The following is a 57,671-nucleotide window of genomic DNA, read 5'->3' as shown; positions in this document are numbered from 1 at the left end:
CACCGCCCCGCACCTCAGGCACCGCGCCGACCTGGGCGGCGTCCGCCTGGACCTCGCCGACGAGGAGCAACTGCTGCGGGCGTACGCCGAATTGACCGAGCTGTTCGGGCAGCCGGAGGAACTGCGGCCGGTGGTGCAGGGCATGGCGCCGCGCGGGGTCGACACGGTCGTACGCGCGGTGATCGACCCGGCGGCCGGAGCCGTGCTGTCCTTCGGGCTGGCCGGGGCCGCCTCGCAGCTGCTCGGCGACATGGCCCACCGGCTGATCCCCGTCACCGACCGGGAGGCGACCTCGCTGGTGCGGTCGATCCGGACGGCACCGCTGCTGTTCGGCTGGCGCGGCTCCACCCCGGTGGACACCCCGGCCCTGGAGGAACTGCTGCTGCGGGTGTCCCGGCTGGTCGACGACCACCCGGAGGTGGTCGCGGTCACCCTGGAGCCCGTCGTCGTCGCCCCCCACGGAGCCAGCGTGCTCGGCGCCACCGTGCGGCTCGCGCCGCCGCCCGCCCGTGACGACCTCGGCCCGCGCACCCTGCCGGCCTACTGACCGGGACGGGGGGCCACATGGAGATCGCCGGACGGAAGCTGCCCGAGGGCAGCTGGTGGGACTCCCTGGAGACGGCACGTCTCGCGCGGGTCCTGGGCGAAGCCGCGCCCCTTGTCGTGGCGTTCGAAGCGGACGCCGGCGGCCGGGAGGCCGTCTCCTGCCTGGGCGCCGCCGAAGGGATGGCCGTCCGCCCGGGGATCGTGCACAGGCCCCCGCGCCCGGGCGCCCCAGCCGCTCCCGGTCCGCGCGACTGGCCCGGACCCCCCTTGCCCACGGATTAGGATGGACGCCATGGCCAAGACCAGTACGACGACCCAGGGGCTGCGCGCGGCGATCGAGCGCAGCGGCTACTACCCGGCCCTCGTGGCCGAGGCGGTGGAGGCCGCTGTGGGCGGCGAGCCCATCCGGTCGTACCTGGTCCACCAGGAGACCACCTTCGACCAGAACGAGGTGCGCCGGCACGTCACCGTGCTCGTCCTCACCGGCAACCGCTTCATCGTCAGCCACACCGACGAGCAGGCCGCCGACAGCACGTCCCCGACGCCGTACGCCACCACCTCCACCGAGTCCGTGAAGCTCGACCGGATCTCCTCGGTCGTGGTCAGCCGGGTGGTCGCCAACCCGGAGCAGTACACGCCGGGCACCCCGCCCCGCGAGGTCGTGCTGACCATCGGCTGGGGCGCGGTCAGCCGCATCGACCTGGAGCCCGCCGCCTGCGGCGACCCCAACTGCGACGCCGACCACGGCTACACCGGCAGCTCCACGGCGGACGACCTCAGCCTGCGCGTCAGCGAGGCCGGGGACGGCCCGGAGACGGTGCGCCAGGCGCTCGCCTTCGCGCAGGCCATCTCGGAGGCGACCGCGGACGTCACACGCTGATGTCCCAGCTCTCCGCCTGGGACCACCCGGAGCCCCTCGCCCTCGACACCGCACCGCTGCCCGAGTACGGCACCGGCTCCCTCGCCGACCTGCTGCCCACCCTGGCCGCCGGCATGGGCGTACCCGGCCTGACCCCCACGATCGCGGAACTCACCCCCGCCGACCGGGTCTGCGTCTTCCTGATCGACGGCCTCGGCTGGGAGCAGCTGAAGGCCCACCCGGACGAGGCCCCGTTCCTGACCTCCCTGCTCGGCAGCTCGCGCGGCGGTACCGGCCGCCCGCTCACCGCCGGCTATCCGGCGACCACCGCGACCTCCCTCGCCTCCGTCGGCACCGGTCTGCCGCCCGGCGCCCACGGTCTGCCCGGCTACGCCGTGCGCAACCCGGAGACCGGCGCGCTGATGAACCAGCTCCGCTGGCAGCCGTACACCGAACCGCGCCCCTGGCAGCCGTACCCCACCGTCTTCCAGCTCGCCCACCAGGCAGGGGTGCACGCCGCCCAGGTGTCCTCGCCCGCCTTCGAGCACACCCCGCTGACCAAGGTGGCGCTCAGCGGCGGCAGCTTCCACGGACGGCTCGCCGGCGAGGAGCGCATGGATCTCGCGGCCGAGCAACTGGCCGCCGCGGACCGCGCGCTGGTGTACACGTACTACGCCGAACTGGACGGCTCCGGACACCGCTACGGCATCGCCTCCGACACCTGGCGCGGCCAGCTGATGTACGTCGACCGGCTCGTCCAGCGCCTCGCGGAGCAGCTGCCGCCGCGCAGCGCGCTCTACGTCACCGCCGACCACGGCATGGTCGACATCCCGTTCGACGAGCGGCACCGCATCGACTTCGACGAGGACTGGGAACTGCGCGCGGGGGTCGCCCTGCTGGGCGGCGAGGGCCGGGCCCGGCACGTGTACGCGGTGCCGGGCGCCGAGAACGACGTCCTGACCTGCTGGCGCGAGGTGCTCGGCGAGCAGTTCTGGGTGGCCTCGCGGGACGAGGCGATCGCCGCCGGCTGGTTCGGGCGGCCCGGCGAATGCGACGAGCGCGTCTACCGGCGGATCGGGGACGTGGTCGCCGCCGCGCACGACGACGTCCTGATCATCGCCTCCGAGCGGGAGCCCAAGGAGTCGGCGCTGGTCGGCAACCACGGCTCGATGACCCCTGCCGAGCAGCTGGTCCCGCTGCTCGAAGTACGCTCCTGAACCGTCCCCCGTCTTCAGCGACTCGCCGAAAGGTGCTCAACTCCTCATGCCCGAGCTGGTGTTCTTCTCCGGAACGATGGACTGCGGGAAGTCGACGCTGGCTCTCCAGATCGAGCACAACCGCTCCGCGCGCGGCCTGGCCGGCATGATCTTCACCCGGGACGACCGCGCCGGCGAGGGCAAGCTGTCCTCCCGGCTGGGCCTGGTCACCGACGCGGTGGAGGTGGAGGACGGCCAGGACCTGTACGCCTATCTCGTGGACCATCTCTCGCGGGGCGGCCGGGCCGACTACGTGATCGCGGACGAGGCGCAGTTCCTCGCGCCCGAGCAGATCGACCAGCTCGCGCGCGTGGTGGACGACCTCGGCCTGGACGTGTTCGCCTTCGGCATCACCACCGACTTCCGCTCCAAGCTGTTCCCCGGCTCCCAGCGGCTGGTGGAGCTGGCCGACCGGATCGAGGTGCTCCAGGTGGAGGCGCTGTGCTGGTGCGGCGCCCGCGCCACGCACAACGCCCGCACGATAGACGGCGAGATGGTGGTCGAGGGCGCCCAGGTGGTCGTCGGCGACGTCAACCAGTCCGCGGGCCAGGTCGGCTACGAGGTGCTGTGCCGGCGTCACCACCGGCGCCGGATGACCGCGGCGACGGCCCGCGCGGCGGCCCTGTCCCCGGACGTGCTGCCCGTCCCGGCCTCCGGCGCCCCCTGAGAGCTCAGCGCGGATCCTGGATCACCGTGAACTCGGCGCCCTCCGGGTCCGCCACCGTCGCCAGCCGCCCGTGCGGGCTGTCGTGGGCCGGCTTGAGGACGCGACCGCCCAGTCCGGTGACCTGCCGCAGCGTTTCGGCGAGGTCGTCGACCTCGAAGTACGTCCGCCAGTACGGCCCCCGGTCCATGGGCAGGCCGTGGCCCACGCCGTGCAGCCCGGCCACGGGACGGCCGTCGAGGCGCAGGGTCAGATAGTCGAAGCCGGCGGAGACCACCGGCTCCTCCTCGTAGCCGAACACGCTCTTGTAGAACGTGCCGACGCTCTCCGTCTCGAAGGTGACCAGCTCGTTCCACACCGGTGTGCCGGGTACGCCGGTGACCGACATGCCGAGATGCGCGGAGCCCTGCCAGATGCCGAACACCGCCCCGGAGGGATCGGAGGCGATCGCCATCCGCCCCGCCTCGGCGGCGTCCAGCGGCCCGACGGCCAGCGTGCCGCCGCACAACCGCACGGTGTCCGCGGTCTGGTCCACGTCGTCCGAGGCGAAGTACGGCGTCCAGGCGACCGGCAGCCGGCGGTCCGGCGACAGCTGGCCCATGCCGGCGACCTCCCGCCCGTCCAGCAGCGCCCGCACATAGGGCCCGAGCTGCTGCGGGCCGGGCAGGAACTCCCAGCCGAACAGCTCACCGTAGAACTCCTCGGTGGCGTCCAGCGCGTGCACCATCAGGCTCACCCAGCAGGGCGTGCCGGGCACGCGCCGCACGTGCGGACCGGCCGACTCCCGTGCCTCGGTCATCGATCACTCTCTCCCCGGCCCCACGTGGTGGCCGTGTCGCTTCCGCTCCCCGGAACGGCGTCCGCGCCGCTGGCGCGTGTGCCCGTGCCGGTGTCCGCATCCTCCGCGGTGCCGCGGGTACCGCGCCGCTCGGCCGTACCTCCGCCGAAGATGCCCGATCTGCCGTGTTTCGCCGCTTCCTGACGAGGGCCGGCGGGTGTCCGTCGGCTGTACGGCACGTGCTCGATCACGTACGCCGTGTGATCGAGCGTGTCCGGCCGAGCAGAGTAGCCGGACCTGGACGCCGCGGCCACCCCTGGCGTATGGATGGACGCCATGACAGCCATCATCACCGCATCCGAACTCGCACCCGAGCTGACCGGCGGCAACCCGCCGGTGCTGCTGGACGTGCGCTGGCAGCTGAGCACGGCGAAGGCTTCGGGGGCGCCGGCCTTCGACGGCCGGGCCGAGTACGCGGCCGGTCACATCCCCGGCGCGGTCTTCGTCGACCTGGACCGGGAGCTGGCCGCCGCGCCCGGCGAACACGGCCGCCACCCGCTGCCCGACCTGGCGGACTTCGGTGCCGCGATGCGCCGCGCGGGCGTGTCGGCGGCCCGGCCGGTCGTCGTGTACGACGGCGGGCAGGGCTGGGCCGCCGCGCGCGCGTGGTGGCTGCTGCGCTGGACGGGTCACCCGGACGTGCGGGTGCTCGACGGCGGGTTGCCGTCCTGGGAGGGCGAGCTGTCCACCGTGACGCCGGCCCCGGCCGAGGGCGACTTCGAGCCGGTGCCGGGCGCGGCGGGGCTGCTGGACGCGGACGGGGCCGCAACCCTGGCCCGCACGGGTGTGCTGCTGGACGCGCGCGCGGGGGAGCGGTACCGCGGTGAGGTGGAGCCGATCGACCGGGTCGGCGGGCACGTCCCGGGCGCGGTGTCGGCACCGACGACGGAGAACGTGGGCCCGGACGGCCGTTTCCTGCCCGCGGCGGAGCTGAGGGACCGCTTCAAGGCCCTGGGAGTGTCCGAGGACACCGAGGTGGGCGTGTACTGCGGTTCGGGCGTCTCGGCCGCCCACGAGGTCCTCGCGCTGGCGGTGGCGGGCATTCCGGCCGCCCTGTACGTCGGTTCCTGGTCCGAGTGGTCCGCGGACCCGTCCCGGCCGGTGGCGGTGGGGGCCGACCCGCAGTGACCGGACAGCCGGAAGAGGGGGCACGCGCGCGTGCCCCCTCTTACCGGTACGACAGTCCTACTCCTGCTTCTTGCGCCGCGTGCCGAACACGATCTCGTCCCAGCTCGGTACGGCGGCGCGACGGCCGGGCCGGACGCCGTCGGCCTCGGCCTGGCGGTCGGTGGCGCCGATGAGCCGGTCGCGGTGGCTGCCCACGGAGCGCGGCATGAGGACGTCCGCGTAGGCGGAGCCGGCGGACGCGGCGGGCGCCGGCGGCTCCTCGGCGGCGGGCTCCTCCTCGGTGTCCTCCGAGGGCTCCGAGGGGCGTTCCGGGACCACCAGGTCGCCCCGGAAGCTCGGCACGGCTTCCAGCAGGCTGGTCAGGGAGTCGCGTTCGCCCGTGCTCTCCTCGGCCGGTTCCGACGGCTGCGCCGGCAGGCTGGGCCGCTCGCGGTCGCTCCGGTCGAGAGCGCGGTCCATGGAGCGCTCGCGCGGCAGCCGGGCGATCCGCGGGACGAACGGGAAGCTCGGTTCCGGCACGGCGAGGTCGTCGGACTCGCCGATCAGGGAGCGCGCCTCGTCGTCGACGGCCTGGACGAGCCGCCGGGGCGGGTCGTACGTCCAGCTCGCCGAGTGCGGTTCGCCCGCGACCCGGTAGACGAGCAGGACCTCCCAGGTGCCGTCGTCGCGGCGCCAGGAGTCCCACTGCACGGTGTCCTTCTCGGCACCGCGCAGCAGCAGCCGCTCCTGCACGGCCTCGCCGAGCAGCGGGCCGGAGTTCTCGCCGGGGCGGCGGACCGGGGTCTTGCGGGCCCGCTCGGCCATGAAGGCGCGTTCGGCCAGCACCGGCCCCTCGAAGCGCCGTACCCGGTCGACGGGGATGCCGGCGAGCTGCGCGACCTCTTCCGCCGTGGCACCGGCTCGTATCCGCGCCTGGATGTCCCGCGGGCGCAGATGGCTCTCGACCTCGATCTCGATCTGGCCGAGGCGGGGCCGGTCGCCGCGGACGGCGGCGCGGAGCCGTTCGTCGATCGGAAGCGTGTACTCCGTAGAGTCGGCAGCCTTCAGCACCAGCCGTGTGCCGTCATTCGAGACGGCCACGACACGCAGTTCGGGCATGGGGACCTCCCGGGTGGTGCCTGCCGACGTCACGTGCGTCGCTGCTTCCGCTAGTCGAGTGTGGCCTGCCCGGGTGCAGCCTGCCACAACCTTGCCGAGTTGCCCGGCGTGTCGGGCGCGGGCCCGGAACCGCCGTTATGGCACGGTTACCTGTTCGCAACGCTAAGTGACCAACTCCGTCACCCTGTGCAACTAGCCCCCTCCCGGCGATCCTGCAAGGCCGCGGGCACCCTGGTGGGAGACCGGACCCAGGGCTCGCAACAGTACTCCATTTGGACCACGTGCGTGGATTGGCGCGCCGCCCAACTTCTGGCAAGGGGTGCGACTTGGCCGCCCGCAACCCATTTTGTGGATCATGAACGTGGCGAACTTCACGCAATCGCCAGAAACGGAACTAATGGTTTCGTCCGTACGTCCCTTTCTCGTGCGGTCGGTCGATCAATGTCGCCAACTGCGCAAAATGCTCCGAGAGGTACGGGAAAGGCAGGCAAGTTCCGGGTATGCGTGAGACGCCCGATACAGGTCGGAAGTGGATCGACCTGAACGTCCCCCAGGTCGCGGGCAGCGCCCTGGCGGCGGTGGTGGCGGCCAAACTGGCCTCGTACTTCGGCGTGTACGGCACGATCCTCGGGGCCGGCGTCGTCAGTGTCCTCGCCACCTGCGGCGGCTCGGTCTTCCAGCACTTCTTCAAGCGGACCGGGGAGCAGCTCCGCGAGAGGACCGCGGTGGCGGCCCGGCCGCCGGGGGAGCGGGAAGCGCGGCCGGGGCGCAAAGAGCCGGCGCGGCAAGCGCCCCCGCCGCCGGGCGAGTTCACCGAGGGCACCGTCTACCGCGCGCGGGCCGGGAGCCGGCGCCGCCCGCTGGTCGCCGCCGCCCTGGTCTTCGGGGTCACGCTGGCGGGCATCACGGCGTACGAGCTGGTGTCCGGGAACAGCTTCAGCGGCGGTCAGGGCACGACGGTCAGCGACGTCGTCACCGGCCGGGGCTCCTCCGGCGCCAAGTCCGACGAGACACCCGCCCCTTCGGGCACCCCGTCCCCGGAGCGCACGCCGTCCGCCGGCACCGGTACGAGCCCCGGCACGCCCCCCGCGCCCGGCGACTCGCCGAGCGGCCGGCCGACCGGGCAGCCGGACCCCGAGCGGAGCGGGGAACCGAGCGGCGACCCCGCCACCCCGGTCCCCACGCCCGGTGCGCCCAGCGCGTCCGCCGCCACGCCTACGCCCCCAGAACCCTCCGCAGGTAGTCGTTCTGGAACAGCCGGTCCGGGTCCAGACGGTCCCGCAGCGCCGTGAACTCGCCGAAGCGCGGGTACACCCGGGCGAAGTACTCCGCGTCCCGCGTGTGCACCTTGCCCCAGTGCGGACGCCCCTCGTGCGCGGTGAAGATCCGCTCGGCGGCCGTGAAGTACGCCTGGTACGGCGTGCCCCGGAACATGTGCACGGCGATGTAGGCGCTGTCCCGGCCGGAGGCGGTGGACAGGGTGATGTCGTCGGCCGGGGCGGTGCGCACCTCGACCGGGAAGCTCACGCGCAGCCCGGAGCGGTCGACCATGGCCTTCAGCTCGCGCAGCGTCTCCGCCAGGGCGGCGCGCGGGACGGCGTACTCCATCTCCACGAAGCGCACCCGGCGCGGTGAGGTGAAGACCTTGTAGGGGATGTCCGTGTACGTCCGCGCGGACAGCGCCCTGCTGGAGATCTGCGCGATCGCCGGGACGGTCGCCGGGGCCGCGCGGCCGACCCACTGGGCCACCTGGAAGACGCCGTTGGAGAGGAACTCGTCCTCGAACCAGCCCGCGAACTGTCCGACCGGCTGCTCGGGGCCGGCGCTGCGGTTGTTCCGCTTGGTGTTGGTGTTGCCGGTGTGCGGGAACCAGTAGAACTCGAAGTGCTCGTTCTCGGCCCACAGTTGGTCGAACTCGGCGAGGACCCGCTCGAAGGGCATGGGTTCCTCGCGCGCGGTCAGCAGGAAGAGCGGCTCCACGGCGAAGGTGATCGCGGTGACGACGCCCAGGGCGCCGAGGCCGATGCGGGCCGCCGCGAAGACCTCCGGGTTCTCCTTCTCGGAACAGGTGAGCACCGAGCCGTCGGCCGTGACCAGTTCCAGTGCCTTGATCTGGGCGGCGATGGAGCCCGACGCGCGGCCGGTGCCGTGCGTGCCGGTGCTGGTGGCCCCGGACACGGTCTGCTCCATGATGTCGCCCATGTTGGTGAGCGAGAGGCCCTCGCGCGCGAGGGCGGCGTTCAGTCTCTTGAGCGGGGTGCCCGCCTCCACGGTGACGGTCATGGACGCCCGGTCGATGGTGCGTATACCTGTCAACAGTTGAGGGCGTATCAATACACCGTCGGTTGCGGCGATCGAGGTGAAGGAGTGCCCGGTGCCGACCGCCTTCACCTTCAGGCCGTCCTCCCGGGCCCGGCGCACCGCACCGGCCAGCTCCTCGACCGAGGCCGGCGTGACCTGCCGGGCGGGCCGGGCGGAGACATTGCCGCCCCAGTTACGCCACGTGCCGTTCTTCCCGCTCGCTGTGCTGCTCAACGGTGCCTCCCCGACCCGCGGCCGGCCTGCGCAGCCGGCGGTACCCGAGGAAACCGACCGCGACCGCGACGGCCCCGGACGCGGCCGGCACCCCGTACCCGGCCCGCGCACCGGCCGCGTCGATCACCCAGCCGGCCACGGAGGAGCCGACCGCGATGCCGACGGCGAGGCCGGTGCTCACCCAGGTCATGCCCTCGGTGAGCTGCGCGCGCGGTACGTGCTCTTCGATGAGGGACATCGTCGTGATCATCGTCGGTGCGATGGACAGCCCCGCAACGAACAGCGCCACGGCCAGAAGCGGCAAGTTTCCGACCAGTAGGAGGGGGATCATACTCACGGCCATCGCCGCCACGCCCAGCAACCAGCGACGTTCCGGCGCACCGCTGAGGCGCAGCAGCCCGAAGACCACGCCCGCGACGCAGGAGCCGGCCGCGTACAGCGCCAGGACCACGCTCGCGGCGCCCTTGTGACCGCGCTCCTCGGCGAAGGCGACGGTGACCACGTCCACGGCTCCGAAGATCGCGCCGGTCGCCACGAAGGTCGCCACCAGCACCTTCAGCCCCGCCGCCCGCAGGGCGCTGCCGCCGCCCTGCCGCTCGCGGGGGTGCGGTTCCGGTTCGGTGGCGCGCTGGGCGGTCAGCCAGCAGACGCCCACCGCGAGGAAGCCGGCGGCGAGCAGGGGGCCCGCCTCCGGGAACCAGGCGGTGGACAGGCCGATGGAGATGATCGGCCCGAAGATGAAGCACACCTCGTCCACGACCGACTCGAACGAGTAGGCGGTGTGCAGCTTCGGGGTGCCCCGGTACAGCACGGCCCAGCGGGCCCGGACCATCGCGCCCAGACTCGGCACCGAGCCGATCCCGGCCGCGCAGACGAACAGCACCCAGTCCGGCCACCGGAAGTGTGCGGCGAGCAGCAGCCCGGCCGCCGCGAGCAGGGCGACCAGGGTCGCGGGGCGCAGCACCCGGCGCTGCCCGTGCCGGTCCACCAGCCGGGAGATCTGCGGCCCGAGCGCGGCGGCGGACAGCGCGATGGTGGCCGAGAGGGCGCCCGCGAGGCCGTACCGCCCGGTGAGCTGGGAGACCATCGTGACCACGCCGATGCCCATCATCGACAACGGCATCCGCCCGAGGAATCCCGCGGTGGAGAAGGCCTTGGTGCCGGGTTCGGCGAACAGGGCTCTGTAGGGGCTGGGCACGTGGTCTCCGAGGCGGCTCAGTAAGGCGCGAATGCGGCTGATACAGCTTACGAGCGAGGGCGCCCCGATCGCACCCGATATGACACCCGGAGAAACCGCCCTAAACCGACTGGAAGCCGACTCTTCACCCCGCTGTTTCCCCGCTGTCAGTGCCGGGTGGCAGGATCGACTCATGCCAGACGCGCTCGATCCCACCCCGTACGACGCCCTGCTCCTGCTCTCCTTCGGCGGCCCCGAAGGCCCGGACGACGTGGTCCCGTTCCTGGAGAACGTCACGCGCGGGCGCGGCATCCCCAAGGAACGCCTCAAGGAGGTCGGGCAGCACTACTTCCTCTTCGGCGGGGTCAGCCCCATCAACGCCCAGAACCGCGCCCTGCTGGACGCCCTGCGCAAGGACTTCGCCGACCACGGCCTGGACCTGCCGGTCTACTGGGGCAACCGCAACTGGGCGCCGTACCTGACGGACACCCTGCGCGAGATGGTCGCCGACGGCCGCCGCCGCGTCCTGGTCCTCGCCACCAGCGCCTACGCCTCCTACTCGGGCTGCCGCCAGTACCGGGAGAACCTCGCCGACGCGCTGGCCGCCCTGGAGGCCGAGGGCCTGGAGTTGCCGAGGATCGACAAGCTGCGGCACTACTTCAACCACCCCGGCTTCGTCGAGCCCATGACCGACGGCGTGCTGCGCTCCCTCGCCGACCTCCCCGAGGAGGTCCGGGCGGGCGCCCACATCGCCTTCACCACCCACTCCATCCCGACCTCCGCCGCCGACACCTCCGGCCCCGTCGAGGCCCACGGCGAGGGCGGTGCCTATGTCGAGCAGCACCTGGACGTGGCCCAGCTGATCGCCGACGCCGTCCGCGAGCGCACCGGCGTCGACCACCCCTGGCGGCTCGTCTACCAGTCGCGTTCCGGCGCCCCGCACATCCCCTGGCTGGAGCCCGACATCTGCGACCACCTGGAGGAGCGGCACGCCGCCGGCGTCCCGGCCGTGGTCATGGCCCCCATCGGCTTCGTCTCCGACCACATGGAGGTCCTCTACGACCTCGACACCGAGGCGACGGCCAAGGCGGCGGAACTGGGCCTGCCGGTGCGCCGCTCGGCCACCGTGGGCGCCGACCCGCGGTTCGCCGCGGCCGTCCGCGAGCTGATCCTGGAGCGGGCCGCCGTCGAACGCGGCCAGGAGGTCACCCCCTGCGCCCTGGGCGCGCTCGGCCCCAGCCACCACGTCTGCCCGGTCGGCTGCTGCCCGGCCCGCGCCCCGCGCCCCGCCGCCGCGGGCGCCGACAGCCCCTACGCGTGAGGAGACCCGTGACCGACCCCCTGCACCGGGACCTGCTCGAACTGGCCCAGGAGGCCGCCCGCCGCGCCGGCGAGCTGCTGCGCGACGGCCGCCCCGCCGACCTGGCCGTGGCGAGGACCAAGTCCAGCCCCATCGACGTCGTCACCGAGATGGACCTCGCGGCGGAGAAACTGATCACCGAACTGATCTCCCGCCACCGGCCCGACGACGGCTTCCTCGGCGAGGAGGGCGCCTCCGTCGAGGGCACCAGCGGCATCCGCTGGGTGATCGACCCGCTGGACGGCACCGTCAACTACCTGTACGGCCTGCCGACCTGGGCGGTGTCCGTCGCCGCCGAGCGGGACGGCGAGACCGTCGTCGGGGTCGTCGCGGCCCCCATGCGCGGTGAGACCTACCACGCGGTGCGCGGCGGCGGCGCCTGGGCCACCGGCGCCTGGCAGGGCGAGCGGGCCCTCGCCTGCCGCCCCGCGCCCCCGCTGGACCAAGCCCTGGTCTCCACGGGCTTCAACTACGTCACCGAGGTCCGCGCCCACCAGGCGGAGATCGCCGCCCGGCTGATCCCCATGCTGCGGGACATCCGGCGCGGCGGCTCGGCGGCGGTGGACCTGTGCGACGTGGCGTGCGGCCGGCTCGACGGGTACTACGAGCGGGGGCTCCACGCGTGGGACTTCGCAGCGGGGGACCTGATCGCCCGGGAAGCCGGTGCGCTGACCGGTGGGCGGCCCGGGGAGCGGCCGTCGGGGGAGCTGACGGTGGCCGGGTCGCCGGGCGTCTTCGAGCCGCTTCAGCGGCTGCTGGAGGACTTCGGCGCCTGGCACGACTGACCCCGCCGAGCGGGCACGCAAAAGGACCCCGGCGCTGGATTCGCCGGGGTCCCCTCTTGCGCTTCCGAGCCGATCAGACGCGTGACGCGCCGACCTCCACACCGTGTTCGGCGGCGAGGCGTCGCAGGTCGTCGAGCTCTGCCTGCTCCACTTCGACGAGGAAGTCGTCGCCCTCGTCACGAGCCCGCGACAGGTCGGACTCGGTCGCCCTTATGCGCTGCAGAAGTCCTGCGGTGAAAGCGTCCATGCTGCGCCCCCTCGTCCAGGGTCGTGGGTCGGTGGCACGGGGGTGTGCCGTAAGGAAGGGGCGATCACGTCTCTCGCAGGTGCCCAGCGCTGCCCGGCCGGGCGGCGACGGTGCCGGACACCCACGCCCGCTCTGCGAAGCGGAGGCCGGAGTACCGCATGGTGCTGCGGCACATGCAGAGCGTGATCGCGGGGTGTAAAGCCGTCCTCCCCCCGCTCCCCTCCGCGGAAACCTCAACCGGAGGAGAAATTCTCGTATTCCCGCCCCCGGGCCCCCGTCCCTTCGGCCCGGAGGCCGCCTTACAGCCGACTTATGGCCGAAAAGGGCAGGATGGGGGTCACACCCACGGACACCCCTGCCCGCACGCGCCCATGGCGCGTCCTCGCGGGTGGACACAGGAAGGACAAGCGACGTGCGCGTACTCGTCGTCGAGGACGAGCAGCTGCTCGCCGATGCGGTGGCCACCGGACTGCGCCGGGAGGCCATGGCCGTCGACGTCGTGTACGACGGTGCGGCCGCCCTGGAGCGCATCGGCGTCAACGACTACGACGTGGTCGTCCTCGACCGCGACCTCCCGCTCGTCCACGGCGACGACGTCTGCCGCAAGATCGTCGAGCTGGGCATGCCCACGCGCGTGCTCATGCTCACCGCCTCCGGTGACGTCAGCGACCGCGTCGAGGGCCTGGAGATCGGCGCCGACGACTATCTGCCCAAGCCGTTCGCGTTCAGCGAGCTGATCGCGCGCGTCCGCGCCCTCGGCCGCCGGACCAGCGTGCCGCTGCCGCCGGTCCTGGAGCGCGCCGGCATCAAGCTCGACCCCAACCGCCGCGAGGTCTTCCGCGACGGCAAGGAGGTCCAGCTCGCGCCCAAGGAGTTCGCGGTGCTGGAGGTGCTCATGCGCAGCGAGGGCGCGGTCGTCTCGGCGGAGCAGCTGCTGGAGAAGGCCTGGGACGAGAACACCGACCCGTTCACCAACGTGGTGCGCGTGACGGTGATGACCCTGCGCCGCAAGCTGGGCGAGCCGCCCGTCATCGTCACCGTCCCCGGCTCCGGCTACCGGATCTGATCCCCGTGGCCACGACCCCCGCGCCGCCCCAGGCGCCCCCGAAGCCCACCTGGGACCCCAGAAGGCCGCAGCCGCCCTTCCCGTGGCTGCGACCGACCATCCGCATACGGCTGACGCTGCTCTACGGCGGCATGTTCCTGATCGCCGGCATCCTGCTGCTGTCGATCATCTACCTGCTCGCCGCACAGGCGATCAGCACCGGCAACCAGCCGCTGTTCAAGATCGTCAGCGGTTCGGCGATCAAGGTCACCAGCGACAACTGCCCCGCGGTCACCGCGATCAACTCCGGCCCGGTGCCGCTGTCGGACTTCAACGAGGCGATCGCCCACTGCGTGGACCAGCAGCGCCAGGCGGCCCTGGACAACCTGCTCAGCCGCTCCCTGCTGGCCCTGCTGGGCCTCGCCGTGATCGCCTTCGCGTTCGGCTACGCGATGGCCGGCCGTGTGCTCTCCCCGCTCGGCCGGATCACCCGCACCGCCCGCCAGGTCGCCGGCTCGGACCTGTCCCGCCGCATCGAGCTGGACGGCCCGGACGACGAGCTGAAGGAGCTGGCCGACACCTTCGACGACATGCTGGAGCGGCTGGAACGGGCCTTCACCGCCCAGCAGCGCTTCGTCGGCAACGCCTCGCACGAGCTGCGCACCCCGCTCGCGATCAACCGCACGCTCCTGGAGGTGCACCTGTCGGACCCGGACGCGCCGGTGGAACTACAGCAGCTCGGCAAGACCCTGCTCGCCACCAACGAGCGCAGCGAACAGCTGGTCGAGGGGTTGCTGCTGCTGGCTCGCAGTGACAACCAGATCGTCGAGCGCAAGCCGGTCGACCTGGCCGAGGTCGCCACGCAGGCCATCGACCAGGTGCACGCCGAGGCCGATGCCAAGGGCGTGAAGATCCGCGGCGACCGCAAGCCCGCCGTGGTGCAGGGCAACGGTGTGCTGCTGGAGCGGATCGCGCTGAACCTCGTCCAGAACGCCGTGCGGTACAACGTGCCGGAGGACGGCTGGGTCGAGGTGGACACCGAGATCCAGCACGGGCAGGCGGTGCTGACCGTCACGAACACCGGGCCGGTCGTGCCGGCGTACGAGATCGACAACCTCTTCGAGCCCTTCCGGCGGTTGCGTACCGAGCGGACGGGCAGTGACAAGGGGGTGGGCCTCGGCCTGTCCATCGTCCGGTCCGTGGCCCGCGCGCACGGCGGCCACATTCTGGCCCAGCCCCGGGAGGGCGGCGGTCTGGTGATGCGCGTCACCCTGCCGCTGTGACCGGGGACCGACACACGCGGAGGATGTTCGCTTTGCGCGGAATTTTTGGACCGCCGTACGTGGTTCTTCCTGTGTGATCGATCACATGGGCGGATTTCCGGCCATGTACGCACGGTGATCATGACAGAAGGTGGAAAGCCGGGAAAGTCCGGGTTTTCAGGGCTCTTGATCACGGGAAGTACACGGTGAGGCGCCTTTGAGGTGCGGCATTCGAACCGTGTACGGTCCTCACCGCCATCCAAGCCGATCACTCTTGAGGGGTCGGGTTGGGTGTCGATTGAGTAACAGACCTTGATGTGAGGCAAAATCTCCGCCTCAGGTCGGGCACAAGTCCGGCCTCTCACGCGTTACGTGCGCTGGAGACACCGCAGACACCCAGAGGGGGAGAGCGATATGGCAACCGATTACGACACTCCACGCAAGACCGACGATGACGTCGACTCGGACAGCCTTGAAGAGCTGAAGGCCCGGCGGAACGACAAGTCCACCTCGTCGGTGGACGTCGACGAGTTCGAGGCCGCCGAGGGCCTCGAACTGCCCGGCGCCGACCTCTCGAACGAGGAGCTGGCCGTCCGGGTGCTGCCGAAGCAGCAGGACGAGTTCACCTGCATGAGCTGCTTCCTGGTGCACCACCGCAGCCAGCTGGCCCGGGAGAAGAACGGTCAGCCGATCTGCCGCGACTGCGACTGAGGACGGGTCGGCCGTGTCTGGCTCGACCCCTCCCCGGAAGCGCCGCTTCCCCCTGCGGAAAGCGGACCAAGGGCCGATCGACGGCCCGCACGGCGCGCGTGACGGCGAGCGGGGCTCACCTGCGGCGGGAGCCCCGCTCGAACCGGCGGCGGACCGGGAGAACCCGCCCGCGCCGGCGCAGCACCCCGCGCCCGTGGCCCGGCGCCGGGCGGCGGTGATCCGAGAGAAGGCCCGGGACGTGGCCCGTGAAGGCGCCCGTAAGGGCGGCAGCCGGGCTCGCGCGGGGCTGGCGTACCTCGCGGACCGCGTCATCGAGATCGCCCCGCGCATCCCCGTACGCGACCTCGCGACCCTGCGCGGGCAGTTCCCCGGCCTCGGACCCGAGGAACTGGCCGACAAGCTGGTGGCGGGCGCGGCGGCCGGCACCTCGACGGTCGGAGCCGGGATCGGAGCGGCGGCCATGCTGCCGGTGCCGCCGGCCATGCCGACCGAGCTGGCCGCGGAGGTCACCGGGGTCGCCGCGATCGAGCTGAAGCTCATCGCCGAACTGCACGAGGTCTACGGCGTACGCCCGCCCGGGAACCTCAAGACCCGCACCGCCGCGTATCTGTCCTCCTGGTCGGGGGAGCGCGGGATCGACGTGATGAAGCCGTCGACGTACGACACGGCCATGGGCGGCCACATGAAGCGCCGGCTGCGCCAGCAGATCATGAAGCGCATGGTGCGCGACCTGCCCAACCTGATGCCGTTCATGGTCGGAGCCACGGTCGGCGCGGTCATGAACCGCCGGGACACCAAGAAACTCGCGGCCCGCATCCGGGCCGACCTGCGCAAGATCCAGGTGCCCTGGGACGAGCTGCCGGAGCTGCCGCCGCTGGAGAAGCCGGCGCAGCCGCTGAGACTGCGCGAACTGCCCGACGGGCCCTAGACGGGCCTCGGGCCCTGGACGAGCCTCAGGCGTGCGCCGTGCGCGCCGCCTCGATCGCCGCGGCCAGCTTCTCCGGCTCCCGCGTCGACAGGTACAGGTACGGCGTCGGGTCCTGCGGGTCCGTGACCTCCACGCGCAGCGCCGTCGGGATGTAGGCGCGCAGCAGCAGGAAGGCGCGGGTGTCGGCCTTGTACGTCCGCCAGGCGCGGGCCTCCTCCGCGTCCAGGACCTCCGCCTCGCCCAGCGCCGCCACCGGGACCTTCGCCTCGCCCGCGATCAGGGAGTCGCCCACGACCCGGATGCGCGGGGAGCCGTAGGCGCTGGCCACCACCGCCGCCGCGGCCGTACCGCCGACCAGGCCGCCGAGCAGCGGCAGGGTCCCGAAAGGCAGCAGGATGAGGGCGAACGAGACGCCCACCAGGAAGCTGATCAGCCACCACGAGCGGGGGGCGGTGAGGCGTTCTTCGTACGGGGTGGCGGAGAGCTGCATACAGCCAAGCTTGGCACGGCATCCGCACACCGCCGGAGCCGGGGCGTTCGGCGCGAAGCGCTGTCGTGCGGGGCGGTGGTGGGTGACGGACGGGCGGGTAAGGTCTGCGGCTGTGAGTGGTAGTTCCGCAGCTCTTCAGCCTCCCGCCGACGCGGGGAAACCAGTACGGCACCCCGACGCGCCCGCGCCCGGGGAACTTCTCGGTGCCCACTACGAACACTGTTTCGGGTGCGGCCCCGGCCAGCCGCACGGACTGCACCTGGAGGCCCGCGCCGGTGAGGGCGTCTCGCTGACCGCGGAGTTCACCGTGCAGCCCGCCCACCAGGGCGCCCCCGGCCTCGCGCACGGCGGCGTGCTCGCCACGGCCCTGGACGAGACCCTCGGCTCGCTGAACTGGCTGCTGCGCACCATCGCCGTCACCGGACGGCTGGAGACCGACTTCGTACGGCCCGTGCCCGTCGGCACCACGCTGTACCTGGAGGCCGAGGTCACCGCCGTCGCCGGGCGGAAGATCTACTCCACCGCCACCGGGCGCATCGGCGGCCCCGACGGGCCGGTGGCCGTCCGCGCAGACGCCCTCTTCATCGAGGTCAAGGTGGACCACTTCATCGACCACGGCCGCCCGGCGGAGATCCAGGCCGCCATGAACGACCCGGACCGGACCCGGCGCACCCGCGCCTTCGAGGTGAACCCGTGAGCCGAGACCCGCTGAACGTCCTGATCCGGCGCATCGACGCGGACGTACCGCTTCCGGCGTACGAGCATCCCGGGGACGCCGGAGCCGATCTGCGCACCACCGAGGCGTGCGAGCTGGCACCCGGAGAACGGGCCGTTCTGCCCACCGGTGTGTCGATCGCCCTGCCCGAGGGGTACGCGGCCTTCGTGCATCCGCGTTCCGGCCTCGCCGCCCGCTGCGGTGTCGCCCTCGTGAATGCCCCGGGGACGGTTGACGCCGGGTACCGTGGGGAGATCAAGGTGATCGTGGTGAATCTCGACCCGCGCGAGAGCGTGCGGTTCGAGCGCTTCGACCGGATCGCCCAACTGGTCGTCCAGCAGGTCGAGAGGGTCCGCTTCCAGGAGGTCGCGGAACTTCCCGGCTCGGCGCGGGCCGAGGGGGGCTTCGGGTCCACCGGTGGCCATGCCGCGGTGGGCGGCGAGAGCGGCACAAGCGGTCAGGCCGCCGAGGGCGGTCCGACGGGTGGGAATCGATACGCTTCGGTCGTATCCGACCGGGAAGGACAGTGACGTGTTCGGACGTCGCAAGAAGAAGGGTGCCGCCGAGGACGCGGCCGGCGAGGCCGAGCAGGTCGTCGACAGCGTCGACACCGAGGCGGAGGAGGAAGCCGAGCGCGAGCGCGTCCGGCTGGAGCCCGGGCCCCGGCCCGACGGGCCGTGGGACAGCAGCGAGGTACGCGACCCGGCCGAGGGCCGCGTGGACCTCGGCGGCCTGTTCGTACCGGGCGTCGACGGCATGGAGCTGCGGGTCGAGGTCGCCGGGGACGCCATCGTCGCCGCGACCGTCGTCCTGCGCGACAGCGCCATCCAGCTCCAGGCGTTCGCCGCCCCCAAGCGCGAGGGCATCTGGGGCGAGGTCCGCGAGGAGATCGCGTCCGGCATCACCCAGCAGGGTGGCATCGTCGACGAGGTCGAGGGGCCGCTCGGCTGGGAGCTGCGCGCGCAGGTGCCGGTGCAGCTGCCGGACGGCACCGGCGGCTTCCAGGTCGTCCGGTTCGTGGGCGTCGACGGCCCGCGCTGGTTCCTGCGCGGGGTGATCTCCGGCCAGGGCGCGGTGCAGCCGCAGGCCGCCGGGCTGCTGGAGCAGATCTTCCGGGACACCGTCGTCGTCCGCGGCGAGGGTCCGATGGCCCCGCGCGACCCGATCGTCCTCAAGCTGCCGAACGACGCGCAGATGGTCCCCGAGGGGGTCCAGCAGGAGGAGGGCTCGCGGTTCTCCGGCGGGATGGGGCAGTTGCAGCGGGGCCCCGAGATCACCGAGGTCCGCTAGGCGCTCCGCTGGGTTCAGCCGTTGTTTCCGGCGGGCCGTGCCCCTCGGGGTGCGGCCCGCCTTTTCGCGGGGTCGCGCGCGTGAGGATCCGCCGTTGCCGGGCACGGGTCCGTCGTGGTTGCTCGCGCAGTTCCCCGCGCCCCTTTCGGGGCGCTGTCCCCTCCGGTGATACTGGCGGCCGGTCGATGGGGGAGGGGCATGAGCGGTCAGGTCGTCACCGAGACGATGGTGCGGGTCGAGGGCGTGCACAAGTCGTACGGCGTCGGAGCCGCCGCCGTGCACGCGTTGCGCGGGGTGTCCTTCGAGGTGCCCCGGGGGGAACTCGTCGCCCTGAAAGGACGTTCCGGATCCGGCAAGACCACCCTGCTGAACATCGTCGGCGGGCTGGACACCCCCGACCAGGGCCGGGTCGAGGTCGAGGGGCGGGACCTCGCCCGGCTCGGCGAGAGCGAGCTGCTGCGGCTGCGGCGCGACCGGATCGGGTTCGTGTTCCAGTCGTTCGGGCTCATCCCGATCCTCAGTGCCGCCGAGAACGTCGGCGTACCGCTGCGGCTGCGCCGTGCCGACCCGCGCGAGCGCGAGGAGCGGGTCGAGCTGCTGCTCTCCCTGGTGGGGCTCGCCGGGCACGCGGCCCAGCGGCCCGGTGAGCTGTCCGGCGGGCAGCAGCAGCGGGTCGCCGTCGCGCGGGCCCTCGCCAACCGGCCCGCCCTGCTCGTCGCCGACGAGCCCACCGGCCAGCTCGACGCCGAGACCGGGCACGCCGTCATGGAGCTGCTGCGGGCCGTCGTCGGCAGCGAGCGGGTCACGGCCCTGGTCGCCACCCACGACGCGACCCTGCTGGACCTGGCCGACCGGGTGCTGGAGCTGCGCGACGGGGAGATCACCGAGCACTGAGCCGCGCGGCCGGCGGCGGCCTCATCAGGGTTGCGTCAAAGTTGCCCGCTGCTCCCGCTCCCCGCCCCTTCCGCCCTGATCGTGGGCCGTAAGGTCGACGCTGCGTAGGCGACAGGCACGGGAAGACAATGGGGCCATGGCACGCGGCAAGCTTCGGATCTACCTCGGTGCGGCACCGGGCGTGGGCAAGACGTACGGCATGCTCTCCGAGGCGCACCGCCGGGTCGAGCGGGGTACCGACTGCGTGGTCGCGCTGGTGGAGAGCCACGGCCGGCCGCGCACCGAGGTGATGCTGCACGGCCTGGAGCAGGTGCCGCGCAAGGAGCTGGAGTACCGGGGTGCCGTCTTCGGCGAGATGGACGTCGACGCCGTACTGCGCCGGGCCCCCGCCGTCGCGCTGGTCGACGAACTGGCCCACACCAACGTCCCCGGCTCCCGCAACGCCAAGCGCTGGCAGGACGTGGAGGAGCTGCTGGCCGCGGGCATCGACGTGATCTCCACCGTCAACATCCAGCACCTGGAGTCACTCGGCGACGTGGTCGAGTCGATCACGGGGGTGCGGCAGCGGGAGACCGTGCCCGACGAGGTCGTACGGCGGGCCGACGACATCGAACTGGTGGACATGTCCCCGCAGGCCCTGCGCCGCCGCATGGCCCACGGCAACATCTACCAGCCGGACAAGGTCGACGCGGCCCTGTCCAACTACTTCCGCCCCGGCAACCTCACCGCCCTGCGCGAGCTGGCCCTGCTGTGGGTGGCCGACCGGGTCGACGCCTACCTGAACGCGTACCGCAGCGAGCACCGGGTCTCGGCGATATGGGGCTCGCGGGAGCGGATCGTGGTCGGCCTGACCGGCGGTCCGGAGGGGCGCACGCTGATCCGCCGGGCCGCCCGGCTCGCCGAGAAGGGCGCCGGCGGCGAGGTCATGGCCGTCTACATCGCCCGCAGCGACGGGCTGTCCTCGGCCTCCCCGAAGGAGCTGGCCGTCCAGCGCACCCTGGTCGAGGACCTCGGCGGAACGTTCCACCACGTGGTCGGCGACGACATCCCGGCCGCCCTGCTCGACTTCGCGCGCGGGGTCAACGCCACCCAGATCGTGCTCGGCTCCTCCCGCCGCAAGGCCTGGCAGTACGTCTTCGGGCCCGGCGTCGGCGCCACCGTCGCCCGGGACTCCGGACCCGACCTGGACGTGCACATCGTCACCCACGAGGCGGTCGCCAAGGGCCGCGGACTGCCCGTGGCCCGGGGCGGCCGGCTCGGGCGGGCCCGGATCATCTGGGGCTGGGCGGTCGGCCTGGCCGGTCCGGCGATCCTCGCGGTGCTGCTGAACACCGTCGACCTCGGCCTCGCCAACGACATGCTGCTGTTCCTGGCCGTCACCGTCGCGGCGGCCCTGCTCGGCGGCCTGCTGCCCGCGCTGGCCTCGGCGGCCTTCGGCTCCCTGCTCCTGAACTACTTCTACACCCCGCCGCTGCACCGGCTGACCGTCGCCGACCCCAAGAACATCGTCGCCATCGCGATCTTCTTCGGGGTGGGGATGGCGGTCGCCTCCGTGGTCGACCTCGCCGCACGGCGCACCCACCAGGCGGCCCGGCTGCGCGCCGAGTCCGAGATCCTCTCCTTCCTGGCCGGGAACGTGCTGCGCGGCGAGACGAGCCTGGAGGAGTTGCTGGAGCGGGTCCGCGAGACCTTCGCCATGGAGTCGGCCGCCCTGCTGGAACGCGCCGGTGACGTGGCGCCCTGGACGTGCGCGGGCCGTGCCGGCTTCGGGCCGCCGCTGGAGCGCCCCGAGGACGCCGACGTCGACATGCCCGTCGGCGACCACATGGCGCTCGCGCTCACCGGCCGGGTGCTGCCCGCGGCGGACCGCCGGGTGCTCGCCGCGTTCGCCGCCCAGGCCGCCGTCGTGCTCGACCGCAGGCGCCTGAAGGAAGAGGCCGACCGGGCCCGCACGCTCGCCGAGGGCAACCGCATCCGCACCGCCCTGCTGGCCGCCGTCAGCCACGACCTGCGCACCCCGCTGGCCGGCATCAAGGCCGCCGTGTCGTCCCTGCGCTCCGACGACGTCGCCTGGTCCGAGGAGGACCAGGCGGAGCTGCTGGAGGGCATCGAGGAGGGCGCGGACCGGCTCGACCACCTCGTGGGCAACCTGCTGGACATGTCCCGCCTCCAGACCGGCACCGTCACCCCGCTGATCCGCGAGATCGACGTCGACGAGGTCGTACCGATGGCGCTCGGCGGCGTACCCGAGGACAGCGTCGAGCTGGACGTGCCCGAGACGCTGCCCATGGTCGCCGTCGATCCCGGGCTGCTGGAGCGGTCGGTGGCCAACCTGGTGGAGAACGCCGTCAAGTACAGCCCGCCCGGCCGGCGCGTGCTGGTGGCCGCGAGCGCCATCGCCGACCGTGTCGAGGTGCGCGTGGTGGACCGCGGCCCGGGCGTCCCGGACGAGGCCAAGGACCGCATCTTCGAGCCCTTCCAGCGCTACGGTGACGCTCCGCGCGGTGCCGGCGTCGGGCTCGGCCTCGCGGTCGCCCGGGGCTTCGCCGAGGCCATGGGCGGCACCCTCACGGCCGAGGACACGCCGGGCGGCGGCCTCACCATGGTGCTGACCCTGCGCGCGGCAGGACCGCGTCCCGAGCCGCTCCCCGCCGGGGAGTCCCGTACCGAACCGGAAAGGCAGGCCACATGGTGAGCCCGGCTGGGGGGTCCCCCCAGACCCCCACGAGGGTGCTCGTGGTCGACGACGAGCCGCAGATCGTGCGGGCCCTCGTGATCAACCTCAAAGCGCGCAAGTACGAGGTCGACGCCGCCGCCGACGGCAGGACAGCGCTCGAACTCGCCGCCTCCCGCCACCCCGACGTGGTCGTCCTCGACCTGGGCCTGCCCGACATGGACGGCGTCGAGGTGATCAGGGGACTGCGCGGCTGGACCCGGGTGCCGATCCTGGTGCTGTCCGCCCGCCACTCCTCCGACGAGAAGGTCGAGGCGCTGGACGCGGGCGCCGACGACTACGTGACCAAGCCGTTCGGCATGGACGAGCTGCTGGCCCGGCTGCGGGCCGCCGTCCGCCGGGCGGAACCGGCCGGGCCGGGCGAGGACGACGTGACGACCGTCGAGACCGAGGGCTTCACCGTCGACCTCGCCGCCAAGAAGGTCAACCGGGGCGGCAGGGACGTCCGGCTCACCCCGACCGAGTGGCACCTGCTGGAGGTGCTGGTCCGCAACACCGGCCGGCTGGTCAGCCAGAAGCAGCTGCTCCAGGAGGTGTGGGGGCCGTCGTACGGGACCGAGAGCAACTACCTGCGGGTGTACATGGCCCAGCTGCGGCGGAAGCTGGAGTCGGACCCCTCGCACCCCAAGCACTTCATCACGGAGCCGGGGATGGGCTACCGGTTCGAGAAGTGAGCTGCGCTACGGTCCTGTCGGAGCACCCCGGTACGCTTCAGGTATGACTGCTGTTCCTCGTTCCGAAAAGCCGGCGGGCCGGTTCCGGCGCATGCTCGACCGGCTCTCCTCGTCGCAGGAGGACCTGGAGTCCGAGGAGCTGCGCGAGGACGCGGAGACGGCCGGGTGCACGAAGATCGGTGACTGTCACGACCGACAGATCGTCACCGTAACTGGTACCTTGCGCACGGTCACCTTGCGCCCGCGCGCCGGAGTCCCGGCCCTGGAGGCCGAGCTGTTCGACGGTTCCGCCGCGCTGGACGTGGTGTGGCTCGGCAGGCGCTCCATCGTGGGGATAGAACCGGGGCGCAAGCTGATCGCATCGGGCCGGATCTCGATGAGCCGGGGCCGCCGGGTGCTGTTCAACCCGAAATACGAACTGCGACCCCTTGGACGGGAGTAGCCGGTGACGTCCCTCGACAAGCCGACCCAAGACACCGACCAGACTCGGCCCGACGACGCCCGCGCGGTGACCGAGGCGGCGCTGTTCGAGGCCTTCGGCGGGGTCCGCGGCATGGTCGAGACGGTCCTGCCGGGCCTCCTCTTCGTCGCGATCTTCACGGTCAACAAGAACCTGCACATGGCGGCGATCGCCGCGCTGGCCCTGTCGCTGATCCTGGTCGTCGTCCGGCTGGCGATGAAGGACACCGTCAAGCACGCCTTCAGCGGTGTCTTCGGCGTGGTCTTCGGTGTCGTGTTCGCCATGTTCACCGGCAACGCCAAGGACTTCTACCTCCCCGGCATGCTCTACACGCTGGGCCTGGCGCTGGCCTACATCATCACGACGCTGGCCGGTGTGCCCCTGATCGGCCTCATCCTCGGCCCGGTCTTCAAGGAGAACCTCTCCTGGCGCACCCGCAACCCCGGCCGGAAGAAGGCGTACGCCAAGGCCAGTTGGGCCTGGGGCCTGATCCTGCTCGCCAAGTGCGCGATCCTCTTCCCGCTGTACTGGTGGGCCGACACCACCCAGCTCGGCTGGGTCCTCGTCATCCTGAAGATCCCGCCGTTCCTGCTGGCGGTGTGGCTGACCTGGGTCTTCCTGGCGAAGGCGCCCGCGCCCATCGACGTGTTCGCGGAGATGGAGGCGGAGGAGAAGGCGGCGGAGGAGCGGAAGGCCGCTGCGGAGGCGGCCGGCGGCCGGCACCGCCGGGAGGGCTGAGCCGGTACCAGGGGAGGGTGAGCCGGTACTGGGGAGGCTGAGCGGCTCCCCCGAGGGGCAGGCAGGCCGCGCTGAGCCGGGGCCGCGGAGGGTACGCCGGCATCGCTGGGAGGGCCAGGCGAACTCCCCGAGAGGCTGGGCGCCGCCCGGCAGGCTGGTCCGGGATCGCTGAGAGAGTCAGACACGCTTCGCCCGGACTGCTGGAGCCGGGGCCGCCGGGAGGCTGGGCCGGCACCGCGGGTGGGCCAGACGGGCCCCCAGGAGAGTCAGGCAATCCACGGGCATTCTCCGCCGGGAGGCTGGGCCGGCACCCCGCCGGGCCAGACGGGCTCCCCGGGAGGCTGGGCCGGCTCCGCCGGGAAGGGGCAGGCAAGCTCCGCCAGGAGGCTGGGCGGGCTCCGCCAAGTGGGCCGGCGAACCCCGGAGGTCAGACGCAGGGACGTTCAGGGACGACGAAGGGCGCCCTCGGGGACAAGGGCGCCCTTCGTTCGTGGGGTCAGTCCTCCCGGCGCACCGACAGCAGGTCCTCCAGCTGCTCCTCCCGGGCCTGCGCGGCCACGAAGAGGAGTTCGTCGCCCGGCTCCAGGGAGTCCTCCTTGGAGGGGGTCAGCACGCGGGTGCCGCGGATGATCGTGACCAGGGAGGTGTCCTCCGGCCACTGCACGTCCCCGACCTGGGTGCCGGCCAGGGCCGACTCCTCGGGCAGGGTCAGCTCGACGAGGTTCGCGTCGCCGTGGCTGAAGCGGAGCAGGCGGACCAGGTCGCCGACGCTCACCGCCTCCTCGACCAGGGCGGACATCAGGCGCGGGGTGGAGACGGCGACGTCGACGCCCCAGGCCTCGTTGAACAGCCACTCGTTCTTGGGGTTGTTCACCCGGGCCACAACGCGCGGAACGCCGTACTCCGTCTTGGCGAGCAGCGAGACGACCAGGTTCACCTTGTCGTCGCCGGTCGCGGCGATCACGACGTTGCAGCGCTGCAGCGCCGCCTCGTCCAGGGAGGTGATCTCGCAGGCGTCGGCGAGCAGCCACTCCGCCTGCGGGACGCGCTCGACCGAGATGGCGGTCGGCGCCTTGTCGATCAGCAGGACCTCGTGGCCGTTCTCCAGCAGCTCGCCCGCGATCGAGCGGCCGACGGCCCCGGCCCCGGCAATGGCGACCCTCATCAGTGACCGCCCTCCTCTTCCGGGCCACCGGCGAACGCCGCCTCGACCTTGTCCACGTCGTCCGTCCGCATCATCACGTGCACGAGGTCGCCCTCCTGCAGCACCGTCTGCGAGGTGGGCAGGATCGCCTCGCCCAGGCGGGTCAGAAACGCCACCCGGACACCCGTCTCCTCCTGCAACTTGCTGATCTTGTGGCCGACCCACTTCGGGGAGGCGTGCACCTCGGCCAGCTGCACCCCGCCGGTGGGATCGCGCCACAGCGGCTCGGCCCCGGAGGGCAGCAGCCGGCGCAGCATCTGGTCGGCGGTCCAGCGCACCGTGGCCACGGTGGGGATGCCCAGGCGCTGGTAGACCTCGGCGCGGCGGGGGTCGTAGATGCGGGCGGCCACGTTCTCCACGCCGAACATCTCGCGGGCCACGCGCGCGGAGATGATGTTGGAGTTGTCGCCGCTGGAGACGGCGGCGAAGGCGCCGGCCTCCTCGATGCCCGCCTCGCGCAGGGTGTCCTGGTCGAAGCCGACGCCGGTGACCCGGCGGCCCCCGAATCCCGGGCCCAGCCGACGGAAGGCGGTGGGGTCCTGGTCGATCACGGCGACCGTGTGTCCCTGTTGCTCCAGGGTCTGGGCAAGAGCGGAACCCACTCTTCCGCAGCCCATGATGACGATGTGCACGACCGTCCTTCCGGTGTCCAAAAGCTACTGCTCAGCATCAGGGTCTCAGACCGACGCCCAAAGCTACACACGGGCGCCACGCGGGGGGCACCCCTGTGCCGCGGGCGGTGGCGGGAGCCGTCGGCGAGTGATGCTGCGCACGCTGCACAGGGTCAGGATTCCGAGGCCGCCGAGGGCGAGCAGCGCCCCGATCAGCTCCGCGGTCGCGGGCATGGAACCTCCGAAGTGCGATGACAGACGGGGTTTGCCATCTAGGCACGGCGGGCACACGAAGCACGGATTCCGTAGTTCCGTGCGCCCCCGATTTCACTCGTGAGGCAGATCCAGCACGCCGGGTGGGCGGGTGCCTGTTCGAAGGCTTACGATCCTCTCTCGTGTCCAAACTGACCGACGTGCCCAAACGGATCCTGATCGGGCGCGCACTGCGCAGTGACCGGCTGGGCGAAACGCTCCTGCCGAAGCGCATCGCACTCCCCGTCTTCGCTTCCGACCCGCTGTCCTCCGTCGCCTACGCGCCGGGGGAGGTCCTGCTGGTCCTGTCCATCGCGGGCGTGTCGGCGTACCACTTCAGCCCCTGGATCGCCGTCGCGGTCGTCGTGCTGATGTTCACCGTGGTCGCCTCCTACCGGCAGAACGTGCACGCCTACCCGAGCGGCGGCGGCGACTACGAGGTCGCGACCACCAACCTCGGCCCCAAGGCCGGCCTCACCGTGGCCAGCGCGCTGCTCGTGGACTACGTCCTCACCGTCGCCGTCTCCATCTCCTCCGGCATCGAGAACCTCGGCTCCGCGATCCCCTTCGTGGTCGAGCACAAGGTGTTCTGCGCCGCCGCCGTCATCGTGCTGCTGACACTGATGAACCTGCGGGGCGTGAAGGAGTCCGGCAAGCTCTTCGCGATCCCGACGTACGTGTTCGTCGGCGGCGTCTTCATCATGATCGCGTGGGGCGCCTTCCGCGGCCTGGTCCTCGGGGACACCATGCGGGCGCCGACGGCGGCCTACCACATCAAGGCCGAGCACCAGGGGCTGGCGGGCTTCGCGCTCGTCTTCCTGCTGCTGCGCGCCTTCTCCTCCGGCTGTGCCGCCCTCACCGGCGTCGAGGCCATCTCCAACGGCGTGCCCGCCTTCCGCAAGCCCAAGTCGAAGAACGCGGCCACCACGCTCGCCATGATGGGCCTGCTCGCTGTCACCATGTTCTGCGGCATCATCGTGCTCGCCATGACCACCAAGGTCCGCATGGCCGAGAGGCCGGCCACCGACCTGCTGCACAACGGCGTCCCGCTCGGCTCCGGCTACGTCCAGAACCCGGTGATCTCCCAGGTCGCCGAGGCGGTCTTCGGCAAGGGCAGCTTCCTGTTCGTGCTGCTCGCCGCCGCCACCGCGCTCGTCCTGTTCCTGGCCGCCAACACGGCGTACAACGGCTTCCCGCTGCTCGGCTCGATCCTCGCCCAGGACCGCTACCTGCCGCGCCAGCTGCACACCCGCGGCGACCGGCTCGCCTTCTCCAACGGCATCGTGCTGCTCGCCGGCGCGGCGATGCTGCTGGTGTTCATCTACGGCGCCGACTCCACCCGCCTGATCCAGCTGTACATCGTCGGCGTGTTCGTGTCCTTCACGCTCAGCCAGACCGGCATGGTCCGGCACTGGAACCGCCACCTCGCGGTGGAGAGGGACCCGGCCAAGCGCAGCCACATGATCCGCTCCCGCGCGATCAACGCGTTCGGCGCCTTCTTCACCGGCCTGGTGCTCGTCGTCGTCCTGGTCACCAAGTTCACGCACGGCGCCTGGGTGGCCCTGCTCGGCATGTGCATCTTCTACGCGACGATGACCGCCATCCGGAAGCACTACGACCGGGTCGCCGAGGAGATCGCCGCGCCCGAGGGCCCGAGCGACGACATGGTCCGCCCGTCCCGCGTCCACTCGGTCGTGCTCATCTCCAAGATCCACCGCCCCACCCTGCGCGCCCTGGCCTACGCCAAGCTGATGCGCTCGGACACCCTGGAGGCGCTGACCGTCAACGTCGACCCGGCCGAGACGAAGGCGCTGCGCGAGGAGTGGGAGCGGCGCGGGATCGACGTACCGCTCAAGGTCCTGGACTCGCCGTACCGCGAGATCACGCGGCCGATCATCGAGTACGTCAAGAGCCTGCGCAAGGAGTCCCCGCGCGACGCGGTCTCCGTGATCATCCCCGAGTACGTGGTCGGCCACTGGTACGAGCACCTGCTGCACAACCAGAGCGCGCTGCGCCTCAAGGGCCGCCTGCTGTTCACGCCCGGCGTGATGGTCACCTCCGTCCCCTACCAGCTGCAGTCCTCCGAGGCCGCCCGCGCCCGCGCCCGCAAGCGGCAGGAGTGGAACGCACCGGGCGCCGTCCGGCGCGGTCCGGCGGTGGAACGACCGAAGGAGCCGTCGGGCAAGGAGTGAGGTTAGGGGCGGGGCGGATGACGCCTCGCCGCGAGGACTGACGTGGGCTGACGGAGTAGCTGAAGGAGTAGCGCCCGTGGGGCCCTCGGGCGAGGTCCGAGGGCAGGCGGGAAGGCCGTAGACTGGTGGGCTGTTGTCGGGCCCGCCGGTGTGCGGGCCGCACCCGCTGTCGATCTGGAGTCACCCCACCATGCCCGCAGAACCGAAGAAGTCGCTGGTGGGGGAGGAGTACGAGGTCGAGATCGGCCCCGTCGCCCACGGCGGCCACTGCATCGCCCGCACGTCCGAGGGACAGGTGCTGTTCGTCCGGCACGCGCTGCCCGGCGAGCGGGTGGTGGCCAAGGTGACCGAGGGCGAGGAAGGCGCCCGCTTCCTGCGCGCGGACGCCGTGCGCGTCCTGGAGGCGTCCAAGGACCGCATCGAGGCCCCCTGCCCGTTCGCCGGCCCCGGCCGCTGCGGGGGCTGCGACTGGCAGCACGCCAAGCCGGGCGCCCAGCGGCGGCTGAAGGCCGACGTGATCGCCGAACAGCTCCAGCGGCTCGCCGGCCTCACCCCCGAGGAGGCGGGCTGGGACGGCACCGTGGTCCCCGCCGAGGGCGACAAGCTGCCCGCCGGCCAGGTCCCGCAGTGGCGCACCCGCGTCCAGTACGCCGTCGACGCCGAGGGCCACGCCGGTCTGCGCCGGCACCGCTCGCACGAGGTCGAGCGCATCGACCACTGCATGATCGCGGCGGCGGGCGTCAGTGAGCTGGGCATCGAGAAGCGGGACTGGACCGGCATGGAATCGGTCGAGGCGATCGCGGCGACCGGCTCCCAGGACCGCCAGGTGATCCTCACCCCGCGCCCGGGCGCCCGCCTCCCGCTGGTCGAACTGGACCGGCCGGTGTCGGTCCTGCGGGTGGACGAGAAGTCCGGTGGGGTGCACCGCGTCCACGGCCGCCCCTTCGTCCGCGAACGCGCGGACGGCCGTACGCACCGGGTGGGCAACGGCGGTTTCTGGCAGGTGCACCCGAAGGCGGCGGACACGCTCGTCACCGCCGTCATGCAGGGCCTGCTGCCCCGCAAGGGCGAGACGGCCCTGGACCTGTACTGCGGCGTCGGCCTCTTCGCGGGCGCGCTCGCCGACCGGCTCGGTGAGAAGGGCGCCGTCCTCGGCATCGAGTCAGGCAAGCGGGCGGTGGAGGACGCGCGGCACAACCTGGCCGACTTCCCGCGGGTCCGCGTCGAGCAGGGCAAGGTCGAGTCGGTCCTGCCGCGCACCGGCATCACCGAGGTCGACCTGATCGTCCTCGACCCGCCCCGCGCCGGCGCCGGCCGCGACACGGTCGCCCACCTCGCGTCCCTCGGCGCCCGCCGCATCGCCTACGTCGCCTGCGACCCCGCTGCGCTGGCCCGGGACCTGGGGTACTTCCGGGAGGGCGGCTACCGGGTGCGGACGCTTCGGGCGTTCGATCTGTTTCCGATGACGCATCACGTGGAGTGCGTGGCGATTCTGGAGCCCGCTGCGAAGGGGCTGTGACCTGCGGTATCCCCGGGTTGCTCCGGAACGGCCGGGTGCGCTCGACCTGTTTCCCGAAGTGCACCAGGTGAACCACGGCAGATGCGCCGTGCAGGGCACTGACCTGGCGTTCCGCGAGTCGCGCCGAGCGCTGGACGCGCCCCGTCCGGTCCAGGCTCTCCGAGGTGGCAAGTGGTCGTGACGCTCGGCCGACGCTCATTCTGACGGCTTGGCAGGGCTCCTTGCGGGGGTGTGCAGGGAGCCGGCGGGCCACCCCGCCGCCCATCGCCTTGACCCGAGCACGAGTGGCACGATGCCGGCGCCGCTCACCGCGTGGGGGGATGGAACCGTCCTGCGAGGCGGTGCCGCTGCGGGAGGCTCTGCGGTGGCAGCGGGGCCACACCCACGACGCGCCAGCGCGGTGAAGAACGGGTTGGCGAGGTCGTGGACCACAACGGCCGGCACTCGGGAGGCCCAGCCGCGCAACTGCCGGGGGCCTTCGGCGCGTACGCAACCGAGTGATCACCAGCTCACGGATGGACACTGGCTGGGGTACTCCGACCTGGCCCACTATGTGTGGCGCTACTGTTCCGCAGGTCGGCGACGAGCATCTCGAAGCGATGGTGACGTTGCTCCTCGGGGACGAACACGGGCCGGACTGATGTTGCTGACCACGCCGCGCCATCAGGCCGAAGTTCGGGTCAACGGGTGCCGACCCGCCCGGGTAGCCGGCCCCACCCGGGTCAGGCGGCGGACCATGATGCCGATCATCGCCCAGCGAACCATCGTCTCGGAGCGGGCGGGACTGGTCTCGTACTCGCGGGCCAGGCTGCGGTGGGCGGTAAGCCACGAGAAGGTACGTTCCACCGCCCACCGCTTCGACTGGACTTGGAAGCCCCCGTTGGTCGGGGTCCTTGCGAACGATCTCCAACTCGCGGCCGAGCACGGTGGTGGTCCAGTCGACCAGGCGGCCGGCGAAGCCCTGGTCCCCCCAGATCTTCTTGACAGTCGAGGCGGGTCCACAGCAGCGGTCGGCGGGTGCCGCCGCGGTCCTGGACACTGACCGCGACGACGTGCACGGCCAGCAGCAGGCCGAGGGGTGTCGGTGACGATGAACCGCTTGCGGCCCTTGACCTTCTTGCCCGCGTCGAATCCCCTGGTGGCGGCGGGAGACTCACGAGGGCACTGCCAGGGCGACCGTGCGCGTGGGTGCCGAGGTGCAGGGCATGCTCGACCAGTCCCGGGCCGACCAGGTGAGGGCGACGAACCTCAAGACCCACGAGGACTACGAGAAGGCGGCACCAAGCGGTCGGGCTGGGTCGAGTTCGGGGCCATTGCGGGGCCGCGGTGCTCATTCCGCTGGTGACCGATACCGCCAGTGGTGCCGCCGAACAACTCATCGGCCAGATGATTGGCGACGTCTCCGACAACTCGGTGGATGAGCACAAGGAGAAGATGGAGGACCGCACCGGGGAGGAGAAGACCAGGATCTACTCCGCTGGTGAGGGCATGGCCGAGGACACGTGAGGATGCGGACAGTGATCAGTCGTAGATCGGTACGCGGGGGGCTTCTCCCGGCGGCCGTGGCCGGCTCGTTGTTTCTCGGGGCCACGGGTTGTGGAGGGGGCGGAGACGTGGACGGAACTCCGAAAACTCCGAAGGACTACAGGGGCGTCGCGGGGAAACAGCTCTGCGGGGGCGATGCCATGTCCGCCGGCGCGTCCAAGGCACTGAAGGTGATCACGGGGTCGTCGCGGTTCGAGGCGTCGGCGGAGAAGTACACCGTGGCGAAGGCCGCGGCGAGCCTTGCCGGAACGTTCCCGGGCTCCACCGTGCCCAAGGACGCCTGTCGTGTCTACACGCCCATCGGTACGCCGGACTTCGAGCTCAGGATCACCTGGGATCTGGCCGACAACGCCCCGACGGGCCCTTCGGCCCCGCAGTTCACCGAGCTGAAGATGGGGGAGCGGGCCGTGGCTGCGGCGGACAAGGCGTACGTCTTCTTCGCGTGCCGGAGCGACAGGCTGTCCGGCTCGCCGGGAGTGGCCCACATCATCATCGGCGTGGAGCGCGGGGGCATGCCGAAGCCACCCGAGGGCGACGTGGAGACGTTGAAGGACGCCTACGCGACCGTGGCCCATTCCTTCTCGCTGGCCATGGCCGAGGAACTGCGCTGCGAGAAGAACGGCGGGCTTCCCGCGACGCCCGTGCTGAACCCCGCGTAGCCGCTGACGAACGCGGAAACGAGCGTGATCAGGCGGCCCTTCTCTGTCCGCAGGGGCCGTCGACCTCGCGCTCGTCCACGACTTCCCCCCGGTCCGGCTCCCCGTACCGGGCGGTGCGGAGAAGCGTTCCTCGGCGAAGACCGGGTCGGGATCTGCGTCGGTGGCGACCGGCTCGGGTCCTCCGTCCCGGAGGCCACGGGGAAGATCAGGAAGGCCGTCTTCCGCCAGGACCGGGTGCCGCTGGAGGCGCCCGGTTCCGCCTGCTGGAGAACAGGGCCTACGTGTGCCGGTTCCGAGCGCCGGCGGGAGCCGCTTCGGTCACACCGGTGTGGGGTGGGTGAGGAGCGTGCGCACCGTTCGTGCCACCGCCGGCAGCTGGGTGTCGAGGTAGAAGTGGCCGCCGTCGAAGGTGAGGAGGTCACCCGGCCGGGTGGAGTGGGCGAGCCAGCCGCGGGCGTCGTCGACCGTGACGACCGGGTCGGCGGTGCCGACCATGACGGTCAGGGGGATGTCGAGGGGCGGTCCCGGCAGCCAGCGGTAGCGTCCGAGGGCCCTGTAGTCGGCGCGGAGGGTGGGCATCACCATCTCCAGGAGTTCCGGGTCGTCCAGGACCCTGCTGCCCGTGCCGCCCAGGCGGCGGATCTCGGCGATCAGGGCCGCGTCGCCCTCCAGGCGGTCGCCGGCCCGGGGCCGCGTGCTCGGCGCGCCCCGCCCGGAGAGGATCAGACGCAGCGGGGTGGCCAGGTCGAACTCGGTGAGGGCGCGGGCCGTTTCGTAGGCGACGACCGCGCCCATGCTGTGGCCGAAGAACGCGTACGGGCGTCGCGGGGCCCGGGCCAGTTCCTCGGCGACGGCACGCGCCAGATGGGTGAGGGAGGTCAGCGCGGGCTCCAGCCGGCGGTCCTGGCGCCCCGGGTACTGGACGGCCACCACGTCGATGTCGGGGGCCAGGGCCCGGGTCAGGCCCAGGTAGGCGCTGGCCGCGCCGCCCGCGTGCGGGAAGCAGACGAGCTGCAGTTCGCTGTCCTTGGAGCTCGCGAACCGCCTGAACCAGCGGCTCTCCACTGTGGACATGTCGGTTCCAATCCAGCGGCTGCCGCGCCTCGCCGGGCGGGCGAGGCGCGGCAGCCGCTTGTCGTCGTGAACGGCTGGGAGGATGGCCAGGGTTCAGGCCGAGAGGGGCGCGTCCGCCTGGGCCGGCGGGAAGAAGCCGGCCTCCGTGAAGAAGGTGACGTACCGCCGGAACAGGTCGACCGTCATCTCCGGGCACTCGATCCCGGTGTCCTTCAGCGCCTGTTCGGCCAGGCTCGTGTCGACCGGCGGGTAGAAGGTCCCGTCGCCCTTCGCCAGCATCTCGAACGCCTCCAGCAGCGGAAGCATCACATTGTCGGAGTCCGACCTCACGAGGGCACTCCAGGAGTCCCAGTCCAGCTCCTGAAGGACGTGACCCCGGGCCCGCAGCTCGGTGACGAACTCGGCGAAGGTCATGTGGCTCTGGTTGTAGAGGTGGAAGGTGCCCGGACCGGTCCGGCCCGACAGTGACAGGGCGACCACCGCGGAGCTGACGTAGTCCACGGGCGTGAGCGGGACGGTGGCGTCCAGGCCGGCCGGGACGGCTCCGGCCTGGATCAGTCCGCGCAGGCTCAGCCAGACGAAGTCACGCGTCTGGCAGGCGCCGTGGACCGTGTCGCCCGAGACGACGTCCACGCGGTAGACGGACACCGGCAGACCCCGGTCGCGGGCGATGCCGATGACCTGCTCGGCGACCCACTTGCTGCGCAGGTAGCCGCTGGGCAGCGCCTCGGCGGGCCCGGTGGGGTCGTCCACCCCCAGCGGCCGGCCCCCCGGGCCCTCGCCCGCGAAGACCCCGATGGTGGACAGGTGGTGCACCGGTACGGTGCGGTGCCGTGCCGCCAGCCGCAGCACCTCCTGCGTACCGCCTACGTTCGCCGCCTTCAGGGTGCCGAACGGGTGCAGCCAGTGCACCTGGGCGCCGCCGTGGTAGACGACGTCGACGGTGCGGGCCAGGTCGTCGAACTCCTCCTCGCTCAGGCCGAACCTGGGCTCGGCGAGGTCACCGACGACCACCTTGATCCGGGCGGGGTCCACCTCGTCCCAGACGCGGTAGTACCGCAGGTTCTCCCGCAGCCGCCGCAGGCCGTCGGCCGCGTCGCGCGCGCGGACGAGGCAGTGCAGGGTCCCCCGGGTGGAGCGCGACAGGTCGCGCAGCAGGAACGCGCCGAGGAAGCCGGTGGCACCGGTCAGGAACACGTGCGCCGGGTCGTCCACCTGGTGGACGACCTCGGCGGCGGGCCGGATCGCCTCGTCCAGGCGGATCTCCGCCGCGTAGTCCTCCACCTGCCGGCCGGCCGCGCCCGTGCCGTCGCCCGCGCCGCCCACCAGGGCGGTCCGCAGGAAATCCGCCAGGGCGCGCGGGTTGGGGTGGTCGAAGACCAGGGTGCCGGGCAGGCGCAGGTCCAGCTCCGTGGCGAGGTGGTTGCGCAGTTCCACCGCGGTGAGCGAGTCGAACCCGAGCCCGGTGAAGGCCTGTTCCACGTCGATGGACGACGGGTCGCCGTGGCCGAGGACCGCCGCCGTGGCGGCGAGCACCACGTCCAGGACGAGGGCGAGCTGTTCGCGTTCACCGGCCGCGGCCAGGCGCCGCGCCAGGTCGCCCGCCGTGCGCTCGGAGTTGTTGGCGGCGCGCCGCACCGGCCTGCGCACCAGGGAGGCGAGCAGCGGCGGCACCTGCGCGGGGCGCTCCCGCATCGCGGCGAGGTCCAGCGGCGTGACGACAGGGGCGGACAGGGGCAGGGCGAGGGCGGCGTCCAGCAGCCGGGGGCCCTGCTCCGGCGAGATGACTCCGAACCCGGCGCGGGTGATGCGGGCGATGTCGGCCTCGTCGAGGTCGCCGGTGATGCCGGTGGCCTGGCCCCACAGCCCCCAGGCCACCGAGGTGGCGGGCAGGCCCCGGGCGGCGCGCAGGGCGGCGAGTCCGTCCAGGAAGGCGTTGGCCGCCGCGTAGTTGCCCTGGCCGGCGCCGCCGATGACCCCCGCGATGGAGGAGAACAGGACGAAGGCGGACAGGTCCAGCTCCTCGGTCAGTTCGTGCAGGTGCCAGGCCGCGTCGGCCTTCGGCGCGAACACGGTGTCGAGGCGCTCCGGGGTGAGGTCGGTGACCAGTCCGTCGTCGATGACACCGGCCAGGTGCAGGACGCCGGTCAGCGGGTGCTCGGCGGGCACGGCGTCCAGGACGGCGGCCAGCGCGGCGCGGTCGGCGATGTCCGCGGCGACGACGGTCGCCGTGGCACCCAGCGCGGCCAGTTCGGCCCGCAGTTCCTCGGCACCCGGCGCGGCAGGGCCCCGGCGACTGACCAGCAGCAGATGCCGCACCCCGTGCTCGCGCGCCAGATGGCGGGCGAACAGGGCGCCCAGGCTGCCGGTGCCACCGGTGATCAGGACCGTGCCCTCGGGGTTCCAGGGAGGGGCGCCGTCCGTTCCGGCGCGGGGGGCGCGGACCACGCTCGGCAGCAGGACGCGGCCGTCGCGGATCGCGGCCTGGGCGGCTCCGGAGGCGACCACCGCGGACAGGGGGCCCGCGAGGGCGTCGGGGTCGTCCGTGTCGGCGTCCACGAGGACGATCCGGTTCGGGGACTCCGACTGCGCCGAGCGCAGCAGACCCCAGTCGGCCGAGCCGGCCGGGCCGAGGGACGTCTCGTCGCCGGTCGCCACACCGCCTCGGGTCACCACGACCAGGGGCACGGCGCCCGGCCGGTCGTCGGCCAGCCACCGCTGGACGAGTCCGAGGGTGGCGTGGGTGTGCGCGTGCACGGCGGCCACGACGTCCGCGCCCCGCGGGTCGACGCCGGGCCGGAACACCACGACCGCGTCGGCTTGGCCGCGTTCGGCCCGCCTGATCGCCTCGTCCAGGCCGAGACGGCCGGCTCCCTCACCGGCGGGGGCGGCCGTGAGGCGGTCGAAGTCCTCGCCGACGACGGCGAGGGCGGGCGCGGTGAGCGACGCGGGCGGCGGCGTGACCCGCCAGCGCACGTGGAACAACGCGTCGGCGTCCCGGGCCACGGCTTCGCGCACCCGGCCGGCGTCCACCGTGCGGCGGGTGACGGCCTGGGCGTAGGCCACGGGCTGGCCGGAGCGGTCGGCGAGACGCACGGCGACCGTGTGCTCGCCCGTCCGGACGAGATGGGCGCGCAGGGCGGTGGCCCCGGTGGCGTACAGCTGGAAACCGCTCCACTCGACGGCGAGCGTCTCCTCGTCCCGTTCCGCGTGCGGGCCCGTGAGCCCCCCGACGTACAGGGCCGAGCGCAGCAGCGCCGGATGCAGGCCGAAGTCGGCGGCCTCGCCGTGCAGCGCCTCGTCGAGGGCGACCTCGGCGAACACCTCGTCGCCGAGCCGCCAGGCGGCGGTGACGCCGTGGGCCGTGTCCGTGTCATCGAGGGCGAGCGCGGCGGCCTCGGGTGGCGGCCAGGCGACCGGGCCGAACGGCGCCTTCGCGCTGCCGTGGCCCAGCCGCCCCCGCGCGTACACCGTCCACGGCAGGTCGCCGCCGTCGGGGCGGGCGTGCAGGGTGAAGGCCCGCGCCAGGTGCGCGTCCGCTTCCTCGACGGACAGCTGGAGCTGGAGCCGGCCGTCCTCGGGCAGCACCGGTGGCAACTCCAGGACCAGTGACTCCACGGCGCCCGTGCCGAGTTCGTCACCAGCGCGCACGAGGGCGTCCACCAGCGCCTCCGGCGGCAGCGCGGTCTTCCCGAGGAGGGTGTGGCGGGTCAGCCACGGGTGGCTGCGCACCGAGACACGGCCGGTGAACAGCGCGCCCCGGCCGTCCGCGTGTTCCACCTGTGCGCCGAGGAGCGGGTGCCCGCCCGGCCGGACACCGAGGCCGGCGGCATCCGCCGCACCGGCGACGGGCTTGATCCAGTAGCGCTCGTGCTGGAAGGCGTAGGTGGGCAGGGGCGACTCGGTGCGGCGGGCGCCGGTGCCGGCGAAGAGGGCCGCCCAGTCCACTCGGACGCCGTGGCTGTGCAGGGCTCCGACGGCCTGGACGAGGCTCCGGCTTTCGTCGTGGTCGCGGCGCAGGAGGGGGATGGCGGTGGCGTCTTCGATGGTGTCCTGGGTGAGGGCGGTGAGGACGGCGTCGGGGCCGATTTCCAGGAAGACGCCTGCTCCGGCTTCGCGCAGGGTGGTGAGTGCGTCGGTGAAGCGTACGGTGTGGCGGATCTGGTCGGCCCAGTAGTGGGGGTTGGCGAGTTCGTCGGGGGTGGTGGGGCGTCCGGTGAGGGTGGATATCAGGGGGATGCGGGGCGGGTGGTAGGTGAGGGTGGCGGCGACTTGGCGGAACTCGTCGAGGACGGTGTCCATGTGGGGGGAGTGGAAGGCGTGGGAGACGGTCAGGCGTACGGTTTTGCGGCCCTGTCGGCGCCAGTGGGTCATCTGGTGTTCGACGGCCTGGGTGTCGCCGGAGATGACGGTGGACCGTGGTGAGTTGACCGCGGCGATCGCGATCGTCCCGGGTGTGTCGGTGAGGGTGGCGGTGACTTCGTTCTCGTCGGCCTGGAGGGCGGCCATGGCGCCGCCCTCCGGGGCGGTCTGCATGAGTCGTCCTCGTGCGGCGACGAGTCGTGCGGCGTCGTCGAGTGAGAGGACGCCTGCGGCGTGGGCGGCGGCGAGTTCGCCGATGGAGTGGCCGGTGACGTAGTCGGGGGTGATGCCCCAGGTCTGGAGGAGCCGGAAGAGTGCGACTTCGACGGCGAAGAGTGCGGGCTGGGTGTATTCGGTGCGGTCGAGGTCTTTGCCGGTGGTGATGATGTCGCTGAGGGGGCGGGGCAGGTGGGGGTCGAGTGCTGCGACGACTTCGTCGAATGCGGTGGCGTATGCGGGGAAGGCCGCGTAGAGCTGTCGGCCCATGCCGAGGCGTTGCGCGCCCTGACCGGTGAACAGGAACGCTGTCCCGCTCGGGCGGGTGGCCTGGGACGGCTGGACACCGCCGCCCTCTGCCAACTGCCGTGCGCCGTCGATGAGTTCCTCGCGGTCGGCGCCGGTCACGACGGCGCGGTGCTCGAACGCCGCCCGCTCCGTCGCCAGTGAGAGAGCGACGTCCTGGGCCGCCAGCTCGGGGTGGTCTTCCAGGTGCGCCACCAGCCGCGCCGCCTGGTCGCGGACCGCCTGCACGCTCTTGCCCGACAACACCCAGGGAACCACGGGGAGGGCGGACCCGGCCGGGTCCGCGTCCGGGGCGTCCTCGGCGGGGGCCTGCTCGACGATGACGTGGGCGTTGGTGCCGCTCACGCCGAAGGCGGAGACGCCCGCGCGGCGCGGCCGGCCCTCGACCGCCGGCCACTCCCGCGCCTCGGTCAGCAGCTCCACCGCACCCGCGTCCCAGTCGACATGGCTGGACGGCTTCCGCACGTGCAGCGTTCGCGGGAGGATGCCGTGCCGCATGGCCTGGATCATCTTGATCACACCGCCCACGCCGGCGGCGGCGACCGAGTGTCCGATGTTCGACTTGAGCGAGCCGAGGTAGAGGGGGCGCCCCTCCGGCCGCTCCTGGCCGTAGGTGGCGAGCAGCGCGTGGGCCTCGATGGGGTCGCCGAGGCGGGTGCCCGTGCCGTGCGCCTCCACGGCGTCCACGTCGCTCGGGCGCAGGCCGGCGTTGGCCAGGGCCTGTCGGATGACGCGTTCCTGGGAGGGGCCGTTGGGTGCGGTCAGGCCGTTGCTGGCGCCGTCCTGGTTCACCGCCGTACCCCGGATCACCGCCAGCACCCGGTGGCCGTTCTTCCGCGCGTCGGAGAGTTTCTCGACCACGAGCATGCCGACACCCTCGGACCAGCCGGTGCCGTCGGCGTCGTCGGAGAAGGACTTGCAGCGGCCGTCGGCGGACAGGCCGCGCTGGCGGGAGAAGTCCACGAAGCCGCTCGGGGAACCGGAGACGGTGACACCGCCCGCGAGGGCGAGCGTGGACTCGCCCGAGCGCAGCGACTGCACGGCCATGTGCAGGGCCACGAGGGAGGAGGAGCACGCCGTGTCCACGGAGACGGCCGGGCCCTCCAGGCCGAAGGTGTAGGCGATCCGGCCGGAGGCCACGCTGGAGAGCTTGCTCGTCATGAGGTAGCCCTCCAGCTCCTCGGGGCCTTCGCGGTCGAGGTAGCTCTGCTCCACGAGGCCGGCGAACACGCCGGTGCGGCTGCCCCTGAGGGCGGCCGGGTCGAGGCCGGCGCTCTCCAGCGCCTCCCACGCGGTCTCCAGCAGGACGCGCTGCTGCGGGTCCATGCCCAGGGCCTCGCGCGGCGAGATGCCGAAGAAGGCCGCGTCGAACTCGGCCGCCCCGTCCAGGAAGCCGCCCTCGCGGGTGTAGGACTTGCCCGCTCTGCCGGGCTCCGGGTCGTACAGGCCCTCGATGTCCCAGCCGCGGTCGGTGGGCCAGGGCGTGATGCCGTCCACCCCGTCGGCGACGAGCCTCCACAGCTCTGCGGGCGAGGTCACCCCGCCCGGGTAACGGCACGCCATGCCGATGACGGCGACGGGCTCCTGCCGGCCGCCTTCCAGCTCAGTGATCCGCTGCTTGGCCTTGTGCAGGTCGGCGGTCACCCACTTCAGGTACTCGACCAGCTTCTCCTCGTTGGTCTGCTGGTCGGTCCGTCCCTTGGCGGCGGGGGTCTGCTGGGCCCGGTCGTTGGACTCGGTAGCCATGCTGGTTCGTTTCTCCTCGGTCCGGGCGGGAGCGCCACGGGGGCGCTCCCGCCGAGGTTCAGTTGGCGGAACGGCCGAGCTGGTTGTCGATGAAGGCGAAGAGGTCGTCCGCCGTGGCGGCCTCGATGGACCCGGTGACGTCCGACGCGTCGTCCCCGGGCGTGTCCGCCACCGTGATCCGGGCCAGCAACTCCTTCAGTCGGGCGGCGACCGCGGAGCGGGTCTCCTCGTCGTCGGGGGCGTCCGCGCCGAGCAGCGCCGCCTCCAGGCGGTCCAGCTCCGCCAGGGCGGAGGTCCCGCCCGGCGCGTCGCCCAGGTCCAGCCGGCCCAGCAGGTGGGCGGCGAGCGCCTCGGGGTTCGGGTGGTCGAAGACCAGAGTCGAGGGCAGCCGCAGCCCGGTGGCGGCCGTCAGCCGGTTGCGCAGGTCGACGGCGGTCAGCGAGTCGAAGCCGAGGTCCTGGAAGGCCCGCTCGGCGGCGACCTGGTGGGCTCCGGCGTGGCCGAGCGCCGCCGCGACCTCGCCGCGCACCAGGTCGAGCACCACGGGCCCGCGCTCCCCGGCCGGCAGGGCGGCCAGCCGTTCCCGCAGCGGCACCCGGTCGGTCGCGGTGCCCGTGGCGTCCGCGCCCTGCGCGGCGCCCCGCCGGCCCGGCACGGGAACCAGGTCGCGCAGCGCGGCCGGTACCCGGCCGTGCGCCCGCAGTGCCGCGAGGTCCAGCGGCAGGGCCACCAGCTGGGCCGCGCCGTCCGCGACCGCCGCGTCGAGCAGGCCGAGGCCCTCCTGGGCGGGGATGAGCCGGAAGCCCTCCCTGGTGTAGCGCTTGTGGCCCGCTTCGCCGAGACCGGCGTTGATGCCGCCGCCGATCTCCGCGGGGTCCCACAGGCCCCAGCCGATCGCGGTGGCCGCGAGGCCCTGCGCGGCACGCAGTCCTGCCAGTGCGTCGACGAACGCGTTGGCGGCGGCGTAGTTGGCCTGCCCCGGTCCGCCGAGGACGCCCACGCTCGACGAGAACAGGACGAAGGCGGACAGGTCCCGGTCCCGTGTCAGCTCGTGCAGGTGCCAGGCCGCGTCGGCCTTGGCCGCGAGGACCCCGGCCAGGTTCGGTCCGGTCAGGTCGGCGATCAGCCCGTTGTCGAGGACGCCCGCCGTGTGGACCACCGCGGTGAGGGGGTGCTCGGCGGGGATGCCGTCCAGGACGGCCGCGAGCGCGGCACGGTCGCCGGCGTCGCAGGCCGTGACGGTGACCGCGGCACCCGCCTCGGCCAGCTCCTTGACCAGGGTCTCGGCGCCCGGGGCGGCCGTGCCCTCGCGGCTGAGCAGGAGCAGGCGCCGTACGCCGTGCTCGGCCACCAGACGGCGGGCCACCAGAGCGCCGAGCGCCCCGGTACCGCCGGTGATCAGAACCGTCCCCTCGGGGGACCGGGCGAAGCCGGAGACGGACGACGGGTCGGTGGCGGATCGAGCGGGGACGGCCGGGTCGGCAGCGTGCCGAGCGGGGACGGACGGGTCGGCGTAGGGAGCGGGGACGGCCGGCGCGGCGGAACCGCTGCGGCGCAGGCGCGGCACGCGGATCCCGGCGTCGCGTACGGCGGCCTCCGGCTCGCCCGCGGCGACGACCGCCGACAGCAGCGCGTCGAGCTCCTCCGGCGCGCCCTCGCCACCCGCCGGCCGCTCCTGGTCGAGGAGGAAGATCCGGCCGGGCGCCTCGGCCTGCGCCGAACGCAGCAGGCCCCGGACCGCGGCACCGGCCAGGTCGGTGACCTCCTCGGCGCCGACGGCGACGGCACCGCGGGTGACCACGGCCAGCGGGACGTTCCCGAGCCGCTCGTCGGCCAGATACGCCTGCACCAAGGAGAGGGCGTCACGGGTGCGCCGGTGCAGGGCGTCGAGCACGTCGGTGCCCGACTCGCCGTGAGCCCGCACGCGCAGGCCGTCGACGAGAGCACCCGCCGCGATGGCCTCCGCCGCCTCGGAGAGGGTCGAGTAGGCGGTGCCGGTGCCCTCGCCCTCGTCCGGGCCCACGACGGCCCAGCGCAGTGGGGTCTCGGCCGCCGGCAGCTCGGCGGTGCCCCACTCCGTGCGGTACAGCGGCAGGGCCGCCCTGCCGGCGGCGGCGAACCGCTCGTACGGCACCTCCCGGAAGACCAGCCGGCCCACGGTGAGCACCGGTTCGCCGGCGGCGTCGGTCAGCCGGACGGCCACGGTGCGCTCGTCGACGGCCCGCCACTGGACACGGACGACCGTGGCACCGCTCGCGTGCAGCCGCACACCGTGCCACTCGGCGGGGACGAGCACGGAGCCCGGCCCGGCCGGGGAGACCGCGCCGGCCCGCTCCGCCGCACGAAGGGCCGCCTCCAGCAGCTCCGGGTGCAGTCCGTAGCGGACGGCGTCCGGCAGCAGCTCGTCGGCGAGCGCCACTTCCGTACCGCTGTCGTCACCGGCGGGATCCACCGGCTGGGCGGCGGCGGCCAGGGTGCCGTCCGCGTACGCGGTCCAGCGAGCGCCCTCGTCGGCCGGCCGGGCGTACAGGGTGAAGGCACGCCGGCCCGGGTCGCCGGTGCCGGCGACAGCGAGCTGGATCTCGGTCTCGGTCAACGGGGCGAGCACGAGCGGGGTGTGCACGGTGAGGGAGTCGAGCGTGCCGAGGCCCAGCTCGTCACCGCCGCGTACGACGAGGTCCACGAGCGCGGCGGCGGGCAGGACGGGGGCGTCCAGGACGGTGTGCGCCTCCAGCCACGGAAGTGTCCCGACGGAGATCCGGCCGGTGAACAACACCTCCTCACCGCCCGCCGGTTCGACCTTGGCGGCAAGCAGGGGATGACCGAGCGCATCCCGTCCGAGCCCCTCGCCGCCCGGGACGGCGTCCTTGCGCTCCAGCCAGTAGCGCTCGCGCTGGAAGGCGTAGGTGGGCAGGGGTGCCGGGGCCGTGGTCGCCGGACGCAGGTAGGCCGACCAGTCGACCGGCACGCCTGTGGCGTAGGCCTGGGCGATGCCCGAGACCAGGGTCCGGGTCTCGTCGTGGTCGCGGCGCAGCAGGGGGATGGCGGTGGCGTCTTCGACGGTGTCCCGGGCGAGGGCGGTCAGGACGGCGTCCGGGCCGATTTCCAGGAAGACGCCTACTCCGGCTTCGCGCAGGGTGGTGAGTGCGTCGGCGAACCGTACGGCGCCGCGGATCTGGTCGGCCCAGTAGTGGGGGTTGGCGAGTTCGTCGGCGGTGGTGAGGCGTCCGGTGAGCGTCGACACCAGGGGGATGCGGGGTGGGTGGTAGGTGAGGGTGGCGGCGACTTGGCGGAACTCGTCGAGGACGGTGTCCATGTGGGGGGAGTGGAAAGCGTGGGAGACGGTCAGGAGCCTGACCCTGGCGCCCTTGGCCCGCCAGTCCTCGATGACCTCGGTGACGACGTCCTCGTCACCGGAGATCACCGTGGCCCGCGGACCGTTGACGGCGGCGACGGCCACACGCTGGGCGCCGTGCGGGAGGAGGGAGGCGGTGACCTCGTCCTCGCCCGCCTGGATGGCGGCCATGGCGCCGCCCTCGGGGGCGGTCTGCATCAGCCGTCCCCGTGCGGCGACCAGTCGTGCGGCGTCGTCCAGTGAGAACACACCTGCGGCGTGGGCGGCGGCGAGTTCGCCGATGGAGTGGCCGGTGACGTAGTCGGGGGTGATGCCCCAGGTCTGGAGGAGCCGGAACAGCGCGACTTCGACGGCGAAGAGTGCGGGCTGGGTGTATTCGGTGCGGTCGAGGTCCTTGCCGGTGGTGATGACCTCGCTGAGGGGGCGGGGCAGGTGGGGGTCGAGTGCTGCGGCGACCTCGTCGAATGCGGTGGCGAACGTCGGGAAGGCCGCGTAGAGCTGTCGGCCCATGCCGAGGCGTTGCGCGCCTTGACCGGTGAAGAGGAACGCGGTCCCGCTCGGGCGGGTGGCCTGGGACGGCTGGACACCATCACCCTGTGCCAACGCGCGTACGGCTTGGACGAGTTCCTCGCGGTCGGCGCCGGTCACCACGGCCCGGTGCTCGAACGCCGCCCGCCCCGTCGCCAGCGTGAGAGCGACGTCCTGGGCCGCCAGCTCGGGGTGGTCTTCCAGGTGCGCCACCAGCCGCGCCGCCTGGTCGCGCAGCGCCCGCACGCTCTTGCCCGACAACGCCCAGGGAATGAACGGCAGTTCGGTGCGCTCGGTCGCCTCCTGCTCCTCGGTGGCCGCCGGGGGTTCCTCGATGATGACGTGGGCGTTGGTGCCGCTGATGCCGAAGGAGGAGACGCCGGCGCGGCGGGGCCGGCCGTCGGTCGTGGGCCATTGCCGTGCCTCGGTCAGCAGGTGGACGGCACCGGCGTCCCAGTCGACGTGGCTGGACGGCTTCTCCACGTGCAGTGTCCGCGGGAGCACCCTGTGGTGCATGGCCTGGATCATCTTGATGACGCCGCCGACGCCGGCGGCTGCTTGTGAGTGGCCGATGTTCGATTTGAGTGAGCCGAGGTAGAGGGGGTGTTCGGTGGTCCGGTCGCGTCCGTAGGTGGCGAGCAGTGCCTGGGCCTCGATGGGGTCGCCGAGGCGGGTGCCGGTGCCGTGTGCTTCGACGGCGTCCACGTCGCTGGGGTGCAGGCCGGCGTTGGCGAGGGCCTGTCGGATGACGCGTTCCTGGGAGGGGCCGTTGGGTGCGGTCAGGCCGTTGCTGGCGCCGTCCTGGTTGACGGCCGTACCCCGGATCACCGCCAGCACCCGGTGGCCGTTCTTGCGGGCGTCGGAGAGTCGTTCGACGAGGAGGAGGCCGACGCCTTCGGACCAGCCGGTGCCGTCGGCGTCGTCGGAGAAGGACTTGCAGCGGCCGTCGGTGGACAGGCCGCGCTGGCGGGAGAACTCCACGAAGGTGGCGGGTGTGGCCATGACCGTGGCACCGCCGGCGAGGGCCAGGTCGCACTCGCCGTTGCGCAGCGCGCTCGCGGCCATGTGCAGGGCCACCAGTGAGGACGAGCAGGCGGTGTCGACCGTGATCGCCGGACCCTCGAAACCGAAGGTGTACGACAGCCGGCCGGAGGCGACGCTGCCCGCGCTGCCCGCGGCGAGATAGCCCTCCAGTTCCGCCGGGACGGACCCGGTGGCGGTGGCGTAGTCGTGGTACATCACACCGGTGAAGACACCGGTGCGGCTGCCGCGCAGCTCGGCCGGGACGATGCCCGCGTTCTCCAGCGTCTCCCAGGCGGTCTCCAGCAGGAGGCGCTGCTGGGGGTCGGTGGCGGTCGCCTCCCGGGGCGACATGCCGAAGAACTCCCGGTCGAAGAGGTCCGCGTCGTGCAGGAAGCCGCCCTGGCGGACGTACGACGTGCCCACCCGGTCGGGGTCCGGGTCGTACAGCTTGTCGATGTCCCAGCCCCGGTTGGACGGGAACTCGCTGATGGCGTCGACCCCGTTGGCGACCAGCTCCCACAGGTCCTCGGGAGAGGACACACCGCCCGGGTACCGGCACGCCATACCGACGATCGCGATCGGCTCCATGGAGGCGGAGTCGGCGGTGACCGCGACCGCCCCGGAGACCTCCTCGCCGAACAGCTCGGAGGCCAGGTGTGCGGCGAGGGCGGCGGGGTTGGGGTGGTCGAAGACCAGGGTGGTGGGCAGCCGGAGTCCGGTGGCGTGGTTGAGCTGGTTGCGCAGTTCGACCGCGGTCAGTGAGTCGAAGCCCAGGTCCTGGAAGGCGCGTTGGGCGTCGACGGCTGCGGCGTCGGCGTGTCCGAGGACCGCGGCGACCTGGGTGCGCACGAGGTCGAGCAGGGCCTGTGCGCGCTCCTCCGGGGACAGAGCGCCCAAGCGCTCGGCCGGCGAGGAGGCGACTGCGTCGCGCGCGTCGTTCGCGCGCCGCGGACCGACCGGGACCAGGGCGCGCAGGAGCGGACTCGGTGCCTCGTGCCGTGCGCGCAGCGCCGCCGCGTCGATACGGCTCACCGCGAGGACCGGCTCGGTCCCCGCCAGGGCGGCGTCGAACAGCTCCATCGCCTCGTCCGCGCCGAGCGGCAGCAGCCCCAGGCGCTTGATGCGCTGGAGGTCCGTCTCGTTCAGGTCGCCGCTGATGGTGCTGGTCTGGTTCCACAGGCCCCAGGCGAGGGACACGCCGGGCAGTCCGAGGGCCGCGCGGTGCTGGGCGAGGGCGTCCAGGTAGGTGTTGGCCGCCGCGTAGTTGGCCTGGCCGGCGTTGCCGATCAGGCCCGCGATCGAGGAGTAGAGGACGAACGCGTCGAGTTCCAGGTTCCGCGTCAGCTCGTGCAGATGCAGGGCCGCCTCCGCCTTCGCCGCCAGGACGGTGTCCAGGCGTTCGGGGGTGAGGGCGGTGACGACGGTGTCGTCCAGTACGCCCGCGGTGTGGACGACGGCTTTCAGGGGTCGGTCGGTGGGGATGGTGGCCAGCAGGGCGGCGACCGCTTCCCTGTCGGAGACGTCGCAGGCGGCGAGGGTGACGTCGGCTCCGAGTGCGTGGAGTTCGTCGCGGAGTTCGGTGGCGCCTGGTGCGTGGGGGCCGCGTCGTGAGACGAGCAGCAGGTTGCGTGCCCCGTGTGTGGTCACGAGGTGCCGGGCCAGTACGGTGCCGAGTGTTCCGGTGGCTCCGGTGATCAGGACGGTGCCCTGGTCCCAGCGGGGGGTGGGGGTGGTGTCGGGTTCGTGGGTGGTGCGGCTGAGGCGGGGGACGTGGATGGTGCCGGCGCGTTGGGCGAGTTGGGGTTCGCCGGTGGCGAGGATCTTGTGGGTGTCGGGTTCGGTTCCTGGTTCCAGGTCTGCCAGGACGATCCGGCCGGGGTGTTCGGTTTGTGCTACTCGGATCAGGCCGGTCACGCCGGCGGCGGCAAGGTCGGCGATGTCCTCTCCGGCTACCGCGACGGCGCCTCGGGTGATCACGAGGAGGGTGCGGTCCGTGTTGGTCTCGTCGGTCAGGAAGTGCTGTATCTGATGCAGGGTCTCGTGCAGGACCTGGGGTGCGGACCGTCCGGCGGAGACGACTTCCAGCACCTCGACCCTGTCCGACACCGAGACGGAGTCAGTGTCCGGTGCCGAGACCGAGGCCGTGCCATTGTCCGCCACGGTCTTCCACCGCACCGCGAACAACCCGTCCCGGCCGCTCCGGGCCGCCGCCCCCCGCAGCGCCTCCTGCGACAACGGACGCAGCACCAGCGAAGCGACGGACGCCACCGGAGCACCCGTGCCGTCCGCCACCGCCAGTCCGACCGAGCCGGAGGCGTCGAGGGAGAAGCGGACCCGGACCGTTGCGGAGCCCACCGCGTGGATCGTGACGCCCTCCCAGCCGAAGGGCACGAGGGCCTCCCGGTCCGGGTCCACCACGCCGGGCAGCAGTGTGTGGAGGGCGGCGTCCAGCAGTGCGGGGTGCAGCAGGTAGCGCCCTGCCTCGGCGCGCAGTGCCTCGGGCAGGACGACCTCGGCGAAGATCTCGCCCTCGCCCCGCCAGGCCCGCTTCAGCCCGCGGAACGCCGGACCGTAGGCGTAGCCCAGCTCCTCCAAGCGCTCGTACACGCCCTCCAGCGGCACCTCCCGCGCGCCGGCCGGAGGCCACACCGTCAGCGACTCGCCCCCGGACGCGTCCGAGGGGGCCAGGCGTCCCCGGGCGTGCAGCGTCCACGCGTCCTCGCCCGGCGTACCGGCCTCACCGTCCGGGTCCTCCGGCTCGGGCCGCCCGTACACCTCCACCCCGCGGCGCCCGGCACCGTCGGCCTCGCCGACGACCACCTGGACCTGCACCCCACCCCGCGCAGGCAGCACCAACGGCACCGACAGGGTCAGGTCCTCCACACGGGGGGCGCCGGTCTGCTCGCCCGCGCGCGCACAGAGTTCGACGAACGCGGTGCCGGGCAGCAACGTGGTGCCGAGGACCGCGTGGTCGGCCAGCCAGGGATGGGTGCGCAGCGAGATACGGCTGGTCAGCACGTACTCGTCCCGGGTGGCCAGTCCCAGCGAGGCGCCCAGGATGGGGTGTCCGACGGCCTTCAGGCCCAGTCCTTCGGCGTCGGCGGGGGCGTCGACGGGGTCGAGCCAGTAGCGCTCGCGCTGGAAGGCGTAGGTGGGCAGGGGTGCCGGGGCCGTGGTCGCGGGACGCAGGTAGGCCGACCAGTCGACCGGCACGCCTGTGGCGTAGGCCTGGGCGATGCCGGAGACCAGGGTCCGGGTCTCGTCGTGGTCGCGGCGCAGGAGGGGGATGGCGGTGGCGTCTTCGATGGTGTCCTGGGTGAGGGCGGTGAGGACGGCGTCGGGGCCGATTTCCAGGAAGACGCCTACTCCGGCTTCGCGCAGGGTGGTGAGTGCGTCGGTGAAGCGTACGGTGTGGCGGATCTGGTCGGCCCAGTAGTGGGGGTTGGCGAGTTCGTCGGGGGTGGTGGGGCGTCCGGTGAGGGTGGATATCAGGGGGATGCGGGGTGGGTGGTAGGTGAGGGTGGCGGCGATCTGGCGGAACTCGTCGAGGACGGTGTCCATGTGGGGGGAGTGGAAGGCGTGGGAGACGGTCAGGCGTACGGTTTTGCGGCCCTGTCGGCGCCAGTGGGTCATCTGGTGTTCGACGGCCTGGGTGTCGCCGGAGATGACGGTGGACCGTGGTGAGTTCACTGCCGCGATCGCGATCGTCCCGGGTGTGTCGGTGAGGGTGGCGGTGACTTCGTCCTCGTCGGCCTGGAGGGCGGCCATGGTGCCGCCCTCGGGGGCGGTCTGCATGAGTCGTCCTCGTGCGGCGACGAGTCGTGCGGCGTCGTCGAGTGAGAGGACGCCTGCGGCGTGGGCGGCGGCGAGTTCCCCGATGGAGTGGCCGGCGACGTGGTCGGGGGTGATGCCCCAGGACTGGAGAAGCCGGAACAGCGCGACTTCGACGGCGAAGAGTGCGGGCTGGGTGTATTCGGTGCGGTCGAGGTCCTCGCCGGTGGCGATGACGTCGCTGAGCGGGCGGGGCAGGTGGGGGTCGAGCGCGGCGACGACCTCGTCGAACGCGGTGGCGTATGCGGGGAAGGCCGCGTAGAGCTGTCGGCCCATGCCGAGGCGTTGCGCGCCTTGACCGGTGAAGAGGAACGCTGTCCCGCTCGGGCGGGTGACCTGGGACGGCTGCACACCATCGCCCTGTGCCAACTGCCGCACGCCGTCGAGGAGTTCGTCGCGGTCGGCGCCGGTCACGACGGCGCGGTGCTCGAACGCCGCCCGCTCCGTCGCCAGCGACCTGGCGACGTCCTGCGGGGACAGGCCCAGGTGGGCCTCCAGATGCGACACCAGCCGCGCCGCCTGGTCGCGCAGCGCCTGCACGCTCCTGCCCGACAACACCCAGGGGATCACCGGCAGCGCGGCATGCTCGGTGGCGTCCCGCTCCTCGGTGGTGGCCGGCGGTTCCTCGATGATGACGTGGGCGTTCGTCCCACCGAAACCGAAGGACGAGACGCCCGCGCGGCGCGGCCGGTCCTCGACCGCCGGCCACTCCCGCGCCTCCGTCAGCAGCTCCACCGCACCCGCGTCCCAGTCGACATGGCTGGACGGCTTCTCCACGTGCAGCGTCCGCGGCAGCATCCCGTGGTGCATGGCCTGGATCATCTTGATGACGCCGCCGACGCCGGCGGCTGCCTGTGAGTGGCCGATGTTCGACTTGAGCGAGCCCAGATACAGCGGGCGCCCGTCCGGCCGCTCTTGGCCGTAGGTGGCGAGCAGTGCCTGGGCCTCGATGGGGTCGCCGAGGCGGGTGCCCGTGCCGTGCGCCTCCACGGCGTCCACGTCGCTCGGGCGCAGTCCGGCGTTCGCCAGCGCGGCAAGGATGACGCGTTCCTGGGAGGGGCCGTTGGGTGCGGTCAAACCGTTGCTGGCGCCGTCCTGGTTGACGGCCGTACCCCGGATGACGGCCAGGACGCGGTGGCCGTTCTTCCGCGCGTCGGAGAGTCGTTCGACGAGGAGGAGGCCGACGCCTTCGGACCAGCCGGTGCCGTCGGCGTCGTCGGAGAAGGACTTGCAGCGGCCGTCGGTGGACAGGCCGCGCAGCCGGGAGAACTCCACGAACGCCGTCGGGGTCGACATGACGGCCACGCCGCCCGCGAGCGCGAGGTCGCACTCGCCGTTGCGCAGGGCGTTGACGGCCATGTGCAGGGCGACGAGCGAGGAGGAGCAGGCGGTGTCGACCGTGACGGCCGGGCCCTCCAGACCGAAGGTGTACGCCATGCGGCCCGAGGCGATGGAGCCGGCGCTGCCGCTGAAGAGGTAGCCCTCGTTGCCCTCGGCGGGCAGGTGGGGCCGGGAGCCGTAGTCGTTGTACATCGCACCGGTGAAGACGCCGGTGCGGCTGCCGCGCAGCCCGGCCGGCAGGATCCCCGCGCTCTCGAAGGTCTCCCAGGCGGTCTCCAGCAGCAGCCGCTGCTGCGGGTCGATGGCGGTCGCCTCCCGGGGCGACATGCCGAAGAACTCCCGGTCGAAGAGGTCCGCGTCGTGCAGGAAGCCGCCCTCGCGGACGTACGACGTCCCCGGCCGCTCGGGGTCCGGGTCGTACAGCTTCTCGATGTCCCAGCCCCGGTTGGACGGGAACTCGCTGATGGCGTCGACCCCGTTGGCGACCAGCTCCCACAGGTCCTCGGGAGAGGACACACCCCCCGGGTACCGGCACGCCATGCCGACGATCGCGATCGGCTCCCGTGCCCTGTCCTCGGTCTCGCGCAGCTGCCTGCGCGCGTCGCGCGCGTCGGCGATGGCCTTCTTGAGGTATTCGCGGAGTTCCTGCTCGTTCGCCACTGATCTCAGCTCCCCGTCGTCAGGTGGCTCGTGCTTGGTCTGGTGGATCGTGCGGTGGTGTGCCGCGGCGGTGGCACGCCGGGCGCGCGAAACCGCCCCGGAGCCGACCCCCTCGTCGGCTCCGTGAGCGGTCGCCCGGTCAGTTCAGGTCGTCGAGGAGCGCGAACAGCTCCTCGTCGCTCGCGTTGTCCAGGTCGTCGGCCGCCGGTACCTCGTCGGCGGGCACGCGGCCGCTCGCGCGCTCGGCGACGTCCAGCAGCTCGCGCAGCTGCCCGGCGACGCTTTCGTAGGCCTCGGGATCGGCGGCGGCCGACTGGACGGCGGCCCTGAGCCGGCCGAGCTCCACGACCACCGAGTCGGCGGGCGACGCCGTCTCCACCCTGAGCTGCCCGTGCAGGTGTGCGGCGAGGGCGGCGGGGTTGGGGTGGTCGAAGACCAGGGTGGTGGGCAGCCGGAGTCCGGTGGCGTGGTTGAGCTGGTTGCGCAGTTCGACCGCGGTCAGTGAGTCGAAGCCCAGGTCCTGGAAGGCCCGTTGGGCGTCGACGGCTGCGGCGTCGGCGTGTCCGAGGACCGCGGCGACCTGGGTGCGCACGAGGTCGGTCAGGGCCTGTTCGCGTTCCTCGGGGGACAGGGCGCCCAGGCGCTCGGCCAGCGAGGGGCCCGCGTCCTGGCCACCGGACCGACCGGCCGAGGCGGCCGTGCGGCGGCGGCCCACCGGGGCCAGATCGCGCAGCAGCGGAGGCAGGGCGTCACCCGCCCTGCGCAGCGCGGCCAGGTCGAGTCCGCTGACGGCGAGGAGCGGTTCGGTTTCCGCGAGGGCGGCGTCGAACAGCTCCATCGCCTTGTCCGTGGCCAGCGGTTCGAGGCCGATGCGGGCCAGGCGGCGCAGGTCCGTCTCGTTCAGGTCGCCGCTGATGGTGCTGGTCTGGTTCCACAGGCCCCAGGCGAGGGACACGCCGGGCAGTCCGAGGGCCGCGCGGTGCTGGGCGAGGGCGTCCAGGTAGGTGTTGGCCGCCGCGTAGTTGGCCTGGCCGGCGTTGCCGATCAGGCCCGCGATCGAGGAGTAGAGGACGAACGCGTCGAGCTGCTCGCCGAGGGTGGCTTCGTGCAGGTTCCACGCGGCGTCGGTCTTGGGCCTCAGGACTGTGTCCAGGCGTTCGGGGGTGAGGGCGGTGACGACGGTGTCGTCCAGGACGCCCGCGGTGTGGACGACGGCTTTCAGGGGCCGGTCGGTGGGGATGGTGGCCAGCAGGGCGGCGACGGCTTCCCTGTCGGTGACGTCGCAGGCGGCGAGGGTGACGTCGGCGCCCAGTGCGTGGAGTTCGTCGCGGAGTTCGGTGGCGCCCGGTGCGTGGGGGCCGCGTCGTGAGACGAGCAGCAGGTTGCGTGCGCCGTGGGTGGTCACGAGGTGCCGGGCCAGTACGGTGCCCAGTGTTCCGGTGGCTCCGGTGATCAGGACGGTGCCCTGGTCCCAGCGGGGGGTGGGGGTGGTGTCGGGTTCGTGGGTGGTGCGGCTGAGGCGGGGGACGTGGGTGACGCCGGCGCGCAGGGCCAATTGTGGTTCGCCGGTGGCGAGGATCTTCTGGGGGTCGGGTTCGGTTCCTGGTTCCAGGTCTGCCAGGACGATCCGGCCGGGGTGTTCGGTCTGTGCTACTCGGATCAGGCCGGTCACGCCGGCGGCGGGAAGGTCGGTGATGTCCTCCCCGGTTACCGCGACGGCGCCTCGGGTGATCACGAGGAGGGTGCGGTCCGTGTTGGTCTCGTCGGTCAGGAAGTGCTGTAGCTGGTGCAGGGTCTCGTGCAGGACCTGGGGTGCGGACCGTCCGGCGGAGACGACTTCCAGCACCTCGACCCTGTCCGACACCGAGACGGAGTCAGTGTCCGGTGCCGAGACCGAGGCCGTGCCATTGTCCGCCACGGTCTTCCACCGAACCGCGAACAACCCGTCCCGGCCGCCCCGGGCCGCCGCTCCCCGCAGCGCCTCCTGCGACAACGGACGCAACGTCAGGCCGTCCACGGACGCCACCGAGGCGCCCGTACCGTCGGCCACCGTCAGCGACGCCTCCAGGGTCTCGGACTCCTGGTCGGACACGGTCAGGCGGACGCGCAGCGCGGTGGCGCCCACCGCGTGGAGGGTGACACCCGACCAGGCGAAGGGGAGCCGGGCCCGGCCGGCCTCGTCGACGACGCCGGGCAGCAGTGTGTGGAGGGCGGCGTCCAGCAGTGCGGGGTGCAGCAGGTAGCGCCCCGCCTCGGCGCGCAGTGCCTCGGGCAGGACGACCTCGGCGAAGATCTCGCCCTCACCCCGCCAGGCCCGCTTCAGCCCGCGGAACGCCGGACCGTAGGCGTAGCCCAGTTCCTCCAACCGCTCGTACACGCCCTCCAGCGGCACCTCCCGCGCGCCGGCCGGAGGCCACACCGTCAGCGACTCGCCCCCGGACGCGTCCGAGGGGGCCAGGCGTCCCCGCGCGTGCAGCGTCCACGCGCCCTCGCCCGGCGTACCGGCCTCACCGTCCGGGTCCTCCGGCTCAGGCCGCCCGTACACCTCCACCCCACGGCGCCCGGCACCATCGGCCTCACCGACGACCACCTGGACCTGCACCCCACCCCGCGCAGGCAGCACCAACGGCACCGACAGCAGCAGTTCGTCCAGTGTCCCGGTGCCGGTCTGCTCGCCGGCCCGCGTCGCCAGCTCCACCAGAGCGGTGCCCGGCACCAGGACGTTGCCGTCGACGGCGTGCTCGGCCAGCCAGCCGTGGGTGTGCGGAGACAGCCGCCCGGTGAAGACGTGGGTGTCCCGGTCGGCCAGGCTCACGGCCGCGCCGAGCAGCGGGTGCCGGGCGGGGGTCAGGCCGAGGCCGACGGCGTCCAGCGGGGCGCCCGGGCCGTCCAGCCAGTACCGCTGGCGCTGGAAGGCGTACGTGGGGAGGTCGACCCTCCGCGCGCCGGGCAGGACCTTGGCCCAGTCGGGTCCGGATCCGCGCAGCCGCAGCAGGGCCAGCGCCGCGGCCACGGACTCCGCCTCGGGCCGGTCGCGCCGCAGCGCCGGGGTGAGCACGCCGGCCCCCCCGGCCAGGCTTGCCTCGGCGAGCGCGGTGAGGACGCCGTCCGGGCCCAGCTCCAGGTAGTCGGTGACGCCCTCGGAGCGCAGGAACCTCACGCCGTCGTGGAACCGGACGGTGCCGCGGATGTGGCGGACCCAGTAGTCGGGTGACGTCAGTTCCTCGTCGGTGGCGAGGACGCCCGTCACATTGGAGACGACGGGGATCTCGGGGGCCCTGAAGGTCAGGTCCGCGATGGTGTCGCGGAATTCGTCGAGGACCTCGTCCATGTGCGCGGAGTGGAAGGCGTGCGAGACGGCCAGCAGCCTGACCCTGGCGTCCTTGGCCCGCCAGTCCTCCATGACCTCGGTGACGACGTCCTCGTCACCGGAGATCACCGTGGCGCGCGGGCCGTTGGCCGCGGCGACGGAGACGCGCTCCTCGCCGTGGGGGAGCAGGGAGGCACGGACCTCGTCCTCCGCGGCCTGGATCGAGGCCATCGCACCGCCCTCGCGGGCGGCCTGCATCAGGCGCCCGCGCTCCGCGACCAGGACACAGGCGTCGTCGAGGTCGAGCACGCCGGCCAGATGGGCGGCGGTGACCTCGCCGAGGGAGTGGCCGAGCAGGTAGTCCGGCCGCACACCGTAGTGCTCGAACAGGCGGTACAGGGCGACTTCGACCGCGAAGAGCGCGGCCTGGGTGAAGGCCGTCTGGTCGATCAGCGCGGCGTCGGCGGACGTCTCCGGGGCGAACAGCACCCCTTTCACCGGACGGGCCAGCTCCCGGTCCAGGCGGGCGCACACCTGGTCCAGCGCCTCGGCGAACACCGCGTTGGTCTCGTACAGCTCGCGGCCCATGCCGAGCCGTTGGGCGCCCTGTCCGGTGAACAGGAAGGCGGTCTTGCCGGGGTGGGCGGTACGGGTGCGCACCACGCCGGGGACCTGCCGGCCGTCGGCCGAACCGGCGAACGCGGCCAGCCTTTCCAGGAGCGTCTCGCGGCTGTCGCCCAGGACGGCGACGCCCTCGTCGAGCAGGGCGCGCCCGGTGGCCAGCGAGTAGGCGACGTCGGCCGCCTCCAGCCCGGGCTTCGCCTCGACGAACCGGCGCAGGCGCTCGGCCTGGTCGCGCAGTGACTTCTCGGTCTTGCCGGTGAGGATCCACGGCAGGACGCGGGCGGGCGCACCGGACGTCCCGGCCGGGCGCGGCTCGGCCGGGGGTTCCTCGATGATGACGTGGGCGTTGGTGCCGCTGATGCCGAAGGAGGAGACGCCGGCGCGGCGGGGCCGGCCGTCGGTCGTGGGCCATTGCCGTGCCTCGGTCAGCAGGTGGACGGCACCGGCGTCCCAGTCGACGTGGCTGGAGGGTTTCTCGGCGTGCAGTGTTCGCGGGAGTGTCCCGTGGTGCATGGCCTGGATCATTTTGATGACGCCGCCGACGCCGGCGGCTGCCTGTGAGTGGCCGATGTTCGACTTGAGCGAGCCCAGATACAGCGGGCGCCCGTCCGGCCGCTCCTGGCCGTAGGTGGCGAGCAGTGCCTGCGCCTCGATGGGGTCGCCGAGGCGGGTGCCGGTGCCGTGCGCCTCCACGGCGTCCACGTCGCTCGGGCGCAGGCCGGCGTTCGCCAGCGCGGCAAGGATGACGCGTTCCTGGGAGGGGCCGTTGGGTGCGGTCAGGCCGTTGCTGGCGCCGTCCTGGTTCACCGCCGTACCCCGGATCACCGCCAGGACGCGGTGGCCGTTCTTCCGCGCGTCGGAGAGCCGCTCGACGAGGAGGAGGCCGACGCCCTCGGACCAGCCGGTGCCGTCGGCGTCGTCGGAGAAGGACTTGCAGCGGCCGTCGGCGGACAGGCCGCGCTGGCGGGAGAACTCCACGAAGGTGGTGGGGCTGTTCATGACCGTGACACCGCCCGCCAGCGCGAGGTCGCACTCGCCGTTGCGCAGGGCGTTGACGGCCATGTGCATGGCGACGAGGGAGGAGGAGCACGCCGTGTCGACCGTGACGGCCGGGCCCTCCAGACCGTACGTGTACGACAGGCGGCCGGACAGGACGCTGGAGAGGTTGCCCGCGAGCAGGAAGCCCTCGAACTCTTCGGGGGTGCCCTCCAGGCGCGAGGCGTAGTCGTCGTACATGGCGCCGGTGAACACACCGGTCTCGCTGCCGCGCAGTGCGGCCGGGTCGATGCCCGCGCTCTCGAAGGTCTCCCAGGCGGTCTCCAGCAGGAGGCGCTGCTGGGGGTCGGTGGCGGTCGCCTCGCGCGGCGACATGCCGAAGAACTCCCGGTCGAAGAGGTCCGCGTCGTGCAGGAAGCCGCCCTCGCGGACGTACGACGTGCCCACCCGGTTGGGGTCCGGGTCGTACAGCTTCTCGATGTCCCAGCCCCGGTTGGACGGGAACTCGCTGATGGCGTCGACCCCGTTGGCGACCAGCTCCCACAGGTCCTCGGGCGAGGACACACCGCCCGGGTACCGGCACGCCATGCCGACGATCGCGATCGGCTCGTCGGTGAGGGTCCCGGCGCGCTCGCGCCGGTCCCGGTCCGCGGGGGCCTGGGTGGACACCGCCTCGGTCAGCAGGTACGCGGCGAGCGCGTTCGGTGTCGGGTGGTCGAAGACCGCCGTGGTGGGCAGCCGCAGACCGGTGGCGGCGGTGAGCCGGTTGCGCAGGTCGACACCGGCCATCGAGTCGAAGCCGAGGTCGTTGAAGGCACGCGCCGGGTCCACGGCCGCGGCGTCCGGGTGGCCGAGCACCGAGGCCACGGTGGCCCGCACCAGGGTCAGCACCGCGTCGCCCCGCTTGTCCTCCGGCAGCCTGGCGATCTGCCGTGCCCAGTCGGAGCCGGCGCCGCCGGACGGACCGGCCTGCGCGGCGCGGCGCGGACGCGGGCGCACCAGGCCGCGGTACAGCGCCGGGACCGGTGCCGCCCCGTCGACCGCGAGCCTGCTCGGGTCCAGGGCCACGGGTGCCAGCAGCGGCTCGTCGCCGGCCAGCGCCAGGTCGAACAGCGCGCGGCCCTCCTCCGGGGTGAGCGGGGTCATGCCGGCGCGCGCCCAGCGGGCGAGGTCGGCGTCGGTGAGGGACGCTCCCATGCCGTGCGTGGCGTCCCACAGGCCCCAGGCCAGCGAAGTGGCGGGAAGGCCCTGTGCCGCGCGGTGCTGGGCGAGCGCGTCCAGGTAGGTGTTCGCCGCCGCGTAGTTGGCCTGGCCCGCGGTGCCGGTGAGACCGGACACGGACGAGAACAGCACGAAGGCCGTCAGGTCCAGGTCGCGGGTCAGTTCGTGGAGGTGCCGGGCGGCGTCCGCCTTGGGCCGCAGCACGGCGTCCAGCTGTGCCTCGGTCAGCGACTCCACGGTCGCGTCGTCCAGGACGCCGGCCGCGTGCACGACGGCGGTCAGCGGGTGCTCGGCCGGGACGGAGGAGACCAGGGCCGCGACGGCGTCCCGGTCGCCGACGTCGGCCGCGGTGACGGTCACCTCGGCGCCGAGCGCGGTCAGTTCCGCGGCCAGTTCGGTCGCTCCGGGCGCGGCGGGGCCCCGGCGGCTGCTCAGCAGCAGGTGCCGTACGCCGTGCCCGGTCACCAGGTGGCGGGCGAACAGGGCGCCGAGCCCGCCGGTGCCGCCGGTGACGAGGACCGTGCCGTCCGGGTCGAAGCGGGGGGTGGGGCGCGCCGCCCCCCCCCAGGGGCGGCCGCGCGCGCGCGCCGGGCCCCGGCCCCCCCCCCCCCGCCCGGGACCGCGCCCCCCCCCCCCCCCCGGCCGCCCCCAGCGCAACCCCC

Annotated in this window: 36 protein-coding genes and 2 pseudogenes (1 of these 38 running past the window's edge); 25 read left to right on the top strand and 13 right to left on the bottom strand. The window is 72.8% G+C overall.

Going from position 1 to position 57,671, the window contains the following annotated elements; translation table 11 throughout:
• The 5 genes in view from ABZV94_RS03240 to ABZV94_RS03220 are tightly spaced (at most 46 nt apart) and all read left to right on the top strand, a layout consistent with a single transcriptional unit that may run on beyond the window.
• Positions 1–547, top strand: the end of a protein-coding gene (locus tag ABZV94_RS03240) for a GNAT family N-acetyltransferase (protein WP_356336623.1). Its footprint begins 2,264 nt before the window's first position; only the last 547 of its 2,811 coding nucleotides appear in the window; the start codon falls outside the window, past its left edge; the stop codon is at positions 545–547.
• A gap of 17 nt (positions 548–564) precedes the next feature.
• A complete protein-coding gene (locus ABZV94_RS03235; RefSeq protein WP_356336621.1) occupies positions 565–828 on the top strand; it encodes a hypothetical protein in 264 nt (87 codons plus the stop codon).
• 1 nt (position 829) lies between these two features.
• Positions 830–1,426: a DUF5998 family protein gene (locus ABZV94_RS03230; protein ID WP_030647492.1), complete on the top strand. Its 597-nt coding sequence runs from the start codon at positions 830–832 to the stop codon at positions 1,424–1,426.
• Positions 1,426–2,622 (top strand): nucleotide pyrophosphatase/phosphodiesterase family protein, encoded by a 1,197-nt coding sequence (locus tag ABZV94_RS03225; RefSeq protein ID WP_356336619.1) that lies wholly within the window; start codon positions 1,426–1,428, stop codon positions 2,620–2,622. The genes ABZV94_RS03230 and ABZV94_RS03225 overlap by 1 nt, the downstream gene beginning before the upstream one ends.
• A gap of 46 nt (positions 2,623–2,668) precedes the next feature.
• Entirely contained in the window at positions 2,669–3,328 is a 660-nt protein-coding gene (locus ABZV94_RS03220) for a thymidine kinase (protein ID WP_356336616.1), read from the top strand.
• 4 nt (positions 3,329–3,332) lie between these two features.
• On the opposite strand, the gene ABZV94_RS03215 is transcribed toward ABZV94_RS03220, so the two are convergent.
• The gene (locus ABZV94_RS03215) at positions 3,333–4,124 is read right to left on the bottom strand and encodes a VOC family protein (protein ID WP_356336614.1); all 792 of its coding nucleotides are present in this window, start codon (positions 4,122–4,124) and stop codon (positions 3,333–3,335) included.
• Between the two features lie 315 nt (positions 4,125–4,439).
• On the opposite strand from ABZV94_RS03215, the gene ABZV94_RS03210 reads away from it, so the two are divergent.
• Positions 4,440–5,291 (top strand): sulfurtransferase, encoded by an 852-nt coding sequence (locus ABZV94_RS03210; RefSeq protein ID WP_356336612.1) that lies wholly within the window; start codon positions 4,440–4,442, stop codon positions 5,289–5,291.
• A gap of 57 nt (positions 5,292–5,348) precedes the next feature.
• Here ABZV94_RS03210 and sepH read toward each other — a convergent pair whose 3' ends face one another.
• Complete coding sequence (gene sepH, locus ABZV94_RS03205; RefSeq protein WP_356336610.1) at positions 5,349–6,389, bottom strand: septation protein SepH; 1,041 nt, start codon at positions 6,387–6,389, stop codon at positions 5,349–5,351.
• A 500-nt stretch (positions 6,390–6,889) separates the two neighbouring features.
• Here sepH and ABZV94_RS03200 point away from each other — a divergent pair, with 500 nt between their 5' ends.
• A complete protein-coding gene (locus tag ABZV94_RS03200; protein ID WP_356336608.1) occupies positions 6,890–7,681 on the top strand; it encodes a hypothetical protein in 792 nt (263 codons plus the stop codon).
• Here the strand turns inward: ABZV94_RS03200 and ABZV94_RS03195 are convergent.
• Positions 7,605–8,924: a D-arabinono-1,4-lactone oxidase gene (locus ABZV94_RS03195; RefSeq protein ID WP_356336606.1), complete on the bottom strand. Its 1,320-nt coding sequence runs from the start codon at positions 8,922–8,924 to the stop codon at positions 7,605–7,607. The genes ABZV94_RS03200 and ABZV94_RS03195 overlap by 77 nt on opposite strands.
• A complete protein-coding gene (locus tag ABZV94_RS03190; protein WP_356336605.1) occupies positions 8,884–10,122 on the bottom strand; it encodes an MFS transporter in 1,239 nt (412 codons plus the stop codon). The genes ABZV94_RS03195 and ABZV94_RS03190 overlap by 41 nt, the downstream gene beginning before the upstream one ends.
• A gap of 172 nt (positions 10,123–10,294) precedes the next feature.
• On the opposite strand from ABZV94_RS03190, the gene ABZV94_RS03185 reads away from it, so the two are divergent.
• Both ABZV94_RS03185 and ABZV94_RS03180 read left to right on the top strand, forming a co-directional pair.
• Entirely contained in the window at positions 10,295–11,422 is a 1,128-nt protein-coding gene (locus ABZV94_RS03185) for a ferrochelatase (protein WP_356336603.1), read from the top strand.
• Positions 11,423–11,430: 8 nt separating this feature from the next.
• Positions 11,431–12,246, top strand: coding sequence for an inositol monophosphatase family protein (locus ABZV94_RS03180; RefSeq protein ID WP_356336600.1), 816 nt, complete (start codon positions 11,431–11,433; stop codon positions 12,244–12,246).
• A gap of 73 nt (positions 12,247–12,319) precedes the next feature.
• Here the strand turns inward: ABZV94_RS03180 and ABZV94_RS03175 are convergent, their stop codons facing one another.
• Positions 12,320–12,493, bottom strand: coding sequence for a hypothetical protein (locus ABZV94_RS03175; protein ID WP_023546087.1), 174 nt, complete (start codon positions 12,491–12,493; stop codon positions 12,320–12,322).
• A 412-nt stretch (positions 12,494–12,905) separates the two neighbouring features.
• Between ABZV94_RS03175 and ABZV94_RS03170 the strand changes: the two genes are divergently transcribed.
• The 4 genes from ABZV94_RS03170 to ABZV94_RS03155 all read left to right on the top strand — a co-directional run bounded on the left by ABZV94_RS03170 (position 12,906) and on the right by ABZV94_RS03155 (position 16,439).
• A complete protein-coding gene (locus tag ABZV94_RS03170) occupies positions 12,906–13,559 on the top strand; it encodes a response regulator transcription factor (RefSeq protein ID WP_003993508.1) in 654 nt (217 codons plus the stop codon).
• A gap of 5 nt (positions 13,560–13,564) precedes the next feature.
• Entirely contained in the window at positions 13,565–14,821 is a 1,257-nt protein-coding gene (locus tag ABZV94_RS03165; RefSeq protein ID WP_356336598.1) for a HAMP domain-containing sensor histidine kinase, read from the top strand.
• A gap of 393 nt (positions 14,822–15,214) precedes the next feature.
• The gene (locus tag ABZV94_RS03160) at positions 15,215–15,511 is read left to right on the top strand and encodes a DUF4193 domain-containing protein (protein ID WP_003997302.1); all 297 of its coding nucleotides are present in this window, start codon (positions 15,215–15,217) and stop codon (positions 15,509–15,511) included.
• Positions 15,512–15,524: 13 nt separating this feature from the next.
• Positions 15,525–16,439, top strand: coding sequence for a hypothetical protein (locus ABZV94_RS03155; protein ID WP_356336596.1), 915 nt, complete (start codon positions 15,525–15,527; stop codon positions 16,437–16,439).
• A 25-nt stretch (positions 16,440–16,464) separates the two neighbouring features.
• Here ABZV94_RS03155 and ABZV94_RS03150 read toward each other — a convergent pair whose 3' ends face one another.
• Positions 16,465–16,929 (bottom strand): DUF3093 domain-containing protein, encoded by a 465-nt coding sequence (locus ABZV94_RS03150; RefSeq protein WP_356336594.1) that lies wholly within the window; start codon positions 16,927–16,929, stop codon positions 16,465–16,467.
• Between the two features lie 112 nt (positions 16,930–17,041).
• On the opposite strand from ABZV94_RS03150, the gene ABZV94_RS03145 reads away from it, so the two are divergent.
• From ABZV94_RS03145 to ABZV94_RS03110, 8 genes are all read left to right on the top strand, one after another.
• On the top strand, positions 17,042–17,626 hold the full coding sequence (locus ABZV94_RS03145) for a PaaI family thioesterase (protein WP_356336592.1): 585 nt from the start codon (positions 17,042–17,044) through the stop codon (positions 17,624–17,626).
• Positions 17,623–18,174, top strand: a complete 552-nt coding sequence (gene dut / locus ABZV94_RS03140) for a dUTP diphosphatase (protein ID WP_356336590.1) — start codon at positions 17,623–17,625, stop codon at positions 18,172–18,174. The genes ABZV94_RS03145 and dut overlap by 4 nt, the downstream gene beginning before the upstream one ends.
• 1 nt (position 18,175) lies before the next feature.
• Complete coding sequence (locus ABZV94_RS03135; protein ID WP_356336588.1) at positions 18,176–18,934, top strand: DUF3710 domain-containing protein; 759 nt, start codon at positions 18,176–18,178, stop codon at positions 18,932–18,934.
• A 198-nt stretch (positions 18,935–19,132) separates the two neighbouring features.
• Positions 19,133–19,828, top strand: coding sequence for an ABC transporter ATP-binding protein (locus ABZV94_RS03130; RefSeq protein ID WP_356336585.1), 696 nt, complete (start codon positions 19,133–19,135; stop codon positions 19,826–19,828).
• 136 nt (positions 19,829–19,964) lie between these two features.
• Positions 19,965–22,523, top strand: a complete 2,559-nt coding sequence (locus ABZV94_RS03125; protein WP_356336583.1) for a sensor histidine kinase KdpD — start codon at positions 19,965–19,967, stop codon at positions 22,521–22,523.
• Positions 22,517–23,236, top strand: a complete 720-nt coding sequence (locus tag ABZV94_RS03120) for a response regulator (protein WP_356336581.1) — start codon at positions 22,517–22,519, stop codon at positions 23,234–23,236. Before ABZV94_RS03125 ends, ABZV94_RS03120 begins: the two co-directional genes overlap by 7 nt.
• 43 nt (positions 23,237–23,279) lie before the next feature.
• Positions 23,280–23,678, top strand: a complete 399-nt coding sequence (locus ABZV94_RS03115) for an OB-fold nucleic acid binding domain-containing protein (protein ID WP_078629620.1) — start codon at positions 23,280–23,282, stop codon at positions 23,676–23,678.
• A 3-nt stretch (positions 23,679–23,681) separates the two neighbouring features.
• Positions 23,682–24,434, top strand: coding sequence for a DUF3159 domain-containing protein (locus ABZV94_RS03110; protein WP_356336579.1), 753 nt, complete (start codon positions 23,682–23,684; stop codon positions 24,432–24,434).
• Between the two features lie 496 nt (positions 24,435–24,930).
• Here the strand turns inward: ABZV94_RS03110 and ABZV94_RS03105 are convergent, their stop codons facing one another.
• Together ABZV94_RS03105 and ABZV94_RS03100 are read right to left on the bottom strand one after the other, a co-directional pair.
• Positions 24,931–25,599: a TrkA family potassium uptake protein gene (locus tag ABZV94_RS03105; RefSeq protein ID WP_014675525.1), complete on the bottom strand. Its 669-nt coding sequence runs from the start codon at positions 25,597–25,599 to the stop codon at positions 24,931–24,933.
• On the bottom strand, positions 25,599–26,270 hold the full coding sequence (locus ABZV94_RS03100; protein ID WP_014675526.1) for a TrkA family potassium uptake protein: 672 nt from the start codon (positions 26,268–26,270) through the stop codon (positions 25,599–25,601). The genes ABZV94_RS03105 and ABZV94_RS03100 overlap by 1 nt, the downstream gene beginning before the upstream one ends.
• Before the next feature lie 374 nt (positions 26,271–26,644).
• Between ABZV94_RS03100 and ABZV94_RS03095 the strand changes: the two genes are divergently transcribed.
• Positions 26,645–28,693 (top strand): APC family permease, encoded by a 2,049-nt coding sequence (locus ABZV94_RS03095; protein ID WP_356336576.1) that lies wholly within the window; start codon positions 26,645–26,647, stop codon positions 28,691–28,693.
• A 190-nt stretch (positions 28,694–28,883) separates the two neighbouring features.
• A complete protein-coding gene (locus ABZV94_RS03090) occupies positions 28,884–30,212 on the top strand; it encodes a TRAM domain-containing protein (RefSeq protein WP_356336574.1) in 1,329 nt (442 codons plus the stop codon).
• Between the two features lie 663 nt (positions 30,213–30,875).
• On the opposite strand, the pseudogene ABZV94_RS03085 reads toward ABZV94_RS03090, so the two are convergent.
• Positions 30,876–31,358: pseudogene (locus tag ABZV94_RS03085) on the bottom strand (transposase); the annotation flags it as partial.
• Positions 31,359–31,369: 11 nt separating this feature from the next.
• On the opposite strand from ABZV94_RS03085, the pseudogene ABZV94_RS03080 reads away from it, so the two are divergent.
• Positions 31,370–31,709: pseudogene (locus ABZV94_RS03080) on the top strand (hypothetical protein); the annotation flags it as partial.
• 188 nt (positions 31,710–31,897) lie between these two features.
• Positions 31,898–32,416 carry a hypothetical protein gene (locus ABZV94_RS03075; protein WP_356336572.1) on the top strand — a complete coding sequence of 173 codons (519 nt, stop codon included), beginning with the start codon at positions 31,898–31,900 and terminating at the stop codon, positions 32,414–32,416.
• A 318-nt stretch (positions 32,417–32,734) separates the two neighbouring features.
• On the opposite strand, the gene ABZV94_RS03070 is transcribed toward ABZV94_RS03075, so the two are convergent.
• The 4 genes from ABZV94_RS03070 to ABZV94_RS03055 all read right to left on the bottom strand — a co-directional run bounded on the left by ABZV94_RS03070 (position 32,735) and on the right by ABZV94_RS03055 (position 57,474).
• Positions 32,735–33,490, bottom strand: coding sequence for an alpha/beta fold hydrolase (locus ABZV94_RS03070; RefSeq protein WP_356336569.1), 756 nt, complete (start codon positions 33,488–33,490; stop codon positions 32,735–32,737).
• A 93-nt stretch (positions 33,491–33,583) separates the two neighbouring features.
• Positions 33,584–40,120: a thioester reductase domain-containing protein gene (locus ABZV94_RS03065; RefSeq protein WP_356336568.1), complete on the bottom strand. Its 6,537-nt coding sequence runs from the start codon at positions 40,118–40,120 to the stop codon at positions 33,584–33,586.
• Positions 40,121–40,178: 58 nt separating this feature from the next.
• Positions 40,179–50,858 carry a type I polyketide synthase gene (locus tag ABZV94_RS03060; RefSeq protein ID WP_356336566.1) on the bottom strand — a complete coding sequence of 3,560 codons (10,680 nt, stop codon included), beginning with the start codon at positions 50,856–50,858 and terminating at the stop codon, positions 40,179–40,181.
• Between the two features lie 139 nt (positions 50,859–50,997).
• Positions 50,998–57,474, bottom strand: a complete 6,477-nt coding sequence (locus tag ABZV94_RS03055; protein WP_356336564.1) for an SDR family NAD(P)-dependent oxidoreductase — start codon at positions 57,472–57,474, stop codon at positions 50,998–51,000.
• Positions 57,475–57,671: the final 197 nt, after the last annotated feature.

The sequence above is a fragment of the Streptomyces sp. NPDC004658 genome (assembly GCF_040609555.1).
GTDB lineage: Bacteria > Actinomycetota > Actinomycetes > Streptomycetales > Streptomycetaceae > Streptomyces.
The sequence above is the reverse complement of the archived record's forward strand: the minus strand, read 5'-3'. Positions and strand labels throughout refer to the sequence as shown.

Bases quoted from the DNA above. Each gene is read 5' to 3' on its own strand.
- ABZV94_RS03225 (WP_356336619.1), top strand. From the start codon at position 1,426: ATGTCCCAGCTCTCCGCCTGGGACCACCCGGAGCCCCTCGCCCTCGAC.
- ABZV94_RS03075 (WP_356336572.1), top strand. From the start codon at position 31,898: ATGTCCGCCGGCGCGTCCAAGGCACTGAAGGTGATCACGGGGTCGTCG.
- ABZV94_RS03210 (WP_356336612.1), top strand. From the start codon at position 4,440: ATGACAGCCATCATCACCGCATCCGAACTCGCACCCGAGCTGACCGGC.
- ABZV94_RS03125 (WP_356336583.1), top strand. From the start codon at position 19,965: ATGGCACGCGGCAAGCTTCGGATCTACCTCGGTGCGGCACCGGGCGTG.
- ABZV94_RS03200 (WP_356336608.1), top strand. From the start codon at position 6,890: ATGCGTGAGACGCCCGATACAGGTCGGAAGTGGATCGACCTGAACGTC.
- ABZV94_RS03235 (WP_356336621.1), top strand. From the start codon at position 565: ATGGAGATCGCCGGACGGAAGCTGCCCGAGGGCAGCTGGTGGGACTCC.
- ABZV94_RS03215 (WP_356336614.1), bottom strand. From the start codon at position 4,124: ATGACCGAGGCACGGGAGTCGGCCGGTCCGCACGTGCGGCGCGTGCCC.
- ABZV94_RS03230 (WP_030647492.1), top strand. From the start codon at position 830: ATGGACGCCATGGCCAAGACCAGTACGACGACCCAGGGGCTGCGCGCG.
- ABZV94_RS03070 (WP_356336569.1), bottom strand. From the start codon at position 33,490: ATGTCCACAGTGGAGAGCCGCTGGTTCAGGCGGTTCGCGAGCTCCAAG.
- ABZV94_RS03115 (WP_078629620.1), top strand. From the start codon at position 23,280: ATGACTGCTGTTCCTCGTTCCGAAAAGCCGGCGGGCCGGTTCCGGCGC.
- ABZV94_RS03160 (WP_003997302.1), top strand. From the start codon at position 15,215: ATGGCAACCGATTACGACACTCCACGCAAGACCGACGATGACGTCGAC.
- ABZV94_RS03065 (WP_356336568.1), bottom strand. From the start codon at position 40,120: ATGGCTACCGAGTCCAACGACCGGGCCCAGCAGACCCCCGCCGCCAAG.
- ABZV94_RS03175 (WP_023546087.1), bottom strand. From the start codon at position 12,493: ATGGACGCTTTCACCGCAGGACTTCTGCAGCGCATAAGGGCGACCGAG.
- ABZV94_RS03130 (WP_356336585.1), top strand. From the start codon at position 19,133: ATGAGCGGTCAGGTCGTCACCGAGACGATGGTGCGGGTCGAGGGCGTG.
- ABZV94_RS03120 (WP_356336581.1), top strand. From the start codon at position 22,517: ATGGTGAGCCCGGCTGGGGGGTCCCCCCAGACCCCCACGAGGGTGCTC.
- ABZV94_RS03185 (WP_356336603.1), top strand. From the start codon at position 10,295: ATGCCAGACGCGCTCGATCCCACCCCGTACGACGCCCTGCTCCTGCTC.
- ABZV94_RS03150 (WP_356336594.1), bottom strand. From the start codon at position 16,929: ATGCAGCTCTCCGCCACCCCGTACGAAGAACGCCTCACCGCCCCCCGC.
- sepH (WP_356336610.1), bottom strand. From the start codon at position 6,389: ATGCCCGAACTGCGTGTCGTGGCCGTCTCGAATGACGGCACACGGCTG.
- ABZV94_RS03220 (WP_356336616.1), top strand. From the start codon at position 2,669: ATGCCCGAGCTGGTGTTCTTCTCCGGAACGATGGACTGCGGGAAGTCG.
- ABZV94_RS03105 (WP_014675525.1), bottom strand. From the start codon at position 25,599: ATGAGGGTCGCCATTGCCGGGGCCGGGGCCGTCGGCCGCTCGATCGCG.
- ABZV94_RS03090 (WP_356336574.1), top strand. From the start codon at position 28,884: ATGCCCGCAGAACCGAAGAAGTCGCTGGTGGGGGAGGAGTACGAGGTC.